Source organism: Pseudomonas sp. 50_B, assembly GCF_017491625.1.
Taxonomy (GTDB): Bacteria; Pseudomonadota; Gammaproteobacteria; order Pseudomonadales; family Pseudomonadaceae; genus Aquipseudomonas; species Aquipseudomonas danubii.
The window spans coordinates 115,343-172,866 of the sequence record NZ_JAFGYX010000009.1 but is presented as its reverse complement, the minus strand read 5'-3'; the positions used below and the strand labels follow the sequence as shown (position 1 = coordinate 172,866).

50 protein-coding genes (2 of these 50 running past the window's edge) are annotated in these 57,524 nt (G+C 64.0%); 29 read left to right on the top strand and 21 right to left on the bottom strand.

Annotated features, from left to right (window positions below; all coding sequences use genetic code 11):
- From J5M73_RS15085 to J5M73_RS15010, 16 genes are all read left to right on the top strand, one after another.
- Positions 1-679, top strand: partial view of an ABC transporter ATP-binding protein gene (locus J5M73_RS15085; RefSeq protein WP_102862971.1) — the 3' portion only. It extends 110 nt beyond the left edge of the window; 679 of the gene's 789 nt are visible here — the last part of the coding sequence; its start codon lies beyond the left edge, outside the window; the stop codon is at positions 677-679.
- Positions 676-1,635: an ABC transporter substrate-binding protein gene (locus J5M73_RS15080; protein WP_102862970.1), complete on the top strand. Its 960-nt coding sequence runs from the start codon at positions 676-678 to the stop codon at positions 1,633-1,635. The genes J5M73_RS15085 and J5M73_RS15080 overlap by 4 nt, the downstream gene beginning before the upstream one ends.
- The gene (locus J5M73_RS15075) at positions 1,632-2,642 is read left to right on the top strand and encodes an iron ABC transporter permease (RefSeq protein WP_102862969.1); all 1,011 of its coding nucleotides are present in this window, start codon (positions 1,632-1,634) and stop codon (positions 2,640-2,642) included. The genes J5M73_RS15080 and J5M73_RS15075 overlap by 4 nt, the downstream gene beginning before the upstream one ends.
- A gap of 151 nt (positions 2,643-2,793) precedes the next feature.
- Complete coding sequence (locus J5M73_RS15070; protein WP_102862968.1) at positions 2,794-3,093, top strand: hypothetical protein; 300 nt, start codon at positions 2,794-2,796, stop codon at positions 3,091-3,093.
- A 268-nt stretch (positions 3,094-3,361) separates the two neighbouring features.
- On the top strand, positions 3,362-4,627 hold the full coding sequence (urtA, locus tag J5M73_RS15065; RefSeq protein ID WP_102862967.1) for an urea ABC transporter substrate-binding protein: 1,266 nt from the start codon (positions 3,362-3,364) through the stop codon (positions 4,625-4,627).
- A gap of 170 nt (positions 4,628-4,797) precedes the next feature.
- Positions 4,798-6,300: an urea ABC transporter permease subunit UrtB gene (urtB, locus tag J5M73_RS15060; RefSeq protein ID WP_102862966.1), complete on the top strand. Its 1,503-nt coding sequence runs from the start codon at positions 4,798-4,800 to the stop codon at positions 6,298-6,300.
- Positions 6,300-7,379 (top strand): urea ABC transporter permease subunit UrtC, encoded by a 1,080-nt coding sequence (urtC, locus tag J5M73_RS15055; protein WP_102862965.1) that lies wholly within the window; start codon positions 6,300-6,302, stop codon positions 7,377-7,379. The genes urtB and urtC overlap by 1 nt, the downstream gene beginning before the upstream one ends.
- On the top strand, positions 7,376-8,236 hold the full coding sequence (gene urtD, locus J5M73_RS15050; RefSeq protein WP_102862964.1) for an urea ABC transporter ATP-binding protein UrtD: 861 nt from the start codon (positions 7,376-7,378) through the stop codon (positions 8,234-8,236). Before urtC ends, urtD begins: the two co-directional genes overlap by 4 nt.
- A 139-nt stretch (positions 8,237-8,375) precedes the next feature.
- Positions 8,376-9,074 carry an urea ABC transporter ATP-binding subunit UrtE gene (gene urtE, locus J5M73_RS15045; protein WP_102862963.1) on the top strand — a complete coding sequence of 233 codons (699 nt, stop codon included), beginning with the start codon at positions 8,376-8,378 and terminating at the stop codon, positions 9,072-9,074.
- A gap of 30 nt (positions 9,075-9,104) precedes the next feature.
- Complete coding sequence (locus J5M73_RS15040; RefSeq protein WP_102862962.1) at positions 9,105-9,944, top strand: urease accessory protein UreD; 840 nt, start codon at positions 9,105-9,107, stop codon at positions 9,942-9,944.
- A gap of 43 nt (positions 9,945-9,987) precedes the next feature.
- Positions 9,988-10,290 carry an urease subunit gamma gene (locus tag J5M73_RS15035; RefSeq protein WP_060837311.1) on the top strand — a complete coding sequence of 101 codons (303 nt, stop codon included), beginning with the start codon at positions 9,988-9,990 and terminating at the stop codon, positions 10,288-10,290.
- A gap of 9 nt (positions 10,291-10,299) precedes the next feature.
- Complete coding sequence (locus J5M73_RS15030; RefSeq protein ID WP_102862961.1) at positions 10,300-10,833, top strand: GNAT family N-acetyltransferase; 534 nt, start codon at positions 10,300-10,302, stop codon at positions 10,831-10,833.
- Positions 10,834-10,840: 7 nt separating this feature from the next.
- On the top strand, positions 10,841-11,374 hold the full coding sequence (locus J5M73_RS15025; RefSeq protein ID WP_102862960.1) for a GNAT family N-acetyltransferase: 534 nt from the start codon (positions 10,841-10,843) through the stop codon (positions 11,372-11,374).
- The gene (locus tag J5M73_RS15020) at positions 11,371-11,676 is read left to right on the top strand and encodes an urease subunit beta (protein WP_102862959.1); all 306 of its coding nucleotides are present in this window, start codon (positions 11,371-11,373) and stop codon (positions 11,674-11,676) included. Before J5M73_RS15025 ends, J5M73_RS15020 begins: the two co-directional genes overlap by 4 nt.
- A gap of 108 nt (positions 11,677-11,784) precedes the next feature.
- Positions 11,785-13,485, top strand: a complete 1,701-nt coding sequence (gene ureC / locus J5M73_RS15015; protein ID WP_102862958.1) for an urease subunit alpha — start codon at positions 11,785-11,787, stop codon at positions 13,483-13,485.
- A gap of 99 nt (positions 13,486-13,584) precedes the next feature.
- Complete coding sequence (locus tag J5M73_RS15010) at positions 13,585-14,712, top strand: HAMP domain-containing sensor histidine kinase (RefSeq protein ID WP_102862957.1); 1,128 nt, start codon at positions 13,585-13,587, stop codon at positions 14,710-14,712.
- 193 nt (positions 14,713-14,905) lie between these two features.
- Here J5M73_RS15010 and J5M73_RS15005 read toward each other — a convergent pair whose 3' ends face one another.
- Positions 14,906-15,208, bottom strand: coding sequence for a chaperone modulator CbpM (locus tag J5M73_RS15005; protein WP_102862956.1), 303 nt, complete (start codon positions 15,206-15,208; stop codon positions 14,906-14,908).
- 23 nt (positions 15,209-15,231) lie between these two features.
- Entirely contained in the window at positions 15,232-16,170 is a 939-nt protein-coding gene (locus J5M73_RS15000; protein WP_102863062.1) for a DnaJ C-terminal domain-containing protein, read from the bottom strand.
- Positions 16,171-16,467: 297 nt separating this feature from the next.
- On the opposite strand from J5M73_RS15000, the gene J5M73_RS14995 reads away from it, so the two are divergent.
- A complete protein-coding gene (locus tag J5M73_RS14995; protein WP_102862955.1) occupies positions 16,468-17,733 on the top strand; it encodes an Hsp70 family protein in 1,266 nt (421 codons plus the stop codon).
- Between the two features lie 95 nt (positions 17,734-17,828).
- On the opposite strand, the gene J5M73_RS14990 is transcribed toward J5M73_RS14995, so the two are convergent.
- The 6 genes from J5M73_RS14990 to J5M73_RS14965 form a co-directional block, all read right to left on the bottom strand.
- On the bottom strand, positions 17,829-18,839 hold the full coding sequence (locus J5M73_RS14990; protein ID WP_102862954.1) for a hypothetical protein: 1,011 nt from the start codon (positions 18,837-18,839) through the stop codon (positions 17,829-17,831).
- Positions 18,840-18,964: 125 nt separating this feature from the next.
- Positions 18,965-19,822, bottom strand: coding sequence for a hypothetical protein (locus J5M73_RS14985; protein ID WP_102862953.1), 858 nt, complete (start codon positions 19,820-19,822; stop codon positions 18,965-18,967).
- The gene (locus J5M73_RS14980) at positions 19,819-29,454 is read right to left on the bottom strand and encodes a hemagglutinin repeat-containing protein (RefSeq protein WP_102862952.1); all 9,636 of its coding nucleotides are present in this window, start codon (positions 29,452-29,454) and stop codon (positions 19,819-19,821) included. The genes J5M73_RS14985 and J5M73_RS14980 overlap by 4 nt, the downstream gene beginning before the upstream one ends.
- Before the next feature lie 35 nt (positions 29,455-29,489).
- On the bottom strand, positions 29,490-31,193 hold the full coding sequence (locus J5M73_RS14975; protein WP_102862951.1) for a ShlB/FhaC/HecB family hemolysin secretion/activation protein: 1,704 nt from the start codon (positions 31,191-31,193) through the stop codon (positions 29,490-29,492).
- A gap of 244 nt (positions 31,194-31,437) precedes the next feature.
- Positions 31,438-31,737, bottom strand: a complete 300-nt coding sequence (locus tag J5M73_RS14970; protein ID WP_102862950.1) for a PsiF family protein — start codon at positions 31,735-31,737, stop codon at positions 31,438-31,440.
- Between the two features lie 71 nt (positions 31,738-31,808).
- A complete protein-coding gene (locus tag J5M73_RS14965) occupies positions 31,809-32,597 on the bottom strand; it encodes a helix-turn-helix transcriptional regulator (protein WP_102862949.1) in 789 nt (262 codons plus the stop codon).
- 96 nt (positions 32,598-32,693) lie between these two features.
- Here J5M73_RS14965 and J5M73_RS14960 point away from each other — a divergent pair, with 96 nt between their 5' ends.
- On the top strand, positions 32,694-33,599 hold the full coding sequence (locus tag J5M73_RS14960; protein ID WP_102862948.1) for a DMT family transporter: 906 nt from the start codon (positions 32,694-32,696) through the stop codon (positions 33,597-33,599).
- Between the two features lie 3 nt (positions 33,600-33,602).
- Here J5M73_RS14960 and J5M73_RS14955 read toward each other — a convergent pair whose 3' ends face one another.
- The 3 genes from J5M73_RS14955 to J5M73_RS14945 form a co-directional block, all read right to left on the bottom strand.
- A complete protein-coding gene (locus J5M73_RS14955) occupies positions 33,603-34,493 on the bottom strand; it encodes a triacylglycerol lipase (RefSeq protein ID WP_102862947.1) in 891 nt (296 codons plus the stop codon).
- Positions 34,494-34,611: 118 nt separating this feature from the next.
- Positions 34,612-34,917, bottom strand: a complete 306-nt coding sequence (locus J5M73_RS14950; protein WP_102862946.1) for a multidrug efflux SMR transporter — start codon at positions 34,915-34,917, stop codon at positions 34,612-34,614.
- A gap of 12 nt (positions 34,918-34,929) precedes the next feature.
- Positions 34,930-35,568 carry an NAD(P)H-dependent oxidoreductase gene (locus J5M73_RS14945; protein WP_102862945.1) on the bottom strand — a complete coding sequence of 213 codons (639 nt, stop codon included), beginning with the start codon at positions 35,566-35,568 and terminating at the stop codon, positions 34,930-34,932.
- A gap of 125 nt (positions 35,569-35,693) precedes the next feature.
- On the opposite strand from J5M73_RS14945, the gene J5M73_RS14940 reads away from it, so the two are divergent.
- Together J5M73_RS14940 and J5M73_RS14935 are read left to right on the top strand one after the other, a co-directional pair.
- Entirely contained in the window at positions 35,694-36,617 is a 924-nt protein-coding gene (locus J5M73_RS14940; RefSeq protein WP_180988559.1) for a LysR substrate-binding domain-containing protein, read from the top strand.
- Between the two features lie 121 nt (positions 36,618-36,738).
- Positions 36,739-37,269, top strand: coding sequence for a ferritin-like domain-containing protein (locus J5M73_RS14935; RefSeq protein WP_102862943.1), 531 nt, complete (start codon positions 36,739-36,741; stop codon positions 37,267-37,269).
- A gap of 66 nt (positions 37,270-37,335) precedes the next feature.
- On the opposite strand, the gene J5M73_RS14930 is transcribed toward J5M73_RS14935, so the two are convergent.
- Positions 37,336-39,411: an AsmA family protein gene (locus tag J5M73_RS14930; RefSeq protein WP_102862942.1), complete on the bottom strand. Its 2,076-nt coding sequence runs from the start codon at positions 39,409-39,411 to the stop codon at positions 37,336-37,338.
- A gap of 384 nt (positions 39,412-39,795) precedes the next feature.
- Between J5M73_RS14930 and J5M73_RS14925 the strand changes: the two genes are divergently transcribed.
- The 7 genes from J5M73_RS14925 to J5M73_RS14895 all read left to right on the top strand — a co-directional run bounded on the left by J5M73_RS14925 (position 39,796) and on the right by J5M73_RS14895 (position 44,980).
- A complete protein-coding gene (locus J5M73_RS14925) occupies positions 39,796-40,221 on the top strand; it encodes a hypothetical protein (RefSeq protein ID WP_102862941.1) in 426 nt (141 codons plus the stop codon).
- A gap of 168 nt (positions 40,222-40,389) precedes the next feature.
- Positions 40,390-41,022 (top strand): TetR family transcriptional regulator, encoded by a 633-nt coding sequence (locus J5M73_RS14920; RefSeq protein ID WP_102862940.1) that lies wholly within the window; start codon positions 40,390-40,392, stop codon positions 41,020-41,022.
- A 282-nt stretch (positions 41,023-41,304) separates the two neighbouring features.
- Positions 41,305-41,805: an urease accessory protein UreE gene (gene ureE / locus J5M73_RS14915; protein WP_102862939.1), complete on the top strand. Its 501-nt coding sequence runs from the start codon at positions 41,305-41,307 to the stop codon at positions 41,803-41,805.
- Complete coding sequence (locus J5M73_RS14910) at positions 41,802-42,476, top strand: urease accessory protein UreF (protein WP_102862938.1); 675 nt, start codon at positions 41,802-41,804, stop codon at positions 42,474-42,476. Before ureE ends, J5M73_RS14910 begins: the two co-directional genes overlap by 4 nt.
- 9 nt (positions 42,477-42,485) lie before the next feature.
- A complete protein-coding gene (gene ureG / locus J5M73_RS14905) occupies positions 42,486-43,100 on the top strand; it encodes an urease accessory protein UreG (protein WP_047301379.1) in 615 nt (204 codons plus the stop codon).
- A 37-nt stretch (positions 43,101-43,137) separates the two neighbouring features.
- Positions 43,138-43,710, top strand: coding sequence for a HupE/UreJ family protein (locus J5M73_RS14900; protein WP_102862937.1), 573 nt, complete (start codon positions 43,138-43,140; stop codon positions 43,708-43,710).
- A gap of 130 nt (positions 43,711-43,840) precedes the next feature.
- Positions 43,841-44,980: an AGE family epimerase/isomerase gene (locus J5M73_RS14895; protein WP_102862936.1), complete on the top strand. Its 1,140-nt coding sequence runs from the start codon at positions 43,841-43,843 to the stop codon at positions 44,978-44,980.
- 73 nt (positions 44,981-45,053) lie between these two features.
- On the opposite strand, the gene J5M73_RS14890 is transcribed toward J5M73_RS14895, so the two are convergent.
- The 9 genes from J5M73_RS14890 to J5M73_RS14850 form a co-directional block, all read right to left on the bottom strand.
- Entirely contained in the window at positions 45,054-45,959 is a 906-nt protein-coding gene (locus tag J5M73_RS14890; protein ID WP_102862935.1) for a cation transporter, read from the bottom strand.
- Positions 45,960-46,193: 234 nt separating this feature from the next.
- Entirely contained in the window at positions 46,194-46,955 is a 762-nt protein-coding gene (locus J5M73_RS14885; protein WP_102862934.1) for an SDR family oxidoreductase, read from the bottom strand.
- Between the two features lie 895 nt (positions 46,956-47,850).
- A complete protein-coding gene (locus J5M73_RS14880) occupies positions 47,851-48,567 on the bottom strand; it encodes an ABC transporter ATP-binding protein (RefSeq protein ID WP_016967871.1) in 717 nt (238 codons plus the stop codon).
- Positions 48,564-49,436, bottom strand: coding sequence for an ATP-binding cassette domain-containing protein (locus J5M73_RS14875; protein ID WP_102862933.1), 873 nt, complete (start codon positions 49,434-49,436; stop codon positions 48,564-48,566). The genes J5M73_RS14880 and J5M73_RS14875 overlap by 4 nt, the downstream gene beginning before the upstream one ends.
- Entirely contained in the window at positions 49,433-50,728 is a 1,296-nt protein-coding gene (livM, locus tag J5M73_RS14870; RefSeq protein WP_102862932.1) for a high-affinity branched-chain amino acid ABC transporter permease LivM, read from the bottom strand. The genes J5M73_RS14875 and livM overlap by 4 nt, the downstream gene beginning before the upstream one ends.
- Positions 50,729-50,730: 2 nt before the next feature.
- Positions 50,731-51,645, bottom strand: coding sequence for a branched-chain amino acid ABC transporter permease LivH (locus tag J5M73_RS14865; RefSeq protein WP_102862931.1), 915 nt, complete (start codon positions 51,643-51,645; stop codon positions 50,731-50,733).
- 161 nt (positions 51,646-51,806) lie between these two features.
- The gene (locus tag J5M73_RS14860; RefSeq protein WP_102862930.1) at positions 51,807-52,943 is read right to left on the bottom strand and encodes a branched-chain amino acid ABC transporter substrate-binding protein; all 1,137 of its coding nucleotides are present in this window, start codon (positions 52,941-52,943) and stop codon (positions 51,807-51,809) included.
- A gap of 364 nt (positions 52,944-53,307) precedes the next feature.
- A complete protein-coding gene (locus tag J5M73_RS14855) occupies positions 53,308-54,591 on the bottom strand; it encodes an FAD-binding oxidoreductase (protein ID WP_102862929.1) in 1,284 nt (427 codons plus the stop codon).
- Between the two features lie 114 nt (positions 54,592-54,705).
- Positions 54,706-56,196, bottom strand: coding sequence for an aldehyde dehydrogenase family protein (locus J5M73_RS14850; protein WP_102862928.1), 1,491 nt, complete (start codon positions 56,194-56,196; stop codon positions 54,706-54,708).
- Between the two features lie 171 nt (positions 56,197-56,367).
- Between J5M73_RS14850 and J5M73_RS14845 the strand changes: the two genes are divergently transcribed.
- Together J5M73_RS14845 and pncB are read left to right on the top strand one after the other, a co-directional pair.
- Positions 56,368-57,270 carry a LysR family transcriptional regulator gene (locus J5M73_RS14845; RefSeq protein WP_102862927.1) on the top strand — a complete coding sequence of 301 codons (903 nt, stop codon included), beginning with the start codon at positions 56,368-56,370 and terminating at the stop codon, positions 57,268-57,270.
- A gap of 193 nt (positions 57,271-57,463) precedes the next feature.
- A protein-coding gene (gene pncB, locus J5M73_RS14840; protein ID WP_102862926.1) for a nicotinate phosphoribosyltransferase crosses the window boundary here: on the top strand, positions 57,464-57,524 show its start. It continues 1,154 nt past the right edge of the window; only the first 61 of its 1,215 coding nucleotides appear in the window; it begins with the start codon at positions 57,464-57,466; its stop codon lies off the right edge, out of view.

Below are 57,524 nucleotides of genomic sequence, written 5' to 3'. Positions count from 1 at the left end.
CGTCGGCCTGATCGGGCCCAACGGCAGCGGCAAGACCAGCCTGCTGCGCTGTGCCTATCGCTTCAGCAAGCCGCAGCAGGGCGAGGTGCAACTGGCCCATCACAACGTGTGGAAGCAATCGCCACGCTGGTGCGCGCAACGCATCGCCGTGGTGCTCCAGGAGTTCCCCGACGCCTTCGGCCTGACGGTGGAGGAAGTGGTCGCCATGGGCCGCACGCCGCACAAGGGCCTGTTCGACGGCGACACCGAACAAGACCGGCGCATCGCCCGCGAGGCCCTGGAATCGGTGGGCCTGCTGGGCTTCGAGGACCATGCTTTCGCCACCTTGTCCGGGGGCGAGAAACAACGGGTGATCCTGGCCCGGGCCCTGGCCCAGCGCCCGCAACTGCTGATCCTCGATGAACCGACCAACCACCTCGACCCGCGCTACCAGCTGGAGCTGTTGCAACGGGTCAAGCGCCTGGGCATCGGCACCCTGGCGAGCATCCATGACCTGAACCTGGCCGCGGCCTTCTGCGACCGGCTGTATGTCCTCGATCACGGACGCATCGTCGCCAGCGGCACTCCCACCGAAGTGCTCACAGTCGATCTGCTGCGCAACGTGTTCGGCGTCGAGGCGCTGATCGACGCCCACCCCCTGTCCGGCTACCCACGAATCACCTGGATCACTCAACCATGACCTTGCGCTCCCTGCTCCGCTCCGGCCTCGCCCTGACCCTGTTCCTGGGCACCGCCCAAGCCTTCGCCGAAGCGACCCACTACCCGCTGACCATCACCAGCTGCAACCGTGAAGTGACCTTCAAGCAAGCGCCGCAACACGCCCTCAGCCATGACATCAACATGACCCAGATGATGCTCGCCCTGGGGCTCAAGTCGCGGATGGTGGGCTACAGCGGCGTCAGTGGCTGGAAAGCCGTGACCCCGCAAATGAGCACCTTGCTCGACGGTCTGCCAGAGCTGGCGGCCAAGTACCCGTCGGTGGAAACCCTGCTCAACGCCAACGTCGACTTTTTCTTCGCCGGCTGGGACTACGGCATGCGCATCGGCGGCGACCTCACGCCGCAGACCCTGGCGCCACTGGGGATCAACGTCTACGAGCTGACCGAGTCCTGCGCCTTCGTGATGAAGCGCCCGGCGGCCAGCCTCGACGACACCTACAACGACCTGCGCAACCTGGGGCGGATCTTCGACGTGCAGGACCGGGCCAACGCGCTGATCGCGCAGATGCAGGAGCAGGTCGCCGAGGTACAGAAGAACCTGCCCAAGGACAAGCCCCGGGTGTTCCTCTACGACAGCGGCGAAGACCGGGCCATGACCTCGGGCCGCTTGGGCATGCCCCAGGCCCTGATCGATGCCGCTGGCGGGCGCAACATTCTCGATGACGTCGAGGCCAGTTGGACCCGAATCAACTGGGAGACGGTGGTCGAGCGTAACCCGCAAGTGATCGTCATCGTCGACTACAGCGAAGTCACCGCCGAGCAGAAGCAGCAGTTCCTGCTGAACAACCAGGCCCTGCAAGGAGTCGACGCGATCAAGAACCAGCGCTTCATCGTCATTCCCTATGTGCAAGCCACCCCGGGCATCGACAACGTGCTGGCGGTGGAAACCCTGGCCAAGGGTTTCCACGGCGAATGATCAAGGGTCGTTATGCCTGCCTGTTACTGACCCTCGGCGCCCTGCTGCTGGCGTCCTGTGTGCTGTCCCTGGGTTTCGGTCCGGCGCGGGTGCCGGCGGAGGTGGTCTGGCGGATTCTCCTGCACAAGGCCCTGGGCCTGGGTACGGTGGACTGGAGCCCGGGCCAGGAGCATATCGTCTGGCTGATCCGCGTCCCGCGCATGCTCCTCGGTGCTTTGGTCGGCGCCGGGCTGGCACTGATCGGCGCGGTGCTGCAGGCCGTGACCCGCAATCCCCTGGCCGACCCGCACCTGCTGGGGGTGACCTCCGGCGCCACCCTCGGCGCGGTGATCGTGGTGCTGCACCTGGGGCAGGTCATCGGCCTCTTGACCCTGCCCCTGGCAGCCTTTATCGGCGCCCTGGCGAGCATGCTCCTGGTGCTGGGCATCGCCGCGCGCAACGGGCGCCTGGACAGCGACCGCCTGCTGCTGTGCGGGGTGGCGGTGTCCTTCGTGATGATGGCAGTGGCCAACCTGCTGCTGTTCATGGGTGATCACCGGGCCAGCTCGGCGGTGATGTTCTGGATGCTCGGCGGCCTGGGCCTGGCGCGCTGGGAACTGCTGGCGATTCCTGCCGCCAGCGTGCTGCTGGGGCTGGGGTTGCTGCTGGGCATGGCACGGCCGCTGAATGCCTTGATGGCCGGGGAACAGACTGCCGTGACCCTGGGCCTGAACGCACGCAACGTGCGCCTGAAGGTGTTCCTGATCGCCTCGCTGATGACCGGGGTGCTGGTGTCCATCAGCGGCTCCATCGGCTTTGTCGGGCTGATGGTGCCGCACATCGCCCGGCGCCTGGTGGGTGCCGAGCACCGTCGACTGCTGCCGGCGTGCGTGCTGCTGGGCAGCCTGTTCCTGGTCTGGGTCGACGTCGCCGCGCGTACCCTGATTGCCCCTGAGGACCTGCCCATCGGCGTGGCCACCGCGGCCATTGGCGGGCTGTTCTTCATTGGCCTGATGCGCCGCCGCTGACGGTGCCCGTCTCCCTGTAGGCGCCGGCTTGCCGGCGAAGGCGCCCCTGAGCCTTGTGCCAGGTTCGAGGGCCTCTTCGCTGGCAAGCCAGCTCCTACAATCGTCGCCCTTGCTTTAAGATCGCGCGCTTGGATCTCTCAGGATGAGTCTCATGTTCAGAACCGCATTCTTGGCCTTGCTGCTCGGCACCACCCTTGGTGCCCAGGCCGGCACCTCGGTCGACGTCTCGAAAATCTACGGCAACATCCAGATCGTCAACAGCTTCCCCGACTACAAGGTCAAGGTGGTGAACTCCTTTCCCGATCTGAAGGTCAAGCAGGTCAACTCCTTTGCCGACGCGCCGGGCAAGTGGAAGATCGTCAACAGCTTTCCCGATTACAAGATCCAGATCGTCGACTCCTTTCCCGATTTCACCATCAAATACGTCGACTCCTTCCCTGGGGTTAACTGAAGCCCCTGGCTGACCCAGGCTGCCGCTCTGCGGCAGCACCACAATGACGCATCCCTGCGCACCATCCTCTGCGCAAAGCCTCCTCTTGGGGCATCACCTAGCCGCTCACTGCCGCTAAGACCGACGTTTTCATGCCCTAGGGCGACTCGGCACATCCCTTGCAAAACAGCCCTTCAGCACAGGCGGAGTGAAAACTACTGCGTTTTCACTGCGCCCGAGAAGTCGCATCTACCACCTGAAAAAATCAAGAGTTCATGGAGATCGCACAATGAAGCGTCGTAGTTTGCTCAAGGCTTTCACCCTCTCGGCAAGCATTGCCGCGATGGGCATGACCTGGACCGTCCAGGCCGCCGAGACCATCAAGGTCGGTATCCTGCACTCCCTGTCGGGGACCATGGCGATCTCTGAAACCTCGCTCAAAGACATGGCGCTGATGACCATTGACGAGATCAACGCCAAGGGCGGGGTCAACGGCAAGCTGCTGGAACCGGTGGTGGTGGACCCGGCCTCCAACTGGCCGCTGTTCGCCGAAAAGGGTCGGCAGTTGCTGACCCAGGACAAGGTGGCGGTGGTGTTCGGCTGCTGGACATCGGTGTCGCGCAAATCGGTGCTGCCAGTGTTCGAAGAACTCAACGGCCTGCTGTTCTACCCGGTGCAGTACGAAGGCGAAGAAATGTCGCCCAACGTCTTCTACACCGGCGCCGCGCCGAACCAGCAGGCGATCCCGGCCGTGGAATACCTGATGAGCGAAGACGGCGGCAGCGCCAAGCGCTTCTTCCTGCTGGGCACCGACTACGTCTACCCGCGCACCACCAACAAGATTTTGCGTTCGTTCCTGCACGCCAAGGGCGTGGCCGACAAGGACATCGAAGAGGTCTACACCCCCTTCGGCCACAGCGACTATCAAACCATCGTCGCCAACATCAAGAAGTTCTCCGCCGGCGGCAAGACCGCGGTGATCTCCACGGTCAACGGCGATTCCAACGTGCCCTTCTACAAGGAACTGGCCAACCAGGGCCTGAAGGCCACCGACGTGCCGGTGGTGGCGTTCTCGGTGGGCGAGGAAGAACTGCGCGGCATCGACACCAAGCCGCTGGTGGGCAACCTCGCGGCATGGAACTACTTCGAATCGGTGGATAACCCGGTGAACCAGAAGTTCGTCGCCGCCTGGAAGGCCTACGCCAAGGCCAAGAACCTGCCGGGGGCAGACAAGGCGGTGACCAACGACCCGATGGAAGCCACCTACGTCGGCATTCACATGTGGGCCCAGGCGGTGGAGAAAGCCAAGTCCACCGATGTCGACAAGGTCCGCGAAGCCCTGGCCGGGCAGACCTTCGCCGCGCCCTCGGGCTACACCCTGACCATGGACAAGACCAACCACCACCTGCACAAGCCGGTGATGATCGGCGAGATCCAGCCGGACGGTCAGTTCAACGTGGTGTGGCAGACCGAAGGGCCGATCCGCGCCCAGCCCTGGAGCCCATACATCCCGGGCAACGACAAGAAGCCGGACTACGCGGTCAAGAGCAACTGATCGCCGGATGGACGCCAAGCCTTCAGGCCCGGCACACCCCCTGTAGCCGCTGCCGTAGGCTGCGATCGGCCTCGAAGAGCACGTGCTCTTGAGGCCTTTGAAGGTCCTGCGGACCTTATCGCAGCCTGCGGCAACGGCTACAGAACCACGCTACGCGCAAGGCCACTGATATGCCCACTGCCCTCTACCGTTTGATCCTCGCCTGCCTGTTGCTGCTGCCCATGGCCGCCCAGGCCGGCGACGCCGAAGACTTCGTCGCCGGCAACTCCAGCGAACAGGCCCGGCTTCTGGAAAGCTGGGCCGCGCAGCCCGACCCGGCGCGCCTGGAACTGCTCACGGCCCTGCAACAAGGCCAACTGAGCATGGCCGGCGAAACCAAGCCCCTGCGCCTGAACAACCGCTTGCGGGGCCTGATCGACAGCGCCCTGGCCAGCCATCAGTTGCTTGCCAGCGAGGCCAGCACCCGGCTCGACGCCGCCCGGCAGCTGCAGAAAAGCGCCAAGCCGGCGCAATTGAAATTCCTCGATGCCCAGCTCGCCGCCGAGCAAGACCCCGGCGTGCACGCCGCCCTGAGCCTGGCCCTGGCCAACCTGCAACTGGTGGACAGCGACCCGGCGGTGCGTCTGGCCGCCGTGCGCCTTTTGGGGGAAACCGGCGACCCTCTGGCCCGCACCCGCCTCGAAGGCCTGCTGCAACCCGGGGTCGAGGCCGATGCCAATGTGCGCACCGCCGCCGAAACCAGCCTGGCCCAGGTCAAGCGCAAGCTGCTGGTGGGTGAAGTCCTCGGCCAGGCCTTCAGCGGCTTGTCCCTGGGCTCGATCCTGCTGCTGGCGGCCCTGGGCCTGGCCATCACCTTCGGCCTGCTGGGGGTGATCAACATGGCCCACGGCGAGATGCTGATGCTCGGCGCCTACGCCACCTACGTGGTGCAGCTGCTGTTCCAGCGCTACGCCCCACACGCCATCGAGTACTACCCGCTGCTGGCACTGCCGGTGGCGTTCTTCGTCACCGCCGGGATCGGCATGGCCCTGGAGCGCACGGTGATCCGTCATCTCTATGGCCGGCCCCTGGAAACCCTGCTGGCCACCTGGGGCATCAGCCTGATGCTGATCCAACTGGTGCGCCTGCTGTTCGGCGCGCAGAACGTCGAGGTGGCGAACCCGGCCTGGCTCTCCGGCGGCATCCAGGTATTGCCCAATCTGGTACTGCCCTACAACCGCATCGTGATCATCGCCTTCGCGCTGTTCGTTGTCGTGCTCACCTGGCTGCTGCTGAACAGGACCCGCCTGGGCCTGAACGTGCGAGCAGTGACCCAGAACCGCAACATGGCCGCGTGCTGCGGCGTGCCCACCGGCCGCGTGGACATGCTCGCCTTCGGCCTCGGCTCGGGCATCGCCGGCCTGGGTGGCGTGGCCCTGAGCCAGGTCGGCAACGTTGGCCCGGACCTGGGCCAGAGCTACATCATCGACTCGTTCCTGGTGGTGGTGCTCGGCGGCGTCGGGCAACTGGCCGGCAGCGTGCTGGCGGCCTTTGGCCTGGGGGTGGCGAACAAGATCCTCGAACCGCAGATCGGCGCCGTACTGGGCAAGATCCTCATCCTGGCGCTGATCATTCTGTTCATCCAGAAACGCCCGCAAGGACTCTTCGCACTCAAAGGACGGGTGATCGACTGATGAATCAACCACTGCTCATTACCGCCAGCCAGAAAGCCGGGCCCAAGGTCACGATCGCCGTCGGCGCGCTGCTGCTCCTGGTGCTGCTGGCCTTGCCGCTGTTGTCACTGCTGCCGGCGGACAACCCGCTGCAGGTCTCGGCCTACACCCTGACCCTGGTGGGCAAGATCCTCTGCTACGCCATTGTCGCCCTGGCCCTGGACCTGGTCTGGGGCTACGCCGGGCTGCTGTCCCTGGGCCACGGCCTGTTCTTCGCCCTGGGCGGCTACGCCATGGGCATGTACCTGATGCGCCAGGCCGCCGGAGACGGCCTGCCAGCGTTCATGACCTTCCTTTCGTGGAGCGAACTGCCCTGGTACTGGACCGGCACCAGCCACTTCCTCTGGGCCCTGTGCCTGGTGGTGCTGGCGCCGGGTCTCTTGGCCCTGGTGTTCGGTTTCTTCGCCTTCCGCTCGCGGATCAAGGGCGTGTATTTCTCGATCATGACCCAGGCCCTGACGTTTGCCGGGATGCTGCTGTTCTTCCGTAACGAGACCGGTTTTGGCGGCAACAACGGCTTCACCAATTTCCGCAGCATCCTGGGTTTTGGCATCACCGAACCGGGCACTCGCGCGGTGCTGTTCCTGGCCACGGTGCTGCTGCTGGTGGCCAGCCTGTACCTGGGCTGGCGCCTGGCCCGGAGCAAGTTCGGCCGGGTGCTGACCGCCCTGCGCGATGCCGAGAACCGCCTGATGTTCTGCGGCTACGACCCCCGCGGCTTCAAGCTGTTCGTCTGGGTCTTGAGCGCGGTGCTCTGTGGCTTGGCCGGGGCCCTGTATGTGCCCCAGGTGGGCATCATCAACCCCAGCGAGATGTCCCCCACCAACTCCATCGAGGCTGCCGTGTGGGTAGCCCTGGGCGGACGCGGCACGCTGATCGGGCCGCTGCTGGGCGCCGGGCTGGTGAACGGCATGAAGAGCTGGTTCACCGTGGCCTTCCCCGAATACTGGCTGTTCTGCCTCGGCGCCCTGTTCATCGTGGTGACCCTGTACCTGCCCAAGGGCGTGATCGGCCTGCTGAAGAAACGAGGTGAACAATGAGAGTCACTGCGACCGCGGACTTCATGCTCGAACCCATTCTCGACGCCAACAAGGACGCCGGCGCCAGCCGCGACGCCATCGGCCTCGGGCACGCCGCCGGCAAGGGCCTCAACACCCGCCACGGCACCCTCCTGACCCTGGAAGACATCAGCGTCAGCTTCGACGGTTTCAAGGCCCTCAACGACCTCAACCTGTACATCGGCGTCGGCGAGCTGCGCTGCATCATCGGCCCCAACGGCGCCGGCAAGACCACCCTGATGGACGTGATCACCGGCAAGACCCGCCCCACCCAGGGCAAGGCCTGGTTCGGCGAAACCCTGGACCTGACCCGGATGAGCGAAGTGCAGATCGCCCAGGCCGGGATCGGCCGCAAGTTCCAGAAGCCCACGGTGTTCGAGGCCCTGAGCGTGTTCGAGAACCTGGAGCTGGCGCAGAAGACCGACAAGTCGGTGTGGGCCAGCCTCGGGGCGCGCCTGAGCGGCGAACAGAAAGACCGCATCGCCCAGGTGCTGGAGACCATTCGCCTGAGCCCTTCGGCCCAGCGCCAGGCCGGCTTGCTGTCCCACGGTCAGAAGCAGTTCCTGGAGATCGGCATGCTGCTGATGCAAGACCCGCAACTGCTGTTGCTGGACGAGCCGGTGGCAGGCATGACCGACGCCGAGACCGAGTTCACCGCCGAGCTGTTCAAGACCCTGGCGGGCCAGCATTCGCTGATGGTGGTGGAACACGACATGGGCTTTGTCGGCTCGATTGCCGACCACGTCACCGTGCTGCACCAGGGCAGCGTACTGGCCGAAGGGTCGCTGGAGCAGGTGCAGGAAAACGAGCGGGTGATCGAGGTGTACCTCGGCCGCTGACCCAACCAACCACCTTTGTCGCCGCTGCCGCAGGCTGCGATCGGCCTTGAAGAGGACGTGCTCTGCAAGGCCCATGAAGGTCCTGTGGACCTTGTCGCAGCCTGCGGCAGCGGCTACAGGTTTTTGAAGGAATCCGAACATGCTGCAAGTCGACCAGCTGCACCAGTACTACGGCGGTAGCCACATCCTGCGCGGCCTGAGTTTCGAAGCCCGGATCGGCGAAGTCACCTGCCTGCTGGGACGCAACGGCGTGGGCAAGACCACCCTGCTCAAATGCCTGATGGGCCTGCTGCCGGTCAAGGAAGGCGCGGTCAACTGGGAGGGCCGGACCATCACCGGCTACAAGCCCCACCAGAGGGTCAACGCCGGGATCGCCTACGTGCCCCAGGGCCGGGAAATCTTCGGCCGCCTGAGCGTGGAGGAAAACCTGCTGATGGGCCTGTCCCGCTTCCCCGGCTCCCAGGCCAGGGAAGTCCCGGCCTTCATCTACGAACTGTTCCCAGTGCTGTTGCAGATGAAGCAGCGCCGTGGCGGCGACCTCTCCGGCGGCCAGCAGCAACAGCTGGCCATCGGTCGCGCCCTGGCCAGCCGCCCCCGGCTGCTGATCCTCGATGAGCCCACCGAAGGCATCCAGCCCTCGGTGATCAAGGAGATCGGCGCGGTGATCAAGCAACTCGCGGCCCGGGGCGATATGGCCATTGTGCTGGTGGAACAGTTCTACGACTTTGCCGCCGAACTGGCCGACCAGTACCTGGTGATGTCCCGGGGCGAAATCGTCCAGCAGGGCCGAGGGGAAAATATGCAGGCAGAAGGTGTACGCGGCCTGGTTACGATCTAATCTGTAGCTTCCTAACGATAACGACCCAGCATGAACTCACCTGCCGCCACCGCCCTGTTCACCCCCAGCTGGCACGCCGAGCTGGAACTGGCTTATGCCCGTTTCGGCGCCACCACGCGCCCGGTGCTGCGTCGCCACCTGGGGCCGCTGCGGGTGCAGAAGCACCTGTATGCCGAAGGCCCCGAGGTCTGCCAGCACATCATCGTCCACCCACCCGGCGGCATCGCCGGCGGCGACCGGCTGGCCATCAGTGCCCGGGTCGAGCGCGACGCCTGGGCCCAGCTGACCAGCCCCGGTGCCGCCAAGTGGTACCGCGCCACCGGCCCTGCCAGCCAGACCCTGAGGCTGCAAGTGGCGCCGGGGGCGACCCTGGAATGGCTGCCCCAGGAAACCATTGTCTTCAGCGCCGCCCAGGCCGAACTGACCACCCTGATCGAACTGCAAGGCGATGCCCGGCTGTTCTACTGGGACGTCGTGGCCCTGGGACGTCCGGCCAGTGGCGAGCGCTTCGAGCAAGGGCACTTCCAGGCTCACCTGGATATCCAGCGCGACGGCCGACCGCTCTGGCATGAGCGCCAGCGCATCAAAGGTGGCGACGGCCTGCTGGATTCCCCCATCGGCCTGGACGGCCAGCCAGTGTTCGCCACCTTGCTGGTGACCGGTGAAATCGACAGCCAACTGCTGGAGCGCTGCCGCGCCCTGGAACACCCGGTACGTGGCGACCTGAGCCAACTGCCGGGCCTGCTGGTGGCCCGCTGCCTGGCCAGTGAAGCCCTGCAGGCCCGGGCCTGGCTGATCGACCTGTGGCGCCTGCTGCGCCCGGCGTTGCTGGGCCGCGAGGCCGTGCCGCCGAGGATCTGGAACACATGAAACACCTGCCCTTTTCAAACTGCCCAACGACGGATCGATCACGATGGACCTGACCCCACGCGAAAAAGACAAGCTGCTGATCTTCACCGCCGGCCTGGTGGCCGAACGGCGACTGGCCCGCGGCCTCAAGCTCAACTACCCGGAAGCCATGGCCTATATTTCCGCCGCGCTGCTCGAAGGTGCCCGGGACGGCCAGAGCGTGGCCGATCTGATGCACTACGGCACCACCCTGCTGAGCCGCGAACAGGTGATGGAAGGCATACCGGAGATGATCCCGGAGATCCAGGTCGAGGCCACCTTCCCCGATGGCACCAAGCTGGTCACCGTCCACCAACCCATCGCCTGAGGCCGCGCCATGACCTATCGCATCCGCGACGCATTGCACGCCGACCTGCCGGCAATCCGCGACATCTACAACGACGCGGTGGTCAATACCACGGCGATCTGGAACGACACCCCGGTCGACCTGGGCAACCGTCAGGCCTGGTTCAGCGCGCGCCAGAGCCAGGGCTATCCGATCCTGGTGGTGGTCAACGCCGAGGAGCAGGTGCTCGGCTACGCTTCCTTCGGCGACTGGCGACCCTTCGACGGCTTTCGCCACACCGTGGAACATTCGGTCTATGTCCGCCGCGACCAGCGCGGCAACGGCCTGGGTCCACAGCTGATGGCAGTGCTGCTGGAGCGCGCCCGGGGCTGTGACAAGCACGTGATGGTGGCCGCCATCGAAAGCGCCAACGCCGCCTCGATCCGTCTGCATGAACGCCTGGGTTTCATCAGCACCGGGCAGATGCCCCAGGTGGGCACCAAGTTCGGCCGCTGGCTGGACCTGACCTTCATGCAGCTGATTCTCAACCCTGGGGCACAACCGCCTGCCCCTCACCAGGAGTGACCTCTCGATGAACGCCGCCCAACTGCGCCGAGTCCATGGAGAAAGCTTTGCCCATTACCGTCAAGGATTGATCGACCTGCTGCTGGATTCGGTGCACCACGGCGCGTCCATCGGCTTCATGGCCGATCTGGACGACAGCCAGGCCCGGGACTACCTCGGCAGCGTGCAGGCAGGCGTCGAGGACGGCAGCCTGATGCTGTGGGTGGTGGTTCACGATGAGAAGGTCCTGGCCAGCGTGCAGCTGGCGCTGTGCATGAAGGCCAATGGGCGCAACCGCGCCGAGGTGCAAAAGCTCCAGGTGCTGCACAGCGCCCGGCGCCGTGGCCTGGGCCAGCAACTGATGAACGCCCTGGAGCAGGCCGCCCGCCAGCACAAGCGCGGGCTGCTGTACCTGGACACCGAGGCTGGGTCGGCGGCCGAGGACTTCTACCGTTCCCTGGGCTACACCCGGGTCGGCGAACTGCCCAACTACTGCCAGAGCCCGGACGGCACTTACACCGCCACCGCCATCTACTTCAAGACCCTGGGACAACCCCTATGATTCCTGGCCAATACCAGATCCAGCCCGGCGAGATCGAACTCAATGCCGGGCGCCGCACCTTGACCCTCAGCGTGGCCAACAGTGGCGACCGGCCGATCCAGGTCGGCTCCCACTATCACTTTTTCGAAACCAACGACGCCCTGACCTTCGACCGCGCCGCCAGCCGCGGCATGCGCCTGAACATCGCCGCCGGCACCGCGGTGCGCTTCGAACCGGGACAGACCCGGGAAGTGGAACTGGTGGATCTGGCCGGCAAGCGCCGGGTGTTCGGCTTTGCCGGACGCATCATGGGCGACCTCTGAGCCCTCGACCCTACGCACATAGGAGCCAGCTTGGTGGCGAATGCGGTCTTTCGGGCCCCTTCGCCGGCAAGCCGGCTCCTACAAGACCTGTTTCTGTAAGGAGCTGCGATGAAGATTTCCCGTGAGGCCTACGCCGACATGTTCGGCCCCACCGTGGGCGACAAGGTACGGCTGGCCGACACCGAGCTGTGGATCGAAGTGGAGCAGGACTTCACCACCTACGGTGAAGAAGTGAAGTTCGGTGGCGGCAAGGTGATTCGCGATGGCATGGGCCAGAGCCAGCTGCTGGCGTGCGATGTGGTGGACACCCTGATCACCAACGCGCTGATCATCGATCACTGGGGCATCGTCAAGGCCGACGTCGGTTTGAAGGACGGGCGCATCGCCGCCATCGGCAAGGCCGGCAACCCGGATATCCAGCCCGATGTGACCATCGCCATCGGCGCCAGCACCGAGGTCATCGCCGGTGAAGGCATGATCCTCACCGCCGGCGGCATCGATACCCATATCCACTTCATCTGCCCGCAACAGATTGAAGAAGCGCTGATGAGCGGTGTCACCACCATGATCGGCGGCGGCACCGGGCCGGCCACCGGGACCAACGCCACCACCTGCACCTCCGGGCCTTGGCACATGGCGCGCATGCTCCAGGCCGCGGACGCCTTCCCGATGAACATCGGTTTTACCGGCAAGGGCAACGCCAGCCTGCCGGAGCCCTTGATCGAGCAGGTCAAGGCGGGGGCCATCGGCCTCAAGCTGCACGAGGACTGGGGCAGCACCCCGGCCAGTATCGACAACTGCCTGAGCGTGGCCGATGAGTACGACGTGCAGGTGGCGATCCACACCGACACGCTGAACGAATCCGGCTTCGTCGAAACCACCCTCGGCGCCTTCAAGGGCCGGACCATCCACACCTACCACACCGAAGGTGCCGGCGGCGGCCATGCCCCGGACATCATCAAGGCCTGTGGCTTCGCCAATGTGCTGCCCAGCTCCACCAACCCGACCCGGCCCTTCACCCGCAACACCATCGACGAACACCTGGACATGCTCATGGTCTGCCACCACCTGGACCCGAGCATCGCCGAGGACGTGGCTTTTGCCGAGAGCCGCATCCGCCGCGAGACCATCGCCGCCGAAGACATCCTCCATGACCTGGGGGCGTTCTCGATGATCAGCTCCGACAGCCAGGCCATGGGCCGGGTCGGCGAAGTGGTGACCCGCACCTGGCAGACCGCCGACAAGATGCACCGCCAGCGCGGTCCGCTGCCGGGCGACGGCCCGGGCAACAGCAACTTCCGGGTCAAGCGCTACATCGCCAAGTACACCATCAACCCGGCCATCACCCACGGCATCAGCCATGAGGTGGGCTCTATCGAAGTAGGCAAATGGGCCGACCTGGTGCTCTGGCGCCCGGCCTTTTTCGGGGTCAAGCCGACCCTGATCCTCAAGGGCGGGGCCATTGCCGCGAGCCTGATGGGTGACGCCAATGCCTCGATCCCGACCCCGCAACCGGTGCACTACCGGCCGATGTTCGCAAGCTTTGGCGGCAGCCGCCACGCCACCAGCCTGACCTTTATCAGCCAGGCCGCACTGGACGCTGGCGTACCGGAGCAACTGGGGCTGAAGAAGCGCATCGCCGTGGTCAAGGGCTGTCGCACCGTGCAAAAGAGCGACCTGATCCACAATGACTACCTGCCGAACATCGAGGTCGACCCGCAGACCTATCAGGTCAAGGCCGACGGTGTACTGCTGTGGTGTGAACCGGCGGATGTGCTGCCCATGGCCCAGCGTTACTTCCTGTTCTGAGGCGTGTCCGGCCACTGGGCAGGCACGATGTTGAAGCCGTGGATAAGGCGCTAAGATGCGTGTCGGTTTTCCACTCTCTGCCCAATAAGGTGCCCGGCTATGCGCCTGTCCGATTTCATCGTGCAGCACGTTGATCGAATCGTTGATGAATGGGAACAATTTGCCAGGACCCTGGCCGCGGACACTCTGACCCGCAGCGACCTGCGGGATCACGCCACCTCGATCCTGCTGGCGGCCGCCCGGGACATGCGCATCACCCAGAGCCCGGGTGAACAGCTGGCCAAGGCCAGGGGCGAAGGCCCGGAGAAATCCCCGAGCCTGGATGCGGCCGCCGCCAGCCATGGCGAACTGCGCCATCACGTGGGTTTCGATCTGGTGCAGATGACGTCCGAGTTCCGCCACCTGCGGGCCTGTGTGATCCGTCTGTGGGTCGCCAGCCTGGTAACCCCGGACCTGGAACACCTGCAGGACATGATCCGTTTCAACGAGGCCATCGACGAAGCCCTGGCCGAGTCCACCTGCGCCTATGCCGAGCAGGTCAGCCGCTCACGGGACATCTTCCTGGCGATTCTCGGCCACGACCTGCGGGCACCGTTGCAGGCGGTGAGCATGTCCACCGAGATGCTGGCGCGCAAAGTGCCGCTGGATGGCGACGCCCAGGCCTTTGTCTCACGCATCAAGACCGGCACCCGACACATGGGCGCCATGGTCAGCGATTTGCTAGAGTTCGTCCGCAGTCGCCTGGGCAACGGCCTGCCCATCGACCCCGCGCCCATGGACCTGGCCAGCGCCGCCAAGGCCGCCATGGACGAAGCCTGCGCCGGACAGCCCGATTGCACGCCGTTACTGAGCTTCGAAGGTGACAGCCATGGCATCTGGGACCGGGGACGTATCGAACAGATGCTGCAGAACCTGATCGGCAACGCCCTGCAGCACGGCAGCAACCGCCGTACCGTGACCGTGACCATTACCGGCGGTGCGGAACAGGTGCTGTTGACCGTGCACAATTACGGCACGCCGATTCCCAAGGAAGCCCTGGGCACCCTGTTCGATCCTTTGGTGCGCAGTGCCGATGAGGAACTGGGCAGCACCAGCACCAGCCTTGGCCTGGGGTTGTTCATCGTCAAGGAAGTGGTGACCGCGCACCAAGGCAGCATCGAGGTCAGCTCCAACGAAAGCGACGGCACCACCTTCACCGTCACCCTGCCGCGGGTCTCCCGCGCCTGAGGCACGCTATAACTGCTGCTGCCCTCTGTAGCCGCTGCTGAGCGCCAGCGAAGCTGCGAACGAGGACGCAGTCCTCGCAACCTGCTTTTCCTGACACGCCGCAGCTGCCTGTTTTTACGGCCGCTGCGCGCCCGGTCGCAGCCTCGCTGGCGCTCGGCAGCGGCTACAGGCCGTCAGGCCATCACATGGGACATCAGTCCAGCAGCAGGCGGCCCAGGCGCTGCTTGAGCATCTGGTTCTCCGCCCGCAGTTGCCGCACCTCGTCCAGCAGGTCCAACGCCAGGGCGACGCCCTCCCACTCCAGGTCCAGGTCGCGGCGCAACTTCGCCGCGCGCTTGGCCAGGGCCAGTTCGACATCATTGAAGCGCCAGTCCTTGGGCGCCGTCCCCTGGGGTTCGAGGATGCCGTGTTCGACGATTTCGATCACGTAGGCCGCCGACAGGTCGGCCACTTCACAGAACTCTTCCATGTCCAGCTGAACGATCAGGGTGCTCATGATCAGCGCCTCCTAGTGTCGAATCAGAAATTTTCCCGGGGGTCGAACGCCGCCTTCTTCGCCAGTTCCTGCCACAACGCCTTGACGTCGTCGCCGGTGTGCTTGGGCATCACCGCCTTGAGCTGGACGAACAGGTAGCCACGCTGGCCGGCCTTGTTCAGCAGGCCATGCCCCTTGGCGCGCATGCGCTGGCCGTTCTGGCTGCCGGCCGGGACCTTGAGATTGATCTTGCCGGTCAGGGTCGGGACCGCCACCTCGGTGCCCAACGCCAGCTCCCAAGGGGCCAGCGGCAGGGTGATGATCAGGTTTTCACCTTCGACATCGAATTTCGGATGGGGCGCAAAACGAATGGTCAGGTACAGGTCGCCATTGGCCCCGCCGCCCACGCCCGGCGCGCCCTGGCCCTTGAGGCGGATGCGCTCGCCGTCGGTGACCCCGGCCGGAATCTTCACGTTCAGGCTTTTGCTGGTGTTGCTGACGTGCTGCCCGTTGGCGTTGTATTGCGGCACCTGGAAGCTGATCTTCTTCGACTCGTTCGACAGGGTTTCTTCAAGAAAGATCGGCAGTTCCATTTCCACATCCTGTCCACGACGACCGCTGCTGCGGCGCTGCTCCGGGCCGCCGAATCCTGGCCCCCGGTTGCCAAAGATCGAACTGAAGAAGTCCGAGAAGTCCCCACCGTCACCGCCACCAAAGCCGCCACGGCTCTGCCAGCCCGGTGGCCCCTGGAACGGCTGGCCGTGCTGGCCGTACTTGCGCAGGTCGTCGTACTCGGCGCGCTTGTCGGCGCTTTTCAGCGCTTCATAGGCTTCCGAGGCATCCTTGAACTTGGCCTCGGCATCCTTTTCCTTACTGACGTCGGGGTGGTATTTGCGCGCCAGCTTGCGATAGGCGGCCTTGATCGCCTTGTCGTCCGCCGTCGGCTCCACGCCGAGAATCTTGTAATAGTCTTTGAAGTCCATCGAGGGAATCACCATCCGTTATCAAAGTCGCGCGGCGTGCAGCACAGCATGCTCGGTCTGGCAGCATGAGAATTGATCAATCTCAATCCTCTGACTGAACGGCGCATCAGAAGTTTATCGGCAGCCGCGGGCGGATCTTGTGATCCCTGGTGGCTGCTCGGCCCATGCCTGCAAGTTTGGGGGTCAAGGATAGTCTTTCAAGGCACGACAGGGGGTGATTTAGCAGATAGTCGGCCTTTGCAACGCGCGAGGACTGGCGTACGCTTCGCGGCCGTTTTTTTCACCGGATCCAAAGACATGAACAACGCCACCCCGGCCCGTGCCTGCGGCATTGACTTCGGTACCTCCAACTCCACCGTCGGCTGGCTGCGCCCCGGCGAGGAGACGCTGATCGCCCTGGAGGACGACAAGATCACCCTGCCTTCGGTGGTGTTCTTCAATATCGAGGAGCGCCGTCCGGTGTACGGCCGCCTGGCGTTGCACGAATACCTGGAAGGCTACGAAGGCCGGCTGATGCGCTCGCTGAAGAGCCTGCTGGGCTCCAAGCTGATCAAGCACGACACCAGCGTGCTAGGCACCGCGATGCCGTTCAAGGACCTCTTGGGGCTGTTCATCGGCCAGCTGAAAAGCCGCGCCGAAGCCACCGCCGGTCGGGAATTCGAGCAAGTGGTACTGGGCCGCCCGGTGTTCTTCGTCGATGACGATGCCGCCGCCGACCAGGAAGCCGAAGACACCCTGGTGGAAGTGGCGCGCAAGATCGGCTTCAAGGAAGTGTCCTTCCAGTACGAACCCATCGCCGCGGCCTTCGACTACGAATCCACCATCGAACGCGAAGAGCTGGTACTGATCGTCGACATCGGCGGTGGTACTTCGGACTTTTCCCTGGTGCGCCTGTCCCCCGAGCGCCGTGGCGTCGACAACCGTCACGACGACATCCTCGCCACTGGCGGCGTGCACGTCGGCGGTACCGACTTCGACAAGCAACTGAGCCTGCAGGGCGTGATGCCGCTGTTCGGCTACGGCAGCCGGATGAAGAGCGGCGCCTACATGCCCACCAGCCACCACATGAACCTGGCGACCTGGCACACCATCAACTCGGTGTATTCGCAAAAGTCCCAGCTGGCCCTGGGCAGCATGCGCTACGACATCGAGGACACCGGCGGCATCGACCGTCTGTTCAAGCTGATCGAACAGCGCGCCGGGCACTGGCTGGCCATGGAAGTGGAAGAAACCAAGATCCAGCTGACCCACGCCGAGAACCGCCTGGTGGCCCTGGACCGCATCGAGCGCGACCTCAGCGTCGATCTGAGCCGGGCCCTGTTCGAATCCTCCATCGACGGTTTGCTGGAGCGCATCCGCACCAGCGTCACCCAACTGCTGAGCGATGCCAATGTTGGTGTGGCCCAGGTCGACACGGTGTTCTTCACCGGCGGTTCCAGCGGTATTCCGGCGCTGCGCCAGAGCGTGGCGGCCATGCTGCCCAACGCCCGGCATGTGGAAGGCAATATCTTCGGCAGCATCGGCAGCGGTCTGGCCATCGAAGCCAAGAAGCGCTACGGATAAGGGCAGCGGCAAGCTTCAAGCGGCAAGCCGCAAGTAAAGGCAAGAGCGGGATCGGCTGTAGCTTGCGGCTTGAAGCTGCAAGCTGGCGGCTGCTGTTAAACCAGGCCCGCCAGCTTCAATTCGCTCTTCAGGTAGGCGTAATAGATCGGCCCCGCCACCACCCCGGGCAGGCCGAAGGCGGCCTCGAACACCAGCATCGCCAGAAGCAGTTCCCAGGACTTGGCACTGATCTGCCCGCCGACGATCCGCGCGTTGAGGAAGTATTCCAGCTTGTGGATAAAGATCAGGTAGCCCAGCGCCGCCACCGCCACCCAGATCGACAGCGACAGCCCGACGATGGTGATCAGGGTGTTGGAGATCAGGTTGCCGATCACCGGCAGCAGGCCCAGCAGGAAGGTCAGCACGATCAGGGTCTTGGTCAGCGGCAGCTTGACCCCGAACAGCGGCAGGATCAGCGCCAGGAAGATCCCGGTGAAGAAGGTGTTGAGCAGGGAGATCTTGATCTGCGCGAAGACGATGTTGCGAAACGCCTGGACCAGCAAGTGCAGGCGGTCGAACAGCGCCGCTGCCAGGGGCTTGCGCTTGGTCAGGTCGGGGATGCGCTGCAGGGCGATGATCGCCCCCAGGACCATGCCGATCAGCAGGGTCACGAACATGTGCGCCGCGTCCTTGCCCACCAGCTGCAACTCGCTCAAGTGCTTGCTGGCCCAGGCGCCTATGGCCGCCTGGAACTCCGCGGCGCTGGCCGGCAGGTAGGCGTCGAGGAACGGCGGCAACTGGCCCCGGGCCTTGTCCACCACCACCATGAACTTGCCCAGCGAGGCGCCAGGGTTCTCCGCTTCATGCAGCAGGAAACTGATGGCCCCGGCGAACAGCAGGGTCAGCAGGCTGACCACCAGCGTGCCCAGCAGCGCCACCGCCAGCCAGCGCGCGCGCCGGCCTTCGATCAGCCGCTGCAATTGCGGGGTGAGCATGTTGACCAGCTCGAACACCAAGAGACCGGCCAGCAGGCTGGGCAACAGACGCATGGGCAAGGCCAGCAACAGGCCACCGAAGATGATGATCCAACTGATGAACAACAGATGACGCTGTGAAAACGCTGGCATAAAGCCTCAAGACAAACAGCGGGAAAAGACCGGCAGTCTGCCAGCCTTCACCCCGGAGGAATAGTGGCAGGCGCCCCAAGGGCATGGGCTTACATGGGTACTTGAGTCTTGTGACAGGCGAAGGTTCAGTCGCCTTTGGCCTGAGGCAGCGGGGCTGAAAGGTCGGGCAGCGGCACGTTGTAACCGCAGTAGTGCAGGTGAGTCAGGGTCAGGCGCTTGTCGGGGTAGTCATCGCCCCATCTCAGGTTCTGGTCGTAGCGCGATTTGACATGGGCACAGAACCCTTGAAGATCGGCCCGGGCCTTGGCCAGCAGCGGTGCCGGCAATGGGTTGATCTTCAGGCTCTGGAAGAACGGCAGGATGAACACCTGATCCAGGTCGTAGCCCTTGCTTCCCAAGGGCAGGCGCTGGCCGGCATGCACGTAGAACGGCTGCTGCAGGCCGCTCTCCTGCTCCCAGCACCAGTACTTGACCTTGTCTTCGAGAATGCCCACTGCGGTCCCTTCCCAGCGCTCGTAGGCGCGCAGGCATTGATAGCCCTGCACAGTCACCCACTGCAGGCTGCTGGGCTTGACTCCGCTATGGGAAGGCAGCGCCTGCCTGGCCAGCAGATCATCCAGAAAGGCCTGGCGGGGATACAGCAGCCCATCCGCGCGACCATCGAGAAAGCTGTTGACCCGCATGTACAGTGCCGCAGCCGTCACCTCGGTAGTGCCGTAGGAGAAGGTTCCGGAGGTGCCGACCGACAGCGCGTCACGGCCCTTTTCATAGTCAAAGCCGCCGGTGACAGTGCCACACGGCGCATGCCGATAAGGCTCGGGCAGGTCGAAGGAGTAACGCTGCATCAGGGTGACCCGCTTCGCCCCCTCCTGGCACAGCATGCGGGAATCCAGACGAGCATTTTCATAGACCAGGGGTGGGCCGCCGCACGCCGGCAGCACCCCACAGGTCAGAACGATCAGCGCTATCTGTGCAGCCTTCATTGCGAGCCCAGTAATTTGTCGTTGCCGTGCTGATCGATCAAGGTCGGGACGATGTACTTGTTGCTGTTCTTGAAGGTCTCTTGCAACCCGCTGCTGGCTCCGCCACAAATGTCCTTGGCCACACACAAGTAGTTGGAGTGAGGACTGTCCGCGGCCAACAGCTTGCCTGACGTAGCCGCGGCCCCGAAGAATCGGGCAACCGTATCGGACGAGTGCCACGCATTGCGCCCCAGCAAGTCGGACACCGTATCGGTCACCGGCAACGTATTGAAGAACATGCTCGAGGTCGGCCGGTTGACCTGGAAGAACGCCCCTTCACTGATGTCGAACCCGGCATTCTTGGCCGCCTGGAAGAAGTCCGTCGAAGCGACGGGCGCGCCCGACAGCTGGATGCTACCCGCATTGCCATTGGCATTGAAGTTGAGTCCGGCAATGGCCCGGTACGTCAGCAAGCCGCCCTGGCTGTGGCCGAATACATCCAGCTTGTTGCCCTGGTCGAGCCCGGCGCCGAGGAAATCATTGAGCTGCCGGGCGTTCCCTGAACGCACGGCACCGCCGAGCATCACATCCCACAAGGACTCCACCAGGTCACCCAGGAAGCCATGCTCAGGGTTATAGGCCTGGATGAAGCTGTCCTTGCCGGTCTGCATGCCGCCGTTGACCAGCGCCGCATCCAGCGAGTTCTGGATCCCGTTGGTGAACACCGCTGCGTTACCGTCGGGTGTCAGCAAGTTCTGCAAACTGTTGCGTGTGGCGTCCACATCCAGGACCGGCTTGCCCGATTCCGGGTCGATAAAGACTTTTCCATTGGCATCCTTTTTGTACTCCATCTGCACACGATAGAAGCTCATGTCCCCCGTGAGCAGCGCCGGGACTTGGGTAACCACGCCACCATGACTGACGACGCCGGGTATTACGCCGCCGGTGTAGAAGGCCGACTCGTCCATGGCTTTCTGCAGGAAGCCCGGTATCCAGGCCAAAGGCGCCAGCGCCGGGTTGTCGGCCAGGGCCTTGTCCGCGGCCTGGGTCAGATCGCCGTACTGGGTGAACGCTGCGGACGCATTCTTGCCATAGTCCTTGATCCCCTGAGCCCATTGATTGAGGGTCTGCAACGGATGGCTCACCGCGTCCAGGGACGACTGGGACACATACAGATCGGTACGCTTTTCCTTGTCCTTGGTGATCTCGTAGGCCCGTGACGGATCACGGTTCAGGCCCGCCGTGGAGTCGGCGCCAGTCTTGGCGTCGTTGCGTACGGTGATGGTGCCCGCGCCCACCGTGGCGCGCACTTCCTGTTCACGCTCCTTGCGGTAGTCATAGCCGCTGACACTCCAGCCCGAAGCCCCGGTCTTGCCCTTGCCTTCCTGGCTCTTGTCATTGGTGAAGGCCACCTCCTTGCCGCCGGTGGACTTGGCGCCGTCGCCGCCGCCCCAGCCAAAGGTGCCGCCCGCGTTGACGTAGTAGCTGTGCTCCTTGTCCTGGCCGGAGATATCGCGGAAGCCCAGGGTGCCGGTGTCCAGCTTGAGGTTGCCGTTGTCGGCGGCGACCAGCGCGCCATCGAGCTGGGTGTGCTTCTCGGTGCGGATGTCGACACCGTTCTTGCCGGTGATGCTGGTCTGCTCCTGGACCCAGTTGGTCGTGCCGGTGGTCTTGCCCACACCCAGGGAACCGCTGACGCTGCCACCGCCGCCCAGGCCGATGCTCACGGTGACGCTGGCATCCAGTTCCTTGCCGCTGACCTTGCCGGTATCCGGCACCGAGGACACGGTCAGGTCGCCGCCCACCCGGCCGATGACCTCTCCGCCGCGCAGGGTGGCGCCGGCAATGGTGGTGTCCTTGCCGCTGCTGAAACGCAGCTGGTCGCCGGCCACCAGGTTGGCGTTCTGTTGCCGCTGGTTGTCCCGGTCCAGTTGGCCCTTGCCCATGTCGACGCTGGCATAGACCGAGATGAAGTCCTTGCCACCCACCGCCAGGCCCACTTCGCCTCCGCCGCTGTGACGGCTGGACTCGCTGCTGGAATCGTTCTGCGCAGCGCGGATGGTCAGGTCGTTGCCGGCCCCCAGGTCGATATCGCGCCCGGCCTGGACCTGGGTTCCGATCAGGGTCAGGTTGTTGCGCGCCTCAAGGCTGACGTCGCGCCCGGCGAGGAACACCGACGGGGTGTTGGTGCCCTGGCTCATCTGCTCGCTGGCCACACCGTTGCTGCCACCGATACCGGCACGGGCGCTGCCGCCGCCGCTCTGGCCATTGATGCCGCCCTGGCTGCGGGCGCTCTTGCTCTCTTCGGAAATCGAGCCGCGGGCCACATCCACATTGATGTCGCGCCCCACCAGGGTGATGTCGCGCCCGGCGTCGAACTGACCGCCACGAATGTTGATGTCATTGCCGGCCACGGCGCTGATGTCCCGCCCGGCACCGAGGCTGGCAGGGCTGTTGCTGTGCACTTCCTGGCGCGAGCTGCTGGACTGGCTGGCCGTGCCGAAGTGGGTCGCGGTGGTCGGGCCCGAGGTGAACTGGTTGATCGCATCCACGGTGCTCAGCACGCTGGAGGCCTTGCTGGTGTTGTCCTCGCCTTTGCCGGTGCCCTTGATCGCATCCATGGTGTTGCCGTAGTTGTGGCTGACGTTGACCGTCAGGCCATTGCGATCACGGCTCTTGCTGCGTTCCTCGATCGAGGTTTGCTTGCCGGCATCGATGCTGATATCGCGCCCGGCCTGCAGGTTGATATCGCGCCCGGCATCCACCCGCGAGCCTTCCAGGGTCAGGTCACGCCCGGCCTTGATGGTTGCATCCTGCCCGGCCAGCAACTGGCTCGGCGCCACTGTCTGCTCGGCATTGCGCGACTTCTGCTTGAGGGCTTCGCTGCCCAGGAACGCGGTGACGCCGTTGCGATCGCTCTCCAGGGACAGCCCCACATGCTTCTCGGATTTCCAGTTGCTCTGGTCCGAACTGTTGCTGCCAGCCAGCACGTTGACGTCGCGGCCCGCCCCCACGTTGAGGTTGCGCTCGGCCGCCGCCGTGCTGCCGATCATATTGACGTCGCGGGCCGCCTGCAGGGTGGTGTCACGCCCGCCGCTGACCACGCTGCCAACGCTCTGGGACTGGGTGTTTTCCTGCCCCGACTTCTTCGCCGAGGCAATCGAAGTGAAGCTGCCGGAACTGGAAAGCCCCACCTTGCTCTTGTACTTCTCGCTCTGGCTGCTGGAGGTGTTGGCTGCATCCATCAGGTTGATGTCGCCATTCTTGTCGATCAGCCCGGCGCGCACTTCGGCATCGCGCTTGGCCTCGATGGAGCTGGCCGAAAGATTGACGTTGGTGCCGGCGATCACCACCGCGTCGTTACCGGCGCTGAGCTCGCTGCCCACCTGAGTGGTGCTGCTGGAGGTGCGGCTGTTGCCGCTCTTGTTCAGGCCGAAGCTGCCTTTCTTCTTCTGGCTGTAGGAGCTGTCCTGCTGCTCCTGGGCCGAGACCAGGCTCACGTCACGGGTGGCCCCCACCAGCAGGTCGTTGCCGGCCTTGAGCTGGCTACCGACTACAGTCACGTCGCGCCCGCCATTGAGGCTGATGCGCCCGTCCTTGTCCTGGCTGACGTTGACCATCAGGTCGTGCCCGGCGCTGATCTCGGAGGCCACGTTGGTGGTCGAGGAGTCGGCGCTCTGGGTGGTCTTGCTCTTGCCCCAGGAACCTTTCTTCTTCTGGTAGGAGGTCGAGGACTGCTCGTCCTGGGCCGAGGCGATGACGATGTCGCGCTTGGCGTTGAGGGACAGGTCATGGCCGGCATCAACCTTGCTCGCCACCACCGCCAGGTCGCGCCCGGCATTGAGTTGCAGGTTGCCGCCGGTGGTCACGCTGGAGCCCAGGGTCTGCACCGTGTCGTGGGTCACCAGGCCGCGACGGATCGCGCTCTGGGTGAAGGTATGGTCCTGCACCGCCAGTAAATCGATGTCACGACCAGCGCTGAGCTTGGCATCCCCGGCGCTGGCGAGCTGACCGAGGTTGCTCAGGTCGCGACCGGCGCTGAGGTCGAGCTGCTGGCGCGCGGTGATCTGGCTGCCCTGGTCAAGGATGGTGCGACTGCCCGAGCCGTAGCCAACGGCCACCGCGGTGCGGTCGTTGATGATGTCGCCCTTGATCGAGGTGACGCTGACCTGGTTGCCGCGGATCTCCCCGGCCAGAGCGTTGCGCACGCTGTCCTGGGCCATCAGGCTGACCCGCTCGTTGGCTTCGATCAGGCCACCCTGGTACAGGCTGCCGCCGGCATTCACGCTCAGGTCGTTGCTGGCCCGCAGGGTGCCGACGTTGCTCAGGTCGCCACCGGCGATCAGGGTCATGTCGCGCCCCTGCACCAGGCTGCCGCCGCGCAGGTTGCGGGTTTCCGCCTGGGCCAGGTACAGCACCGGTACCAGCACCTTCTCGCCCTGCACTTCGCGGGTTTCCATCCACACGATGTCGTGGGTCAGCGAGGCCACTTGGGCCGGGGTCAGGGACACGCCGACGCTGAGCTGCAACTGGTCCTTGGAAGCGATGGCGTTGTCCATCAGATAGCGATACTGGTCGTAATCACTGGTCAGCCCTGCCGCGAGGAAGCGCTGCCCGGTCTGGGCCAGCACCGCATCGCGGATCAAGCGGGTTTCATACAGGCCGTCGCCCAGGCGGCGCCAGGTCTGGTCGGTGTTGTAGTTGAGGTGGCCGAGCATGTAGTCCGAACTCATGAAGCGCGACAGGTCGGTGAAGGTCGGGTTGGTCTCGATCAGGTAGCGGCCCTGGGGATTCTGGCTCTTGACGAACAGGCCGTACTCGCCCTGGGGTACGCGGAAACTCGACAGAGAGGTCGGGTCCACGGCAGCGAACGGTACGCCGGAGAAGTCCACCGGCACGAAGCTGACTTGGGTGGTGCCGTCGGCGGCGACCTTTTCGATGCGCTGCACATCCTTGGCCACCTGGTTGGCAGCGGCGGAGCTTTGCGCGTTGACTGTAATCACCTGGCCGCCCACCTGCGCCAGGTTGTTCTGTAGCGTCTGCCCGGTGAGCTGGGCGCGGCTCTGTTCGGTCTGCACGCCGTTCTCGATAGTGCCGCTGACCTGCAGGTGCAGGCGCTGGCCGGCCTGCAGGGTGGAAGCGTAGGCAGTCTGGGTGCCCGGAGTGATCACCGTGTGGCTGGCGGGTTCGTAGATCGGGTACTGGGTCACCTCTGTCGGCAACGGGTCCTGCTGGCCCGGCGCGCGATTGGCGTTGGCAGCGTTCCAGGCGATGGTCGCCCGCTCCGCGGCGCGGAACGCGCCCTGGGAAACCCCATGCAGGAAATAGCTGATGCTGTCGACCCGCTTGTCCAGGGTCAGGCCGCGGTTGTAGAGATTGTTGGCCGTAATGGAAACATCGCGGTTGGCGGCGATCAGGCTCTGGTCGTTCTCCACTGTGTCGGCATTGATGGTCAGGTCACGGTTGGACACCAGGCGGGCACCGGCGGAGTGCTCGCCCATGGTGCCTTCATAGGTGGTGTTAACGATGTAAGTGGCGGTGTGGTGATCGCCGGAACAGTCGGTGCAATTGATCACGATGTTGCGCTGGGTGATGGTTTCGCCGACCTGATACTTGTCCATGGCGTTTTGCAGCAACGCCACGTTGAGGTTCATGTCGCCCTCGCTTTCGATGGTCCCGGAGCGGTTGCTCAGCAGGGCCGCGCGGCCACCGTCGAGGGCGGCAAAACTGAGGTTGCCGGCGCTGTAGAGATCGCCATAGCTGTTGCTCAGAGTATTGCCCCGCAGAAGCATGTCGCCGCCGCTGTAGATCAGGGTGTCGGCCGAGGTGGTGATGCCGTTGCCGGAGCGCAGTTGCATCTGCCCCAGGGCCCCGAGGGTGCCGCGGTTGTTGATCTGCGCCGCGGACACATAGAGATTCTGGCTGGCGATCAGGCGCCCCAGGTTGTCCAGGGTGCCGCGCAGGTTCAGTTCGCTGTCGCCGCCACTGGCGATGCGACCGCCGTACTGGTTGAGGTCGCCGGCCCCCACCGTGAGCTTGCCCCGGGACGACAGCAGGCCGCTGTTGTTCAGGTTGCCCCCCAGGTCCAGGGTCAGGTAACCGTCACTGGCCAGCTCCCCGGCGTTGTTCAGGGTCGCCGCGCCCACTCGCAGGCCGCTGGCGCTGGCGATGCGGTCGCCGGCACTCAGGTTGAGGTCGCCCCCGGTGCTCAGGTCCAGCGTACCGTTGAGTTGCATCAGACCGCTGCGATCCACCGCAGCCACATCCCAGTCGCCATGGCCCAGGCCGGTGATCCGTCCCTGGAAGCCGGACAGCGCCCCCAGGTCCAGTTTGAACAAGCCGCCGCCGGCGTGCTCGATGCTGCCGCCGATGTTGTTCAACTGCCCGGCATTCAGGGCAAAGGCGCTGGAACCCAGGGCCAGGGTGCCGCCCTGGTTGTTCAGCACGCCGCCCAGGGTGATACGGCTTTGCTCGCCAGCCAGCGCCCGTACCCGGCCCCCGGCGCTATTGTCCAGGTTGCCGCCCACCAGCAGTAGTGAGCTGCCCGACTCCACCAGCCCGCCCTGGTTGTAGAGGTTGGCCGCCACGTTCAAGTCCAACTGCCGGGCGCTGACTTCGCCGCCAAAGCGGTTGTCCAGGGTCTGCCCGGTGCTGCTGAGCAGGCCATTGGCGTAGAGCTTGCCCGCCTGGTTGGTGAGGCGATCGACCACTAGCTTGAGCGCTCCGGCCTGGCTGCTGATCAGTCCGGCCTTGCCGTTCAGGGCACTGTTATCCACAGCCCCGGCAGTGACTCCCAGGGTCGCGCCCTGCAGGGTGCCTCCACGGTTGTCCAGAGTGCCTTGGCCCAGCGCCACTTCGCCGTGGCCGTCCTTGACCAGGATCATCCCTTGGGCGTTGTTCAGGCCGCCGGCCACCAGGTTCAAACCGTCGCTGCCGGCCAGCAGTTGTCCCTGGCGGTTATCCAGGGCTGAACCCGCAACCTCCAGGCGCTTGCCCTTGAGGGTGCCGCCCTGGTTGTCCAATTGCCCGCCCTGGGTCACCCGCAGCGCCTGTTCACCGGCGTCGATGACCCCGGCGTTGTTGTTCAGTGCGCCGTGGTTGAGTTTCAGATCCAGCGCCCCCTGGCTGGCCACCACCGCGCCCTTGGCGCTGTTGTCGAGGCCGGAGGTATCGAGCCCGACACTGCGGCCCAGCAGCACACCGCCACTGTTGTTCAGTTGACCGCCGTTGATCTGCAGGTGCCCGTCGCTTTGCAGGCGCCCCTGGCTGTTGAGCAGTTGCCCCGGTGCCGCGCCGTCAGCCGTCAAGGTCAACTGCAGGCCATCGCTGCCGGCCGCCAGCAGGCCCGACGCCTGGTTGTCCAGACGCTGGGTGCTGACGGTCAACTGATCACCGGCCAATTGCCCACCACGGTTATCCAGCAGGCCGGTGTTGGTCAGCAGCAAGTGATTGCCCACCACCACACCGCCCTGGTTGTTTAGGCTGCCCGAGACGATCTGCACGTCACCGGTCTTGGCCTGCAGGTGGCCCAGGGCATTGTTCAGGTGCTGCTTGACCGTCAGCGTGAGCTTGCCGGTCTCGGCGCTCAACACCCCGGCCTGGTTCTGGCTGAGGCTGTCGAGGTTGGCGCTCAGCACGTCGGCGATGACCTGGCCCTGGTTGTTCGCCAGGTCCCGGGCGTCCAGCAGCAGGTTGTCCTTGCCCTGCAGCAGGCCGCCCTGGTTGTCGATGTCCGCGGTGTGCAGCTCCAGCGCGTCGGCGGTGAGGGTGCCGCCCTGGTTGCCGAGCTTGCCGCCGCTGTTGAGGGTCAGTTGCGGGGCGATCAGGGTACCGCCGCGGTTGTCCACACTGCCGGCCTTGAGGTTCAGCAGCGAAGTGGCCTGCAACTTGCCATCGGCATTGACCAGGTCCTGATCGAGGTTCACTTGCAGTGCGCCCTTCTCGGCGCTGACCAGGCCCTTCTGGCTGTTGTCCAGGCGCTTGCCGGTCACCTTGATCTGGTCGGCCAGCAGCTTGCCGCCCTGATTGAGCAACTCCCCACCCTGGGTTTCCAGCAGGGTCTGGGCCTGGAGCCGGCCGCCATTGTTGTTCAACTGCTCGCTGACCTTGAACGTGGCGCTGCCCTGGCTGGCCCCGATCAGGCCCTGCTGGTTGTCCAGCCGCTGGGCGCTGATCGCAACCTGGTCGGCGACCATCGAACCCTTCTGGTTACTGACCTCACGGGCGTTGAGGGTCAGGTCGGCACCCGCCACTTCCAGGCGTCCGCCGTTGTTGTTCAGGCTGTCGAGGGTCAGGGTTGCCGCCTGCCGGTCGCCAAAGCGGATCAGGCCTTCCAGGTTGGCAATGGCCGGGGTGGTGAGCACCAGCTCATTGTGCGCCAGCACTCGGGCCTGCCCGCCCTGGTTGACCAGGCGTGCGGCCTTGACCTCGACCTTGGGCCCCTGGATCACACCGTTCTGGTTGCTCAGGGTCTGCCGCGCGGTCAGTTGCAGAGAGCGGCTGGCCAGCACATCGCCGCGGTTTTCCAGGTTGTCGGCGTTCAGCTTGACCACGCCTTGATCGTTGCGGCTGTTGTCGCTGTTGACCCCGGCCTCGATGATGCCGTGGTTGACCAGTTGCCCGGCGTCCACCACCCGCACCTGATCCCGGGCCGCCAGACTGGTGCCCACCTCGATCTGCTCCTTGGCCTGCAGGGTCGCTTCGGTCCCGGCATAGGCCTTGCCCTTGAGGTCGATGCTCTGGGCCTTGATCGCGATCGCCTGGTTGGCGCCCATGCCGGCCACCGTGACCTTGCCGTTGGCGTCGATCTGGATGTCACCGGTGCTGGCCGCCATCTCCCCCGACATGTTCACACCCACGCCCTTCTCCGTGCCCACCAGACGGATGGCCCCGGCGTACATGCCTCCCAGGGCCGCACTGTCGATGGCCAGTTCCGGCTTGGCACTGGCATCGGCGTCCCGGGCGGTGACGCTCAGGTCATCGGCCTTGACGTCGTTGCGCCCGGTGATGACGTTGAGGTTCTTGGCATACAGGTTGGCGTTGAGCTTGGTGCTGCGGGTGATCAGGTCGAACTGATCGATATTGCTGGCGTTGAGGCCGGCACCTTCAATGCTGATATCGCCGCCATCGACCTGGAAGCGATCGAGCTTCTGACCCTCGATAATCGGCTTGCCGGTGGTCAAGGTGGCGCGCGGGGTGTTGATGAAGCCGCAACCGTTGCAGGTAATGCCATGGGGGTTGGCGACGATCACCCGGGCAGCCTGTCCGGCCACCTCGGTGTACCCCGCCAGCTTGCTGCGGTTGCTGCCGGTGACTTCGTTGAGGATGACCTGCGCCGCCTGCCCCTTGAGGTTGGGGTTGCCGATGATGTAGCCGCCCAGCTGGGTGCTCTGGGTCGAGCCGGTGGCGTTGTTGAGGATCAGGCCGTTACTGCCGACGTTGTATTCGCTGAACTTGTTGTGGGACAAGCCGCTGCCATTGGCCGCATTGATGTTGACGATGGGGACGCCGTTGCCCGCCGCGCCGATGGTGGCATTGCCCCCGGCGGCCGGGTCCAGGACCAGGCCAGCGGCGACGCTGACGATCGGATTGAGAAACAGGATCCCCGACAACGACAGGGCAATGCATTGGGCAAAGGGCTTGCGTACGTCCATATACGAATCATCCATCCACTAGCGTTTGGGTCGGGTCAGAAGAACAGGTCTACTCGCACGTACACCGGATGCTCTCGTCTCTCGATAATGTCCGGTCGCTCCAGGGAGCGCGCGAAGCTGACTGACGCGGCCAGGTACTGGCCACGGGCGTTGAGTTCGATGGCGTTGCCACTCATGCGGCCCTTGGCGTCATGGTTGTAGCGATCGCCCTTGATCACCCCGACGTCATAAGCAAAGGCCAGGCCGTATTCCTGGACAAAGGGTTGCAGCGCCTGCCAGGTCACGGCACGGCGCCAGCGCAGCTGGTTGCGCCAGTAGCCGCCGCTGTTGCCGGAGAGGGTCTGGTCCTGGAAGCCGCGCACCGAATTGAGCCCGCCGAGGCTGATGCGCTGAGGGCTGAAGAGCACGTCCTCGCTACGCTGGCCGGTGGCCAGGCTGTCGAAACTGAAGTTCTCGTTCCACAGGCGAAAGGGCTGCAGGTAGCTCAGGGTCAGGCTGTACTTGTTGTAGCGCGAAACCGGCTCGCTGCCGTGAGGGTTGCCGCTGCCCTGGGCGTCCAGCGCGCCGATGCCCTGCTGCCAGCCGATGTCGGCGTTGACCAGGGCATTGCCGATGCGCCGCCCGTGGTTGAAGCCCAACTGGCTTTCGGTGATGCGATTGCTGGAGACGTCGATCAGGTTGTCGTCGATGTAGTTGCGCGTGCGCAGCTGGCTCAGCCCCAGGCTCATCCCGGTCTTGCTCAGGTTGTCGCGGTGCAACACACGCTCGGCGCGCAACTGCTGGTTCTTGCTTTCGCCGTCCATGGTGAAGTCGAAGCCGGTGCTGTCATTGCGAGTGCGGTAGTAGCTCTGGCTGTAGGCGTAGCTGAAAGTCCACCAGCCCCAGGGCAGGCTGTAGAACAGACTCTGGTTGTCGGAATGGCGCCAGCGATCGCTGACTGCGTCCTGGTTGGCCCGTAGGCTCAATTGATCCGCCAGCCCCAGGGGGCTGTCCCAGTCCAGGCCGAGGCCCATTTGCTGCTCACCGGTGCTTTTGTCGCCACTGTTGTTGCGGGTGGCCGAGACGCGCCAGGGTTTCAGGCGCTGGCCCTTGAGCCCGACATGGCTGTCCCCCAGTTTCTCACCCGGTGACAGTTCCAGCTCGACCTGGCGCGAAGGCAGGCGGCTGAGCTGGTCCACCAACTGCTCCAGTTCCCGCAGGTTCAGCACCTGGCCGGTGGTGCCGGGAAAGGCCATGGCCAGCTCCCGGGAACTGGCCAGGGCCGAGCTGTCCAGGCTTTCCAGGCGACCTTCGACGATGACGATGATCAATTGCCCCGACGCCAGCTCCTGGGCAGGCAGGTAGGCGCGGGTGGTGACATAGCCCTGTTGCAGGTAGTGGTGGGTAATGGCCTTGAGCAGGGTGTTGATCTGCGCCACCGACAGGCACTGGTCGCGATAGGGCGCCACCAGGCGCTCCTGATCCGCTGCCGAGAGGTGTTCGGCGCCTTTGAGGACCACGGTCTTGATGGTGAAACAGCGCTGCTCGCCAGGTTGCGGAGCAGGCTCGGGGGGCAGGGTCTTGCCGGGCAGTTGCTGCAGTTCGTCGAGGCGCTTTTGCTGCTCTTGCAGCAACTGCTGCTGGCGATCACGGATCAGATCGCGGTCACCCGGCGTCTGCAGCGGGGCGGCGGTGAGGGCAAACGAGCCGAACAAAGCACAAAACGCTACGACAGGCCTGAAACAGCCAAAACGCGACATGCCTTCCATTCCCTTGAGTCGCAGACGCCGGTACTAGAGCGGCCGCGCGGTGCGTCCCGGCACCTGTTTTCGAAGGGGATAAAGTCTAAATGTAAAATTTATTACATAAAAAAAAAGCGACGAGCGGTATCTTTCTGATTTATCTCATTGAAATAAAAGATTTTTTATGATTCTGAAATCGTAAACCTCGATGCGAACCAAGGCCCTGTGCCAGCCCGGTGACCTTGGTCCCATCGATTCAGGCTCACTTTTTCTTCAGGCAATCACTCATGAACGCCTTGCGCGCATCGCCCTTGAGGGCCTGGGCGGTGGCGGTGGCGTTGCACGATTTCATTCTTTCCTGGGGCGTGGAAGGTGTCGCCGCAGCCGCCGGAGCCGCCTTGAGGCAGGTGCTCATGAAGGCCTTGCGCTCGTCGCCCTTGAGGGCCTTGGCGGTGGCCTCGGCATTACAGGTGGTCATCTTGTTTTGCTGGGCAGTGGCGGCAAAACCTTGGGAGCAAAGCAGCAGGCCCACCATCAACAAAGGGATACGCAACATCTTCATGGAGTTTTCTCCTGGTCACCGCACCGATGGGCACGGCCTCCTGCGCAGTGTAGACAAAGCCTGTTACACCTTCACCTGTTCTGCAGGCTGGCCCGGCGGTACTGCTCGGGGGTGCAGCCGGCCTGGCGCTGGAACATCGCGATAAACGCCGAGGCGCTGCTATAGCCCATGTCGAAGGCGATTTCCTGGACGCTGCGGGTGCTTTCCAGGGCCTCGATGGCCGCGAGGAAGCGCTGGCGCTGGCGCCATTCGCCGAAACTCATGCCCAGCTCGCGGACGAACTGCCGGGCCAGGGTCCGTTCACTGACATGGGCCTGCTGCGCCCAGTGGGCCAGGGGCTGGTGGTTGCCCGGTTCGGCCTGCAGGGCCTGGAGTACCCGCAGCAGCTCGGGGTTGCGGGCATAGGGCAGGTAACAGTCTTGCACCGGGGCCTGGCGCAACTGGTCCAGCGCCACCTGGGCCAGACGCTGGTCGGCCTCGCCCTCGGGGATCTGTACATCCCGGGCGGCGAAGTCCTTGAGGATCGCCTTGAGAATCTCGCTGATGGCCAGGGTGCTGCCCTGCTTCGGCAAGTCCGTGCACAGTTCCGGCGCCAGCAGCACCGCTCGGTAGTTGATCGGTTGCGGAGTGTAGAAACTGTGGGGCGTCTGCGGCGGCACCCAGACCGCGTACTGTGGCGGCGACATGAAGCGCCGGCCGGCGATGTCCATGCGCATCACACCATGGGCCGAATACTCCAGGCAGCCCCAGGGGTGCCGGTGCTCCAGGGCGTGGCTGTCGGCGGCGAAGTCGGCATAGCGGAAGTACACCGGCGCGGGCAGGCCGTGGAAATCCAGGAGATCGATGTGTTTTTTGCTCATGCTGTCCGGATGTCGGGGCAGGTTGTCCGGTTCGAAGTATAGGCATTGATCCGGACAGGAGGATAATCAGCCCTCATCAACTGTCTGGCTGTTTCCATGCAATACGCTTATCCACTGCTGGCCATCTTTATCTGGGCCGGCAATACCGTGATCAACAAACTCGCAGTGGGTGCGATCTTCCCGGCAGAGATCGGCTTCTACCGCTGGCTGCTGGCGGGCCTGCTATTCACTCCGTTCATGCTCAAGCCGGTGCTGCGGCACTGGCCGGTGATCCGCCCCAACCTGGGCCGGATCTTCATCCTCGGGGTGTTGGGCATGGCCGTGTATCAGAGCCTGGCCTACTTCGCCGCGACCCTGACCTCGGCCACCAACATGGGCATCATTCTTTCCCTGATGCCGCTGATGTCCCTGGCCATGGCCATTGCCGCCCTGGGCCAGCGCCTGACCGCCGGGGCTCTGGTGGGGGCGGTGCTGTCCTTTGCCGGGGTGCTGGTGGTGGTGTCTTCCGGCAGCCTCGCCGCGCTGCTGCAACACGGGGTCAACCTGGGTGACGCGATGATGCTGATCGCCACCCTGGCCTATGCGATCTACAGCACCTTGCTGAAGAAGTGGCAACTGCGCCTGCCGCCGCTGGTGCTGCTGTACCTGCAGGTGCTGGTGGCGGTGCTGGTGCTGCTGCCGTTGTTCCTGGCCTCACCCAAGGTCGGCCCGACCCTGCAGAACATTCCGCTGGTGCTCTATGCCTGCCTGCTGGCTTCGATGCTCGCGCCCCTGGCCTGGATGCAGGCAGTGGTGCGCCTGGGACCAAGCCGGACCACGCTGTTTTTCAATCTGCTGCCGTTGATCACGGCGCTGATTGCCGCGGTGGTGCTGCATGAGCAACTGGCCTGGTTCCATCTGGTGGGGGGCTTGTTGACCTTGGGCGGGGTGGTTCTTTCCGAACGCTGGACCAGGGTGCTGGGGCCGGTCGCCGGCAAGCCGGCGGCTACAGGGCCACAGTGAGGGTCAGAGGTTGGCGGCCTTCAGGCGCCGAGCATGTTCGACGAACAGGCGGATCGGTTCGGCGCCCTTGCCCACCAGCCCCAGGGATTGGTTGACGATATCGAAGTGGTCCAGGGGGTAGTCGTCGCCGATGACCTGCCCCAAATGCGAGCTGTAGCGCCCGACCATGCCGTCGCACTGGCCGGCCTCGCGGACGAAGGTGCGGGCGAACAGGCGGCAACTGCGGTTGGTGCCGTCGAACAGGTTGCGTCCGCGATTGGTCTTGCCCGGCTGCAAAATGCCGGACCAGGAGTAGTAGCGCACGCCGCCGACCTCTTCCGCGCCCTGGCCGCCCCAGGTGGACGGCAACCCTTGAGGGTATTGGCGGTTGAACAGGGCCACGCCCTCGGTGGTCAGCGACTGATGCGAAGCGTGGATATCCACCGGCAGTTTCGGCCCGCGATAGCCGGTTTCCAGCAGCGTCATCAAGGCCGCGACGCCCCGCAACAGCCAGCTCAGGACACGCCCCTTGAGGCTGTGGGCCGGGGAATGCCGTGCCAGGTAATCCGCCAGTTCGGAACCGTGGTTGGGGCCTGCTACCGAAGTCACCGAGGCGACCCAGTCAGGGCGTTTGGCCGCCGCGTAACGGGCGGTAAGCGCGCCCTGGCTGTGGCCGATCAGGTTGACTCGGGGCGCACCAGTCTCGGCCATGATCCGCTGGACCTGGGCCAGCAGTTGTTCACCGCGCACCTCGCTGGAGTTGAGCGGCGACACCTGTATCGCAAACACCTGGGCCCCACCCTGGCGCAAGGCCGGGATGATGCCGTACCAGTAGGGATACAGCAGCAGGCGGACAAAACCGAGCATGCCGGGCACCAGTACCAGGGGGTAACGCGTGGCAAGCTCTTGGGACATGCGGGGACATCCTTGTGCGAAGGCAGGGGGGCTGGCTGAAAGCTAGACCATAACCAAGGCCGTCGTCAGCCCCCGTGACGCTTTGGCGACAAACCAATGACAACCCGGCCCCGAGTTGCTATTTCAGCCCCACCACCCCGACCACGATCAGCCCCACCGACACCAGCTTGACCGGCGTCAGGCTTTCCCCCAGCAACATGAAGCCCAGCAGCACCGTGCCCAGGGAACCGATGGCGGTCCAGATCGGGTAGGCCACGCTCACCGGCAACTCGCGCATGGCCAGGCTCAGGAAGTAGATCCCGCCCAGCGCCGCGACCACTGTCAGCAGCGACGGCCAGGGCCGGGTAAAGCCCTGGGCATACTTCATGCCCATGGCGAACGTGACCTCGAAGGCCGCTGCCAGCAGCAGGAACATCCAGGCCATGACGCCGCCTCCTCAGAAGGTCTGCGCCAGGGCCAACAGGCGCTGCCGGGCTTCGCCACAGGACTGCGCGAAACGCTCGGGCGCCGACTCCTCGCCTTCCGCCGCAACCACCGTCACATCCTCGATCCCAATGAATCCCAGGGCCGTGCGCAACCATGGATCGGCGTGATTCATCGCTTCATGCTCCCCCCCGGGCCCAAATCCACCGCCGCCGCGGCTGGTGACGATCAACACCTTCTTGCCCTGCACCAAGGGCTGGTACTGGGCCACGCCGTTGTCCAGCTGGGTGTTGAAGGTCAGCCCCAGGCGCACGATGTGATCGACCCAGGCCTTGATCCCGCTGGGCACGCTGAAGTTGTGCATCGGCGCCGAGATCACCAGGCGCTGATGGCCGAGCAACTCACCGACCAGCTCGTCACTCAAGGCCAGGTCAGCCTGCATCGACAGCGGCCGCGCTTCGGGCTGTGGATAAAACGCCGCGGCGATAAAGGCTTCGCTGACATGGGGCAAGGAACCCCGCCCGACTTCGCGCCGGGTCAGGATGGCCCCGGGATTGGCCTGTTGCCAGGCTTGTAGAAAGTCATCGGTCAGACGCCGACTGTGGGAGCGCTCGCCTCGGGGGCTGCCGTGAATCGCAAGAATTGTGCTCATCTGCTTTCTCGTGTACGGATTGACTGTAACGGCCTTGAAGCCGGCCCTGTTCCGCGTTAAAGCTAGAGCCACCGCGACTCACCCACAAATGAGTAAACATTCACTTGGATGAACTCAACTCATCCATGGAGCCCGTCATGTTCGCCCACCTGCCCCTGACCGCCCTGCGCACCTTCGAGTCCGCTGCGCGCCTGCTGAGCTTCAAGGCCGCTGCCGAGGACCTGTCGGTGACACCCACCGCGGTGTCCCACCAGATCCGCAGCCTGGAACACTGGCTGGGGGTGCCACTGTTCGAACGCCTGCCCCGCCAGGTACGCCTGACGGAGGCTGGCCGCCGCCTGTTCCACAGCCTGCATGGCGCCCTGCTGGATGTGGCCCAGAGCGTCGACACCCTGCGCCCCAGTCCCAGCGCCGCGCAGTTGACCGTTTCCACCACTGCGGCCTTCGCCGCCCTGTGGCTGGTGCCGCGCCTGGGGCGCTTTTACGCCCGGCACCCTGGCATCAACCTGCGCCTGGATACTCAGTGCGAGGTGGTGGACCTGCACCAGGACGCCAGCATCGACGTCGCGATCCGCTACAGCCAGGACGGCTACCTGAATCTCCATGGCCTGTGCCTGTTCGACGAGCGCTTTGCGGTCTATGGCGCGCCGCAGCAGGTGGCCCTGGCCCGGCAGCAGCCACCGTCACTGATCAGCGTGCATTGGCGCAATTCCAGGTTGTATGCCGATGGCTGGCAGGCCTGGTGTGCCCAGGCCGGGGAAAACTGGCTCGACGCTCGGTTGCCGATCCGTTCCTACGACGAGGAGCAGTACGCCCTGCAAGCTGCCATTGCCGGCCAGGGCCTGGTACTGGCGAGCAACATCCTGGTGTCCCAGAGCGTGGCCAACGGCCTGCTGCAAGCCTATCGGCCGGAGGTCCAGGTGGACGGCGCGGGCTATAGCGCCCTGTGCGTGCCGGGGCGAGAGCGGCACCCTCCGGTGCGGGCCTTCCTCCAGTGGCTGCAACAGGAAGCGCTGCTGGCCGGACATCCGCCCCTGGCCCGCAGTTGACCCCGGCGCAGACCACCGGGCACATCCGATAAAACTTTTTGCCGCGCCCGGGACTCACAACTCAGGTAGTGATCAGGCCGAGAGAGCCTGGCGCAAAACGGATTAGCCCCAGGAGATCGAAATGAGCGACAAGCATTTATCCGATGTGAACACCCTGCGCGAACGGGCCCGTCAACACGTGGAGAACGGAGCCGTGACCGAGGGCTACAACGCCGACCGCGAGCAGGTGCTGCGGCTGCTCAACGAATCGCTGGCCACCGAACTGGTGTGTGTATTGCGCTACAAGCGCCACTACTTCATGGCCAACGGCCTCAAGGCCAGCGTGGCGGCCGACGAGTTCCTCGAACACGCGACCCAGGAAGCCGAGCACGCCGACAAACTGGCGGAACGCATCGTCCAGCTCGGCGGCGAACCGGAGTTCAACCCGGACCTGTTGTCCAAGCACGCCCACGCCCAGTACGTGGCCGGCAATACCCTGAAGGAAATGGTCTACGAGGACCTGGTGGCCGAACGCATCGCCATCGACAGCTACCGCGAGATCATCCAGTACATCGGCGACAAGGACCCCACCACCCGCCGCCTGTTCGAAGAGATCCTGGCCCAGGAAGAGGAACACGCCGACGACATGGCAGACATCCTCAACGACCTGTAATCCCCTCCTCCAAGCCCGCCCCTGCCTACCGTAGGAGCGGGCTTTTCCGCGAAGTTCCAGTCCTTGCTACTGGCTCGGCTTGACCGTCACCGGCGCCTTGCCCGAGCGCATCTGCTGCAGCAGCGGCGCGCACTGATTGGGCTCGTCACCGCTGGGCGCCACCAGCGCCAGCAAGCCTGCCGCCGGCCCGGCGATCAACCCCAGCGCCACCATCCCGGCACCGCGCAGCACCAGCGGCACCGCCTTGACCCCGGCACTGGGCTTGATGAACTTGCCCTGCACATAAAGCGGTGAACGCAGGGAGAACAGGCGCAGCCCCTTGGACTCCGGCGTGATGGTCAAGTCCAGTTGCTCAGAGGCCATATTGGCGGTGCCATCGATGTAGATGATGGCGTTCTCGGTATCGAAGACGAACAGCCGAGACGTAGCCAGACCGCTCTTGATGCCAAAGTCGGCGGCGGCGCAATTGATCTTCACTTCCTTGTCGCCAAACATCTTGCCGACCACATAGTTGCCGACGTTGAGCCCGGCGATTTCCATGAGGCTGCGGCTGATGGCGCCATCGTTGATCAACATCTTCAGGTCGCCGTTGGCGCTGCCCAGCAAGGCTGCCACCGAGTTGCCGCGTCCGGTGATATCGGCATCGCCATTGAGCTCGCCGAAGCTGGTCTTCATCGGCTCGAAGGTCGGAAACAACTGCTTGAGCTTGAAGTTGCGCGCCGTCAGCCTGGCCCGGCCTTCCAGCGGCGTGGTGTGACCATTGAGGCGCACCTGGGCGTCCAGCTTGCCCCCGGCCACGCCGAAGCGCAGGGGCTCCAGGCTGAGCTGGCCGTCGTTGAGCATCAGGTGCGTGTAGAGATCGGTGAACGGCAACTCGGCGCTGTGGACAATGCGCTTGCCGGTGAACTCCACATCGGCGTCCATGTCACCCCAGCGCTCGGTACGGAACTCCTCCACCGGCAGCACCTTGTCCGCCGGCTGCTTGCTCTCGCCGCCCCGGGCCTTCTGCTTGGCGTTGGAGTCGGCACCAATCAGCGGCGCCAGGTCGCTCATCAGCAACTGGTTGGAGACCAATGCACCGCTGAGCTTGGGTCGCGGCTGACTGGCGACGTAGGTCAGGTTGCCGTGGATATCGCTGTCGCCGATCTTGCCGTTGAAATCCTGGTAGCTGAAGGTCGCACCCGCCGGGTCGCGGAGCTTGGCGGTCAGATGGCCGTCGGTGGCATAGGGCGGCGAGTCCGGCAGGGTCACCCCGGTCAGCGGATAGAGATTGCCCAGGCTGGTGCCGGCCAATTTCAGGCGCAGGTCCAGGGCGCCCAGATTCAGCGGGTCGGTGAGGCTGCCCCGCAGCTCCACCTTGGTGTCGCCGATCTGCGCCTGGGCCTGCAGTGGAAACGGCTTGCGCCCGTCCTGCAGGGCCAGCAAGCCGCCGATCTTGCCGGTGCCGGCAAGCTTCTGCCCGTGGTACTGGCCCTTGACCTTGAGGGCGAAGGCATAGGCTTGGGCCGCGGCGCCTTTTTCACTGATTTTCTTCGCTTCGCTCTCACCGACTATGTCGCTGAAGGGAATGGGTTTGCCGAGCAGCTCTACCTGCAGGTCAAGTTGGGTTTTCAGGCTCTGGTCGTCCAGGGTCACATGGCCCTTGTCGAAACCGATGGCGCCGATGTCCACCGTCCAGTTGGAAGGCTCGGCCTCGGGGTCCTTCGGGTCGAACTTGAAGGTCCAGTTGGCGCGACCGTCCGCCAGCCGCTGCAGCGCAGCATCGGGCTCGGTCAGATCGATACGCGGGATGCTGACCCGCTGGGCCAACAGGGCCAGGGGCGAGATGCGCAACTCGACCCGTTTGAGGCTGACCATCTGCGGCGCCTTGGACCACTCCGGGTTGCCCAGGGTCAGGTCCTGGGCCACTACGTGAGGCCAGGGCACCCAGGCCCGCCAGCCACCCTCGTCGGGCTCGCGCTGCCAGGCCACGGACAAGTCGCCATTGATCGCGAAGGGCCGATGCAACTCCTCGGACACCTTGGCGTTGAGGGTCGGCTTGATGCGGTTCCAGTCGAAGAACGCGATCACCAGCACCAGCACGGCCAGTAGCAGGATCAGGCTGGCGACGGACCAGGCGAGGATTTTACGAGTGCGCGTCATTGCACGAGGCTCCTGAAGACAACTGAGCGCCAAACTGCGACGCATCGATGAAATGCCGATGGAAAATCACCGGCCATGAAAACTACGACTGACAAAGCCCACGCAGGTTTAATCCGGCGGCTCGATGCGGCGAAAAAACCTGAATTGCTGATCGCTTGGACAGCTTTGTGTTACCTCGAACCGCCTCTTCCTGAAGCGGGAGTGGGTCGAAAATACCCACCCTGGTGCAAAAGCCATCGGCGCTAAAGCCCGAGCTAGAGCCTTCGAGGCAAACAATCAATTCCGTTGATTATTACCATTGTGTTTATGAACTTTTATATCGATTTTGCGGCGGTAACATTAGCTCCGTACCCACTTTATCGCCCTACCAAGGAGCAACCCATCATGAAACGCCACCTCTTACTGAGCCTGACCTTATCCGTTCTGGCTGCCAACGCCTTCGCCCTGCCAGCCGCTGAACAAGCCACTCCACAGGTCAAGGCCAGCCACAGCGTGTTCACCCAGACCCTGGCCGAAGGCGGTTCGGACCGTCTGATCGAACGCAACAAAGTCGCTGCCGACGGTTACGAACGCACTCCACAAGGCCAGAGCGTTGCCGAAGACGGCTATGATCGCACCCCACAAGGCCAGAGCGTTGCTGAAGATGGCTACGACCGTACCCCACAAGGCCAGAACGTAGCTGAAGGCGGCCGTGATCGCCTGGAAGAGAAAGGCCTGGTTGAAGACGGCTACAGCCGCACGCCTCAAGGTCAGACCGTTGCCGAAGGCGGCGCTGATCGCCTGGCTGAACGTCATCAAGCAGCGAGCTGAGGCCATGCTGGCCCTTAAAAAAAGCCCGATCCCTGGATCGGGCTTTGGCTTTTATGGCCCCGGCATTTTAGCCCTGACCTTCGCCGCTCTCGCCTGACTCCAGTTCGACTCCGGCAAAGTTGATTTGCTAGAGTGCGCCGCTCCCATTGAGCAAAGAACGCCCCGCCGATGCTGCCCCGCGCCGAACAGAAGCAACAGACCCGCAACGCCCTGATGGATGCTGCCCGGCATCTGATGGAGTGTGGTCGTGGTTTCGGCAGCCTGAGCCTGCGGGAAGTGGCCAAAGCCGCCGGCATCGTGCCCACCGGCTTCTATCGGCACTTCAGCGACATGGACCAACTGGGGCTGGAACTGGTCAGCGAGGTCGGCCAGACCTTCCGTGAAACCATCCGCCTGGTGCGCCACAACGAATTCGTCATGGGCGGCATCATCGACGCCTCGGTGCGCATCTTCCTTGATGTCGTGGAAGCCAAGCGCGCGCAATTCCTATTTCTGGCCCGTGAGCAATACGGCGGCTCGCTGCCGGTGCGCCAGGCCATCGCCACCCTGCGCGAGAACATCAGCTCGGACTTGGCTGCCGACCTGACCCTGATGCCCAAGCTGCAGCATCTGAATGCCGCCGACCTGAGCGTCATGGCCGACCTGATCGTCAAGAGCGTGTTCGCCACCCTGCCGGACATCATCGATCCCCCGGCCCAGGCCCTGCCTGAACACCTGACGCCGCAGGCGAAGATCACCCAACAACTGCGCTTCATCTTCATCGGCCTGAAGCACTGGCAAGGCCTGGGCAGCACCGAGTAATACAGCCTGCCCCTCTCCCCCTTTCAATCGGCGTGCCCCGCTCTGGGTAGCGCGTTTGCGCCTGCTCGTCGGCCCGGCACCGGATTGCAGCAAAAATATTTCCAGCGCACCAACTCAGTGCTATAAATCAGCTCAGCGCGCCATTTTGTAACAAGATAAAACAAGGTTTTGCCCCTTTTTCAGGCGCAGTTCCGGTGTCGACAAAGGGTTTTTCCTCTCCCTCGGGCGATTGGCAAGGCCCTTGCTCTGGCTTGTGTATCGCTCATAGCTGGAAGCTTTCCGATGCTGGTGATCCACCGCAGAACCGAACCCCAAGCCACCTGGTCCGCCGAACTGCACCTGACCTATGAGGCTCGCAGCAAAAGCCGCCTGCGCTGTTTCAGTGCCACAGGCGAAGACGTCGGCCTGTTTCTGGAGCGCGGCCAGCCGCCGCTGCACGACGGTGAGTTCCTGGTGGCCGAGGACGGACGCATCGTCAAGGTCTGCGCCCGCCCGGAAACCCTGCTCCATGTCACCTGCCGCAATGCCTTCGAACTGACCCGCGCCGCCTATCACCTGGGCAACCGCCACGTGGCCCTGCAGGTGGGCGACGGCTGGCTGCGCCTGCTCGATGACTACGTGCTCAAGGCCATGCTCGAACAACTGGGCGCCAGCACTGAAACCATCGAGGCGCCGTTCCAGCCCGAACACGGTGCCTACGGCGGCGGCCACCATCATTCGCGCCACGGCGATGAAGACTTCAATTACCCGCCGCGCCTGCACCAGTTCGGCGTGCGTCAATGAACCCAGCCTGGGCCCTGCTGCGCCTGGCCAGCCCACAGCTGCCGATCGGTGGCTACAGCTATTCACAGGGACTGGAAATGGCAGTGGAGCAACAACGGGTGAACGACCCGGACAGTGCCAGGCGCTGGATCAGCGATCAGTTGCTGTTCAACCTGGCGCGCTTCGAGGCTCCGCTGCTGCTCGCCCACTGCCAGGCCTCCGCAGATCAGGACTGGGCCAGGCTGCAGCAACTCTGCGAAGAACATCGGGCCAGCCGTGAAACCCGCGAGCTGTACCAGGAAAGCCGGCAGATGGGCTATTCCCTCAAGCAATTGCTCGAAGGCCTGCCGGAACTGGACGGCGGCGCCCGAGAGCTGCTGGCGCACCAGGACGAACCGCACCTGGCCCTGGGCTGGGCCCTGGCCGCCCGCGCCTGGCACATCAACCCCGAAGACGCCCTGGCGGCCTGGCTCTGGAGCTGGCTGGAAAACCAGCTGGCGGTGCTGATGAAAACCCTGCCCCTGGGCCAGCAGGCGGCCCAGCGCCTGACCAGCGAGCTGCTGCCGCTGCTGCAAGAGGCCCAGCGCCACGCCACCCACCTTGACCCCAACCACCTTGGCAGCGCCGCTTTCGGCCTGTCCCTGGCGAGCATGGCCCACGAGCGCCAGTACAGCCGCCTGTTCCGTTCCTAGGAGAAACTCATGAACGCACAACCTCTGCGTGTCGGCATCGGCGGCCCGGTGGGCTCCGGAAAAACCGCCCTGACCCTGGCCCTGTGCCTGGCCCTGCGCGAGCGCTACAACCTGGCAGTGGTGACCAACGACATCTACACCCGCGAAGACGCCGACTTCCTGGTCCGCAATGAAGCCCTGGCGCCGGAGCGGATCATCGGCGTGGAAACCGGCGGCTGCCCGCACACCGCGATACGCGAAGACGCCTCGATCAACCTGGAAGCGGTGGACCAGCTGAACCGGCGCTTCCCGGGGCTCGATCTGATCCTGGTGGAGTCCGGCGGCGACAACCTTTCAGCCACCTTCAGCCCGGAACTGTCGGACCTGACGATCTATGTGATCGACGTTTCCGCTGGCGACAAGCTGCCGCGCAAGGGGGGCCCGGGCATCTGCAAATCCGACTTGCTGGTGATCAACAAGATCGACCTGGCGCCGCTGGTGGGCGCCTCCCTGGAGATGATGAACAGCGACACCCAGCGCATGCGCGGCGGCAAGCCGTTTGTCTTCAGCAACCAGAAGACCGGCCAGGGCCTGGAAGACATCATCGCCTTCATCGAACGCCAGGGCCTGCTGACCGCGGCCTGAAACCGAATCTGAAAAACGCTCAACAAGGAAGCCACTCATGACCCTGAAATCACTCTTCGGCGCACTGGCGCTGCTGCTGACCCCGGCCCTGGCCTTCGCTCACCCGGGCCACGGCGACAACGGCCTGATGGCTGGTATCAGTCACCCCATCGGTGGCCTCGACCACTTGCTGGCCATGCTTGCGGTCGGCCTGTGGGCCGCCCAGCAACAAGGCGCGGCGCGCTGGGCACTGCCCTGCACCTTTGTCGGCACCATGCTGATTGGCGGCCTGCTGGGCTTTGAAGGGCTGAACCTGCCGGCCCTGGAAAGCGGGATTGCCGCGTCAGTACTGGCCCTGGGCCTGGCCGTGGCCCTGGCGGTGCGCCCGCCACTGAGCCTGGCGCTCGCCGCCACTGCGCTGTTTGCCCTGTTCCATGGCGTGGCCCATGGCCTGGAACTGCCAGACATGTCCAGCCCCTGGGCCTATGCCGCCGGTTTTGTCGCAGCCACCGCGGCCCTGCATGCCGCCGGTTATGCCGTGGTGCGGGTACTGCCTCAGGCGGCGGCGCCGCTGGTGCGCGTGGCCGGTGCGGCCTCGGCTGCGACGGGCGTGTGGTTGCTGGCAGGCTGATCCCTGCCCTCTTCTGTAGGAGCCGGCTGGCCGGCTCCTACCCGTATCTCGTGCTTGGCGGGCAAGCCGCCTGGCGGGGCTTCTCTGGTAACATGTCGCGCACTCAAACCTGCCGTGACGACGCCAGCCAATGCCCGATGTATCCCGCTCCGCCACCTCGCCTGAATCGAGCGCTCTGTTCAACGCCATGCAGCAGCATTTCCACAAGGTGATAGTGCCGCTGTGGCAAGGTCCGGGCTGGAATCCGCAGTTGGCACTGCCCTATGAGGCGCTGGACGCCGAACAGCGGCCATTGCCGCCGCAGCGCTATCGAGCCATGGCCTGTGCCCGGCAGCTGTACCTGTTCTCCCAATTGATCGGTGATGCCGCCGCCCCCTTTGCCCAGGAGCGGGCCGCCGCGCTGTTCCGCTCGCTGCAGCGGCACTTCCACGATGCCGAGCACGGTGGCTGGTTCTACAGCATCGATGCCGACGGCGCGCCGCTGGATCGGCGCAAGGACCTCTACACCCACGCCTTTATCCTCTTCGCCTGCGCTCATTACTGGGCCAAGGTGCGCGAGCCGCTGGTGGAGTCGGTGCTCAATGCCGCCCTGGAAGTGGTAGCCCTGCGCTTTGCCCGGGGCGATGGACTCTACGAAGCCAGCCTCGCCGAGGACTGGTCCGTACTGGGTTCGGGGCCCCTGCAGAATCCGCTGATGCACCTGGCCGAAGCCTTTCTCGCAATCCTGGCAGTGCGCGAAGACGCCGCGGTACAAACCGCACTGCTGGAGCTGTGCCAGGCCATGCAGCAGCAGTTCATCGACCCGCAGCACGGAGTGATGCTGGAGAAGCCACTGGGAGCTGTGGATAACTGGTTCGAGCCAGGGCATCAGTTCGAGTGGTTCTTCCTCCTCGACTCTTCGCCCTTGCTGCGCAGCAACCCGCTGCACGCCTCATTGAGTCGTGCCTTCGCGTTTGCCGAGCAGCTTGGTGTCGACCCGCAGAGCGGCGCGGTGTGCGCCATGCTCGACCTGCAACCGGGTGCCCCCATCAAGGACGCCACCCAGCGCATCTGGGCCCAGGCCGAGTACGTGCGTGCCCTGACCTTGCGTGCGGACAGCCAGGCGCCCCTGCTGCGTCAGCTCAAGGCGCTGCACGCGCATTTCCTGCATGCAGGGGGCTGGAATGAATGCCTGGATGCCAGTGGCGCGGTCAGCCGGCGGGATATGCCATCGACCACGCCTTATCACCTGGCGACCTGTTATCGCGGGCTGGCGGAATATTTTGCCTGAAGCCTCTGCCGGCCAGCCGGCTCCTGCAAGCCCCCTGTAGGAGAAGGCTGGTCGGCGAAAAGCGCACCGCCCATCAAACGATCCACTTGCGATCCCCGGTAAAGCTGATGGTCAGCCAGCGCGCTGCGTCGGCCTCTCCCAACTCACTGGAAATCTCCTCGCGCAAGCGGTCCAGAGTCGCCACATCCTGCAGCGGATAGTCCGCCGGCAGCACGATATGGATCTCGATGAAACGCGCCCGGCCGTGCTTCTGCACGTAGGAAATGTATTCCTGGAAGCCATAGGCAACCATGGCCTCTTCCATCACGCTGCGCACCTTTTCATCCAGCTGGTCCGGAGCGATGCCCAGCACATCACGCAACGCCGGCCGCAGGATCTTCAAGGCTGGCGGCAGCATGCTCAGGGCCAGCAGGATCAGGATCGCCGGGTCGACATACACCGCCCACTGGCCATGCCCGTACTGCTTGAGCAGCAAGGCAATGATGAAACTCACCAGCAGCCCCACCGAGAGCATTGCGTCCACCAGCCAGCTGATGTTGTCGAACTGGATCAGCGACGATTTGAGCTTGCGGTTACGCCGGCGCACATAGAAGAAGTAGGCAAACTCCGTTACCGCAAAGAACCCGGCGTAGAAGATCACCATCCCCAGCTCGACCTCCCGGCCGCCATTGATGATGCCGAACACACCGTTAAGAAAGGCGTAGATGGCGATCAACAGCAGGAAGCTGCCTTCGATCAGCAGCACCATGGGTTCCAGGTGCCAGAAGCCGAACTGGAAACGGTGGTTGCTTTCCTTGGCAATCAGCTTGGCAGTGATCAGCATCAGGACCTTGATGAAGGTCGCGATCAGGGAAAAAAACCCATCGAACAAAATGGATTGGGCGCCAGAAACAAAACCCGTGACGATACCGGCGATCGCCACGGCGAACATCAGTACAGTCGATTGTTTGAGCAGAACCTGCTCACCTCGGTTACTCACAACTCCTCCTATCGAACTTCAAAAACACCGCCTTGAGTGAGGCGGCAGCGAAATTTCGGGGCGGAATTCTACCCTGCCAAGGCTGACCTTCAGCTGAAACGAATCAGCTTATGTGTTTCCAAGTACAACTGTAGTCACTGCCGAGCTATGGCGAGGCTGCGACACCTGCGCAGCAGGCGCAGGTCTTGCAACCGTTGGAGGGCCTGGCGGCCCTGTCGCAGCCTGCGGCAGCGGCTACACCTTGCGCTCGATGGCGAAGCCGGCCCAGGTCTGGCTCACCGGCATCAGCTCCAGGCTATTGATGTTGACGTGGGCAGGCGTGTTGAGAACCCAGAAGATGGTATCGGCAATGTCCTCGGGCTGGATCGGCTCGGCCCCGGCGTAGGTGGCGTCGTAGCGCGCCTGATCGCCGGCGAAACGCACCAGGGAGAACTCGCTTTCGCACAGGCCCGGTTCAATGTTGGTGACCCGCACGCCGGTGCCCTGCAGGTCGCAGCGCAGGTTCAGGGAGAACTGTTTGACGAAGGCCTTGCTCGCGCCATAAACGTGACTGCCCGGGTACGGGTAGTTGCCGGCAATGGAGCCCAGGTTGACGATCCCGGCGCCCCGGCCATGGGCGATCAGCCGCGGCAGCAGCAGACGGGTGCTGTACATCAAGCCCTTGATGTTGGTGTCGACCATGGTGTCCCAGTCATCCAGGTCGCACTTGGGCGCCGGGTCGACGCCCAGGGCCAGGCCGGCATTGTTGATCAGGCCGCGCAACTTGCTGAAGGACGGCGGCAGGTTGGTGATGGCCGCTTCCATGGCCGTGCGGTCCCGCACATCGAGTACCAGGCCGTGCACTTCGGTCTGCTTGGAGAGCTCTGCGCACAGCGCGTTGAGGCGCTCCTCGCGGCGGCCGGTGAGCACCAGCGACCAGCCGGCCTCGGCAAAACGCCGGGCGCAGGCTTCGCCAAAACCGGACGTCGCGCCCGTAATGAACAGTGTGGAAGTCATGGTGTTCTCCTTGCTGGGTGGCGAGCCGCCGTTACGATAAAAAAGCGTTTCGCAGCATGCCCGGCCCGGCTCTGGGCGGCAACAGAAGCGCTGGATATCCGGCATCACTGTACAAAAAACGCTCACATGGCTGAAAGCCATGGTCGGCAAGGCCTGCAGCCACATGCCCGCACCTTATCCACAGGCCGGTCCACAGTCTTTGGGGGCAAGTGCAGATCCCGCAAAGCCACTGTGCACAAGGCTTGCAGCCGATCACGAGAAGTTTTTTGCTTGACCCGCAGCGGCTGTCCATGCACCCGCGACCGGCAAAGATGACCGCGCGGTCAAAGTGCATAAGGCCAGAGGCCAGTAACTACGCCGCCCAGAGCAGTCTTTCCAGAGTTTAGTCACAGACTTATCCACAGGCTTATCCAGAGTCTTTTGCGGGTACGACTGCGACAATAAAAAGGTTGACAAGCGCGTCTTCGAGTTGCTCAAAAAGCCATGATCAAAAAACAATCAATCGCTTGCAGGCCACGTAAACAAAGGCTTCCAGCCAGCTACTCCCACGTTACCCACAGCCCGCTCCACAGCAAACGGGGACAAGTCAAAACGGTGGAAAAACAACTGTTTGCAGCGTCTTTATGCCGCGCTTTGCCAGCTTGGGAATAATGTTTTCCACAATTGTCGGACGCCGCCTGCCCTTCAGCGCACGCGCGGTTGCCAATGCCCGCACTCAGCCCGCAGGAACCAGCTTGCCGGCAAATCCCGGACGCACAACGGAATCTGAACAGCTGCCATAGGCAGGGGTCGTTTCGCTGGCAAGCCAGCGCCTAGGGGGCGAGTGAGAACTGTGGATAAAAAATGCCCCGGCGGCGTGAACCGACGGGGCATGGTTTATCCACAGACCGGGCCGTCAGTGACCGCCCAGGTAAGCGTTGCGCACCTCCTCGTTGACCAGCAGCTCCTTGCCGGTGCCGCTCAGGCGGATCTCGCCGTTGACCATCACATAGGCACGGTCCGACAGCTTCAGCGCATGGTTGGCATTTTGTTCCACCAGGAAGATGGTCATGCCGGTGGCCGCCAGCTCCCGCAGGGTGGCGAAGATCTGTTTCACCACGATCGGCGCCAGCCCCAGGCTCGGTTCATCAAGCAACAGCAACTTGGGCCGGCTCATCAGCGCCCGGGCGATGGCCAGCATCTGCTGCTCACCGCCGGACATGGTCATGGCCCGCTGGGTGCGCCGTTCCTTGAGCCGTGGAAACAGCTCGAACATGCGTTGCATGTCCTCATTGGCGTACTTGTCGCCAATCGGGATGGTGCCCATCAGCAGGTTCTCTTCCACGGTCATGTCGGGAAACACCCGGCGCCCTTCCGGCGACTGGGCGATGCCGTTGGAGGCAATGTAGTGGGACGACTTGTGGGTGATGTCCACGCCGCGATAGAGGATCTGCCCGGACTCCGCCCGGGGCTGGCCGAAGATCGACATCAGCAGGGTCGACTTGCCGGCACCGTTGGAGCCGATCAGGCTCACGGTTTCCCCTTCGTTGATGTGCAGCGAGACTTTCTTCAGGGCCTGGATCGGGCCGTAGTACACGTCCAGATCCTTGAGTTCGAGTATGGGTTGACTCATACCAGCTCCTCTTCGTCGGCACCCAGGTAGGCGGCGATCACCTTCGGATCGTTGCGGATCGCCTCCGGCCCGCCTTCGGCGATCACGTTGCCGTGGTCGAGCACCACGATGTGGTCGGAAATACTCATCACCATGCCCATGTCGTGTTCAATCAGCACCACGGTCAGATCGTGCTCGTCGCGCAGCAGCCGGATCATCGCGCTCAGCGCTTCGGTTTCCTGGGGGTTGAGGCCGGCGGCCGGTTCGTCGAGGCAGATGATCTGCGGCCGGGTGCACATGGCCCGGGCGATCTCCAGGCGCCGCTGCTGGCCGTAGGACAGCTCGCCGGCCAGGCGGTTGGCGCAGTCCACCAGGTCCACCACTTCCAGCCAGTAGAAAGCGTGGTCCAGGGCGGCGCTTTCCGCCTGGCGGTAGCCCTTGGTGTTGAGGATGCCCGCCAGCAGGTTGCGGTTGACCCACATGTGCTGGGCCACCAGCAGGTTTTCCACCACGGACATTTCCTTGAACAGGCGAATGTTCTGGAAGGTCCGCGCCAACCCGGCGCGGTTCACCAGGTGGGTGCCGCCAAACATCTTGTAGTACAGGCGACTGGCGAAGCTTTTCGGCGACACCAAATCGGTGGCGCGAAATGGCTCGCCCAAGAGCTTGATGACGTTGGTCTGCTGGCCCCGGGTATTGAGCTCGATGCGCCCGCCGGAGGCCTTGTAGAAGCCGGTCAGGCAGTTGAACACCGTGGTCTTGCCGGCGCCGTTGGGGCCGATAAGGGCGAAAATCGAGTTGCGCTTGACCTTGAGGCTGACGTCGCTGAGGGCCTTGATGCCACCGAAGTGCATCATCAGGTTCTCGACCGAAAGAATGTATTCGCTCATGGCGCGTTCCCCTCAGTCAGAGCACCTTTGCGTGGCGTCACCCCGGTACGGCTGATGCGGATCAGCCCCCGCGGTCGCCAGATCATCATCAACACCATGAGGATGCCGAATAGCAGCACCCGGTACTCGGAGAAGCTGCGCAGCAGCTCCGGCGCCACGGTCAGGACGAAGGCCGCGATCACCACGCCCACCGTGGAGCCCATGCCCCCCAGCACCACGATGGCGAGGATCAGCGCCGACTCGAAGAAGGTGAACGAGGACGGGTTGACGAAGCCCTGATAGCTGGCGAAGAACACCCCGGCCAGACCGGCGGTGGAGGCACCAATGGTGAAGGCCGAGAGTTTCACCAGCACGTGGTTCAAGCCCATGGCGCGGCAGGCGATCTCGTCTTCACGCAGGGCTTCCCAAGCCCGGCCCACCGGCATGCGGGTCAACCGGTGCTTGATGTAGAGCACCAGCAACACCACCAGGAACAGCACGATGTAGATGAACAGGAACTTCAGGTTGGGGTTGTATTCCAGGCCGAAGAACTCGTGGAACGGCACCCCACCGTCCTTGGCCCTGCGGCCGAACTCCAGGCCCAGGAACGTCGGCGATGGCACCGGCATGCCGTTGGGGCCGCCAGTGAAGGACAGCCAGTTGTTAAGCACCAGGCGGATGATCTCGCCGAAGCCCAGGGTCACGATGGCCAGGTAGTCGCCATGCATTCGCAGCACCGGGAAGCCCAATATGCACCCCGCCAGCGCGGCGGCAATCGCCGCCAGGGGCAGCACGCTCCAGAAGCCCAGGCCCAGGTACTGGTAACCCAGGGCCAGGCCATAGGCGCCGATGGCGTAGAACGCCACGTAGCCCAGGTCCAACAGCCCCGCCAAGCCCACCACAATGTTCAGCCCCAGGCCCAGCAGCACGTAGATCAGTCCGAGGATGACCACGGTCAGCAGGTACTTGTTGGCGAAGAACGGGAACACGATGGCGATCACGATCAGCGCCGGAATGATCCAGCGCAACCGCGACTTGTAGTCCGGCGCCAGCACATGCACCCCGGAGCCTGTGGTCTCGAAGCCCTGGAGAATCTTCAGGCCCTTGGGGGTTTGCAGGAACAGGCTCAGGGCCAGGCGGCCGGCCATGACGATCGCCACCAGCCAGGCGACCCGGGTCGGTTCCAGGTTGAAGCTGTAGCCATCCAGGACCACGCCCACGATGGGGCCGAACACGATCAGCGAGATCAGCCCGGCCAGTACGGCGTCGATGACGCTCTTCTTGATATCAATCGGTTTATTGGCAGCAGACATACTTATACCTTCGCCACGAGTGGGCGACCCAGCAGGCCTTGGGGACGGAAAATCAGGATCAGCACCAGCAGCGAGAAACTGAACACGTCTTTGTAGTCGGAGTTGATCAAGCCGGAGAACAGCGACTCGGAGATCCCGAGGATGATCCCGCCGAGCATCGCTCCGGGCAGCGAGCCAATGCCGCCGAGCACGGCTGCGGTGAACGCCTTGATGCCGATGACGAAGCCGGCATAGAAGTCGAAGGTGCCGTAGTTCATGGTGATCAGCACACCGGCCAGGGCCGCCATGGCCGCGCCGATGACGAACACGTAGGAGATCACCCGATCAGTGTTGATGCCGAGGATCGAGGCCATCTTGCGGTCTTGCTGGGTGGCCCGGCACATGCGCCCCAGCTTGGTGTACTTGATGATGTAGGTGAGCAGCGCCATGCCGGCGAACGCCGCCACCAGGATGAAGATCTTGGTGTAGGTGAGCTGCACGAAGCCGGTGCCGATATCGACTTTCCAGGCCCCGGCCAACAGGGTCGGAACCCCTTGCTGCTTGGCGCCCTGGCTGATCTGCGCGTAGTTCTGCAGGATCAGCGAGATACCGATGGCGCTGATCAGCGGTGCCAGGCGGGTGGAGTTGCGCAGGGGTTTGTAGGCCACGCGCTCGATGACCCAGCCATAGATCCCCGTCACCACCACGGTGAAGACCAGGGTGCCGAGAATGAGTAGCGGGAAGGATTCGATGCCGAAGTAGGCCAGCAGAGCCAGACTGATTGCCGCGAGGTAAGCGGAAATCATGTAAACCTCGCCGTGGGCGAAGTTGATCATGCCGATGATGCCATAGACCATTGTGTAGCCGATGGCGATCAGACCATAGACAGACCCGAGGGTCAGTCCATTGATCAGTTGCTGCAGGAAAATACCATCCATAACGCAATCTCACGGACTTGAGAGACGGCACAGGGCGTCAGCGACGGACAGGGATCACCGGTCCGCGCAACACGTCCGTTGTGCAGCTCTACGAGAAAAGGCAAGTACTGCACGAGTACGAACCGGTACCAGGGGGTAGTACCGGTTCGTTCGGACTCATGTCACTTCTGTTTTTCCAGCTGGTGGTACTTGCCGTCCTTGTCCCACTGATAGACCACGTAGTCGGAGATCTTCAGGTCGCCCTTGCCATCCCAGGACTTCTCGCCCATCACGGTTTTCACCGGGTTGGCCTTGAGCCACTTGGCGGCGTCTTCGCCTTTGTTGGATTTGGCGCCATTGAAGCCGGCGGCCAGGGCCTGGACCGACGCGTAGGCGTACAGGGTGTAGCCTTCAGGCTCGGTGCCGGCCTTGCGGAAGGCATCCACCACCGCCTTGCTGTCAGGCAGCAGGCGTGGGTCGGCGCCGAAGGTCATGTACACACCGTCGACGTATTGCGGGCCACCGGCGGTGGTCACCAGCTCGTCGGTAACGATGCCGTCGTCGGACATGAACTTGACGTCCTTCAGGCCCTGCTCGCGCAGCTGGCGTACCAACGGACCGGCTTCCGGGTGCAGGCCGCCGAAGTACACCACGTCGGCACCGGCAGCGCGGATCTTGGTCACCACGGCGCTGAAGTCCTTCTCGCCACGGGTCAGGCCCTCGTACAGCACCGGGGTCACGCCGCGCCTGGTCAGCTGTGCCTTGGTGGCGTCCGCCAGGCCCTGGCCGTAGGTGTCCTTGTCGTGCAGCACCACCACTTTCTTGCCCTTGAGCACGTCAACGATGTAGTCGCCGGCGACGATGCCCTGCTGGTCGTCACGCCCGCACATACGGAACATCGCGGACAGGCCACGCTCGGTGACCTGGGGGTTGGTGGAGCCCGGGGTGATGGCAATCACACCGGCGTCGCTGTACACCTCGGAAGCCGGAATGGTCGACGAGGAGCAGAAGTGCCCCACGACGCCCGCCACCTTGTCCTGGTCCACCAGGCGGTTGGCCACGGCCACGGCCTGCTTCGGTTCGCAGGCGTCGTCGCCCTTGACCAGGACGATCTTCTCGCCGTTGACACCGCCCTTGGCGTTGATCTCGTCAGCCGCTGCCTGTGCACCCTTCATGTACTGCTCGCCAAATGCCGCATTGGCGCCTGTCATGGGACCCGCTACGCCGATCTTCAGGTCGGCTTGAGCAAACGCAGAAACACCCAGCGCAGTTGCCACTGCGAGGGCCAGAAAGCCTTTCTTGTAAAACGTCTGGGACATGAGGTGGTGCTCCAAGGTTTTTTTAGTTGGCACTGCGACTTCACTAGAATTGCTCAGAGCAAGCGCCGTGCCAGTGGTTTTTTATTCTGAAAAAAGTCGCTGTCTTATTGTTATTTCGACTGTTTCGAGCCCATTTTTATTGGGCGTGCAACCGTCTAAACCGCGGAAGGTAAAACCCTGCTTTTTAATGGGCGCAACCCATGCGTGCCATCATTGCAACCGCGACACAATTCAACGTGCAACCCTGCTGTAACAGCCCGCGTCACCGAACTGCACACTGCTGGTGCGAGACTGCTACGAGCCGCACCATTACAGGCTAGTCGCTGCATCGAAAAGCGTCGTCCCCGACTGTTTATTTCCTTGTTCAGATGACGATCCGCAGGCACTGGCCCGCGTGGTAGAGGGAGAATCCGGCCTCGTACAGACAACTGCGCAACCCCACTCCGACCAGGGGCTGCATGGGGGCAAAAGGAATCGGCAGGGCCTGGGGATTGCCGTTACACAGGTAGTCGGCGAACGCCTTGCCGACCACGGTGCCGGTGGTGACGCCACGGCCGTTGTAACCGGTGACCGCCACCAGGCCGGGCGCCGGTTCAAACAGGCGCATCAGGTGATCGGGGGTAAAGGCAATGCAGCCGGTCCAGGTGGATTCCCACTCCACCGGTTTGAGGTAGGGGAAGTAATGCTGCTGCACCCGATCGGCCCAGGCCTTGAGAAACCACAGGGGTTTCTGGTTGCCATTGCCCAGGCTGCCCAGCAACAAGCGGCCATCGGCATCCCGGCGAATGCTGCTCAGCACCTGGCGGGTATCCCAGGAACCCTGGCCTCCGGGCAGGATCTGCCGGGCGGCCTCTTCGGTGAGCGGCGCCGAGGCCACCTGATAGTAGTAGCCGGGGAAGAAGTTGCGCCGCAGCTCGGTCCAGTCGCCTTCGGTGTAGGCGTTGGAGGCGATCACCACCTGCTCGGCCAGCACCGACCCCTGGTCGGTCTGCACCGACCAACGCTGACCCTGGCGTTCCAGGCGAGTGACGGGGGAATGATCGAACAACTGGCCGCCGAGCTTGATCGCGGCCTTGGCCAGCCCGGTGGTGTAGGCCATCGGGTTGAGGGTGCCGGCGCGCCGGTCGAGCAAGGCGGCGGCGATCTTCCGGGTGCCGGTGGCGGTTTCACAGGCGGCACCGGTCAACAGTTCCACCGGCGCACCACGGCGCTTCCATTGCTCTTCACGGCTGCGCAGGTCGGCTTCGCCCCGGGCGTTGTGGGCCATGTGCAACGTGCCTTCGCGGCGTAACTGGCAATCGATCTGGTATTTGTCCACCAGGCTGAACACCAGGGACGGCGCGGCCCCGAGCATGCGGTTGAGCTGGCTGCCCACCTGCTCGCCGAAACCGGCCTCGATCTCGTCCGGGGGAATCCACAGGCCGGCGTTGACCAGCCCGACGTTGCGCCCCGAACCGCCCTGCCCGGCGCGGTGGGCCTCGACGACACAGACCCGCTTGCCTTGCTCCAGCAGATGCACGGCCGCCGATAAACCAGTGAAGCCGGCGCCGATGATGCACACATCCGCCGTCAGCTCGCCCTTGAGCGGCGCATTGTCAGGTCTTTGAGGGGTCAGCTTTTCCCATAGACATTGTTCTTGTAGCGCCATTGTCAGACTCCGAAATAAACCAACCACAGATGCTCAAACGCACGTGCCGCTGTTCGCCGACAAGCGGGCTCCTACAGGAACGTTCAGCAGGAGCCCGCTTGCCGGTCATAGAACTCAATCGAAGGTAATACCCTGGGCCAATGGCAGCTCCTGGGAGTAGTTGACGGTGTTGGTCTGACGCCGCATGTAGCCACGCCAGGCATCGGAGCCGGACTCGCGACCGCCGCCGGTTTCCTTCTCGCCACCAAAGGCGCCTCCAATCTCCGCGCCACTCGGGCCGATGTTGACGTTGGCAATCCCGCAGTCGCTGCCCACCGCCGACATGAACTGCTCGGCTTCACGCACGTCAGTGGTGAAGATGCACGACGACAGGCCCTGGGGCACGGCGTTGTTCAAGCGCAGGGCCTCTTCAAAGTCGTTGTAGCCAATGACATAGAGGATAGGGGCGAAGGTTTCGCTGCACACCACATCACTCTGCTCCGGCATTTCGACAATCGCCGGCGACACGTAATAAGCATTGGGGAACTGGTCCTGCAACTGGCGTTGGCCACCGAACACCCGGCCGCCCTCGCTCAGGGCCTGCTCCAGGGCGTCCTGCATGGCGTCGAAGCTGTGCTTGTCGATCAGCGGGCCGATCAGGTTGCCCTGCAGGGGATGGCCGATACGCACTTTGGAGTAGGCTGCCTTGAGACGGGTGACGATTTCCTCTTTCACCGACTCGTGGGCAATCAACCGGCGCAAGGTGGTGCAACGCTGGCCGGCGGTGCCGACGGCGCTGAACAGGATGGCGCGCACGGCCATGTCCAGGTCGGCGCTCGGGCCGAGGATCATGGCGTTGTTGCCACCCAGTTCGAGAATGCTGCGAGCAAAGCGTGCGGCCACTTTCGGCGCCACTTCACGGCCCATGCGGGTGCTGCCGGTGGCGCTGATCAGGGCCACGCGTGGATCGTCCACCAGGGCGGCGCCAGCGTCGCGACCACCGATGATCACCTGGCTCAGGTACTCGGGAGCGTCCTGGAAATTCTTCAGCACGCGCTCCAGCAAGGCCTGGCACGCCAGGGCGGTGAGCGGGGTCTTCTCCGAAGGTTTCCAGATCACCGGGTTGCCGCAGACCAGCGCCAGAGCGGTGTTCCAGGCCCAGACCGCCACCGGGAAGTTGAAGGCACTGATCACCCCGACCACGCCCAGGGGATGCCAGGTTTCACGCATGTGGTGGCCGGGGCGCTCGGAGGCGATGGTCAGGCCGTAGAGCTGGCGCGACAGGCCGACGGCGAAGTCGCAGATGTCGATCATCTCCTGCACTTCCCCCAGCCCTTCCTGGGTGATCTTTCCGGCTTCCCAGGAAACCAGTTCGCCCAGATCGGCCTTGTACTCGCGCAGCACCTCACCAAATTGCCGCACCAGCTCGCCACGGCGGGGAGCCGGTACTTTGCGCCACAGGGCGAATGCATGCTCTGCACGACTGACCTGCTGCTCCACTTCGGCGGCGCCCTGCCAGTTCACGGCGGCGATCCGGCTGCCGTCGATCGGCGAATGCACAGGCTGGGAGCCCGACTGGTACAGGGCCGGGTTCACACCCAGACGATCAAGCAATGCGGCAACCATGGGGTCACTCCTTACAGGTGAAAAGCGAAAAATCCCGACCGCTGCGACGGCCATCAAGGCCTGTAGTTGTAGCTGGCCCGAGACTTGCCAACAAACGACCTTTAAGCGAGATATCATTCCGTTTATTCATGCTGAGCCGGCATCCAGCACCGATAAGAACAAGGACCACCCATGCTGAACAAACGCTACCTGCCGTCGATCACCGCCCTGCAGTGTTTCGAGGCTGTGACCCGGCACCTGAGCTTCACCCGCGCCGCCGAGGAACTCAATCTGACCCAGAGCGCGGTCAGCAAGCAGGTGGCGCAGCTGGAAGAGCTGCTGCAACACCTGTTGTTCCGTCGGGTCCGCCGCCGCCTGCAACTGACCCCGGCCGGCGACCTGTATCTGGTGGAAGTGCGCAAGATCCTGACCCAGGTGGAGATGTCCACCCACTACCTGCGCTCCTACGGCGGCGAGACCGAAGTGCTGCGGGTGTCCACGCCCTACACCTTCGGCGCCCGCTGGCTGGTGCCACGCCTCAAGGGCTGGCGCCTGCGCCATCCGCATATCCACCTGGACCTGTGCAACGAGCAGGAGCCGGACGAACTGCTCCAGGGGCACGCCGACCTGGCGTTCTACTTTGGCCAGGGTTCGCGCCCCGGCACCGAGAGCCTGAAACTGTTCAGCGAAGAACTGGTGGCGGTCTGCGCCCCGGATAGCCTGCCCGCCGAACCCTTGACCGACCCCAGGCAACTGACCGATCTGGTCCTGCTGCAAAACGCCTCGCGCCCCCAAGGCTGGCACGAATGGTTCGAACAGCAGGGCTACCAGACCGAACACAGCTATCACGGCCCGCGCTTCGAAACCTTCTATATGTGCATCCGCGCCGCCCAGGTCGGTTGTGGCGTGGCGCTGCTGCCACGCTTCCTGGTGGAAGAGGAACTGGCCGAGGGCAAGCTGGTGATCGCCTGGAAGTACGCCATGCCCAGTCAGGATGCCTACTACCTGGCCTACCCCGAACACTCGGCGGAAGTGCCCAAGGTCCGCGACTTCGTGCGCTGGATGCTCGAACACAACGACGCTCCCCTCGCGTAGGAGCCGGCTTGCCGGCGAATGGAGCCCAGGCACGGCCCAAGCCCCATTCGCTGGCCAGCCAGCGCCTATCGCAGGAGAATGGCCCGCCGCAAAAATCGCTGGTCAAGCGCAGGACGTCTATGCGCCACTAGCGCCTTCATTGAAAGAGCTGAAGCCGCCGCAGTCCGTCGCGGCCAGCATGGAGATTCCCGTTATGAGCGAGAGTGTGTTTGCCGATCGCATCGTGCAGAACCTGCTCGACACCGACTTCTACA

Coding starts and splice junctions, on each gene's coding strand:
- J5M73_RS14930 (WP_102862942.1), bottom strand. CDS start 39,411: ATGACGCGCACTCGTAAAATCCTCGCCTGGTCCGTCGCCAGCCTGATC.
- J5M73_RS14885 (WP_102862934.1), bottom strand. CDS start 46,955: ATGACTTCCACACTGTTCATTACGGGCGCGACGTCCGGTTTTGGCGAA.
- J5M73_RS14895 (WP_102862936.1), top strand. CDS start 43,841: ATGCCCGATGTATCCCGCTCCGCCACCTCGCCTGAATCGAGCGCTCTG.
- J5M73_RS14845 (WP_102862927.1), top strand. CDS start 56,368: ATGCTGAACAAACGCTACCTGCCGTCGATCACCGCCCTGCAGTGTTTC.
- J5M73_RS14850 (WP_102862928.1), bottom strand. CDS start 56,196: ATGGTTGCCGCATTGCTTGATCGTCTGGGTGTGAACCCGGCCCTGTAC.
- urtA (WP_102862967.1), top strand. CDS start 3,362: ATGAAGCGTCGTAGTTTGCTCAAGGCTTTCACCCTCTCGGCAAGCATT.
- J5M73_RS15080 (WP_102862970.1), top strand. CDS start 676: ATGACCTTGCGCTCCCTGCTCCGCTCCGGCCTCGCCCTGACCCTGTTC.
- J5M73_RS14960 (WP_102862948.1), top strand. CDS start 32,694: ATGCAATACGCTTATCCACTGCTGGCCATCTTTATCTGGGCCGGCAAT.
- J5M73_RS14985 (WP_102862953.1), bottom strand. CDS start 19,822: ATGAAGGCTGCACAGATAGCGCTGATCGTTCTGACCTGTGGGGTGCTG.
- J5M73_RS15020 (WP_102862959.1), top strand. CDS start 11,371: ATGATTCCTGGCCAATACCAGATCCAGCCCGGCGAGATCGAACTCAAT.
- J5M73_RS14990 (WP_102862954.1), bottom strand. CDS start 18,839: ATGCCAGCGTTTTCACAGCGTCATCTGTTGTTCATCAGTTGGATCATC.
- J5M73_RS15040 (WP_102862962.1), top strand. CDS start 9,105: ATGAACTCACCTGCCGCCACCGCCCTGTTCACCCCCAGCTGGCACGCC.
- J5M73_RS14980 (WP_102862952.1), bottom strand. CDS start 29,454: ATGGACGTACGCAAGCCCTTTGCCCAATGCATTGCCCTGTCGTTGTCG.
- J5M73_RS14900 (WP_102862937.1), top strand. CDS start 43,138: ATGACCCTGAAATCACTCTTCGGCGCACTGGCGCTGCTGCTGACCCCG.
- J5M73_RS14855 (WP_102862929.1), bottom strand. CDS start 54,591: ATGGCGCTACAAGAACAATGTCTATGGGAAAAGCTGACCCCTCAAAGA.
- urtC (WP_102862965.1), top strand. CDS start 6,300: ATGAATCAACCACTGCTCATTACCGCCAGCCAGAAAGCCGGGCCCAAG.
- J5M73_RS14955 (WP_102862947.1), bottom strand. CDS start 34,493: ATGTCCCAAGAGCTTGCCACGCGTTACCCCCTGGTACTGGTGCCCGGC.
- J5M73_RS14910 (WP_102862938.1), top strand. CDS start 41,802: ATGAACCCAGCCTGGGCCCTGCTGCGCCTGGCCAGCCCACAGCTGCCG.
- ureC (WP_102862958.1), top strand. CDS start 11,785: ATGAAGATTTCCCGTGAGGCCTACGCCGACATGTTCGGCCCCACCGTG.
- J5M73_RS14975 (WP_102862951.1), bottom strand. CDS start 31,193: ATGTCGCGTTTTGGCTGTTTCAGGCCTGTCGTAGCGTTTTGTGCTTTG.
- J5M73_RS15005 (WP_102862956.1), bottom strand. CDS start 15,208: ATGAGCACCCTGATCGTTCAGCTGGACATGGAAGAGTTCTGTGAAGTG.
- J5M73_RS15025 (WP_102862960.1), top strand. CDS start 10,841: ATGAACGCCGCCCAACTGCGCCGAGTCCATGGAGAAAGCTTTGCCCAT.
- urtE (WP_102862963.1), top strand. CDS start 8,376: ATGCTGCAAGTCGACCAGCTGCACCAGTACTACGGCGGTAGCCACATC.
- livM (WP_102862932.1), bottom strand. CDS start 50,728: ATGTCTGCTGCCAATAAACCGATTGATATCAAGAAGAGCGTCATCGAC.
- J5M73_RS14950 (WP_102862946.1), bottom strand. CDS start 34,917: ATGGCCTGGATGTTCCTGCTGCTGGCAGCGGCCTTCGAGGTCACGTTC.
- J5M73_RS15075 (WP_102862969.1), top strand. CDS start 1,632: ATGATCAAGGGTCGTTATGCCTGCCTGTTACTGACCCTCGGCGCCCTG.
- urtD (WP_102862964.1), top strand. CDS start 7,376: ATGAGAGTCACTGCGACCGCGGACTTCATGCTCGAACCCATTCTCGAC.
- J5M73_RS14970 (WP_102862950.1), bottom strand. CDS start 31,737: ATGAAGATGTTGCGTATCCCTTTGTTGATGGTGGGCCTGCTGCTTTGC.
- J5M73_RS14865 (WP_102862931.1), bottom strand. CDS start 51,645: ATGGATGGTATTTTCCTGCAGCAACTGATCAATGGACTGACCCTCGGG.
- J5M73_RS14925 (WP_102862941.1), top strand. CDS start 39,796: ATGAAACGCCACCTCTTACTGAGCCTGACCTTATCCGTTCTGGCTGCC.
- J5M73_RS14920 (WP_102862940.1), top strand. CDS start 40,390: ATGCTGCCCCGCGCCGAACAGAAGCAACAGACCCGCAACGCCCTGATG.
- J5M73_RS15010 (WP_102862957.1), top strand. CDS start 13,585: ATGCGCCTGTCCGATTTCATCGTGCAGCACGTTGATCGAATCGTTGAT.
- J5M73_RS14945 (WP_102862945.1), bottom strand. CDS start 35,568: ATGAGCACAATTCTTGCGATTCACGGCAGCCCCCGAGGCGAGCGCTCC.
- J5M73_RS14935 (WP_102862943.1), top strand. CDS start 36,739: ATGAGCGACAAGCATTTATCCGATGTGAACACCCTGCGCGAACGGGCC.
- J5M73_RS14995 (WP_102862955.1), top strand. CDS start 16,468: ATGAACAACGCCACCCCGGCCCGTGCCTGCGGCATTGACTTCGGTACC.
- ureG (WP_047301379.1), top strand. CDS start 42,486: ATGAACGCACAACCTCTGCGTGTCGGCATCGGCGGCCCGGTGGGCTCC.
- urtB (WP_102862966.1), top strand. CDS start 4,798: ATGCCCACTGCCCTCTACCGTTTGATCCTCGCCTGCCTGTTGCTGCTG.
- J5M73_RS14875 (WP_102862933.1), bottom strand. CDS start 49,436: ATGAGCGAATACATTCTTTCGGTCGAGAACCTGATGATGCACTTCGGT.
- J5M73_RS14965 (WP_102862949.1), bottom strand. CDS start 32,597: ATGAGCAAAAAACACATCGATCTCCTGGATTTCCACGGCCTGCCCGCG.
- J5M73_RS14940 (WP_180988559.1), top strand. CDS start 35,694: ATGGAGCCCGTCATGTTCGCCCACCTGCCCCTGACCGCCCTGCGCACC.
- J5M73_RS15070 (WP_102862968.1), top strand. CDS start 2,794: ATGTTCAGAACCGCATTCTTGGCCTTGCTGCTCGGCACCACCCTTGGT.
- J5M73_RS15000 (WP_102863062.1), bottom strand. CDS start 16,170: ATGGACTTCAAAGACTATTACAAGATTCTCGGCGTGGAGCCGACGGCG.
- J5M73_RS14860 (WP_102862930.1), bottom strand. CDS start 52,943: ATGTCCCAGACGTTTTACAAGAAAGGCTTTCTGGCCCTCGCAGTGGCA.
- J5M73_RS15035 (WP_060837311.1), top strand. CDS start 9,988: ATGGACCTGACCCCACGCGAAAAAGACAAGCTGCTGATCTTCACCGCC.
- J5M73_RS15030 (WP_102862961.1), top strand. CDS start 10,300: ATGACCTATCGCATCCGCGACGCATTGCACGCCGACCTGCCGGCAATC.
- ureE (WP_102862939.1), top strand. CDS start 41,305: ATGCTGGTGATCCACCGCAGAACCGAACCCCAAGCCACCTGGTCCGCC.
- J5M73_RS14880 (WP_016967871.1), bottom strand. CDS start 48,567: ATGAGTCAACCCATACTCGAACTCAAGGATCTGGACGTGTACTACGGC.